The sequence below is a fragment of the Pseudomonas sp. UBA5706 genome (assembly GCF_002419965.1).
Lineage (GTDB): Bacteria > Pseudomonadota > Gammaproteobacteria > Pseudomonadales > Pseudomonadaceae > Aquipseudomonas.
Window position 1 is genome coordinate 101,167 of record NZ_DIHC01000016.1, and the last position, 57,452, is coordinate 158,618.

The window sequence follows — 57,452 nt, forward strand, 5'->3', positions numbered from 1 at the left end:
CACCAAAGTTATCTGCCAGGGCTTCACCGGCTCGCAAGGTACTTTCCACTCCGAACAAGCCATTGCCTACGGCACCAAAATGGTTGGCGGCGTGACCCCAGGCAAAGGTGGCACCACTCACCTGAACCTGCCAGTGTTCAACACCGTTGCTGAAGCTGTTGCAAAAACCGGCGCTACCGCTTCGGTCATCTACGTCCCGGCTCCTTTTTGCAAGGACTCGATCCTGGAAGCAGCGTTCGGCGGCATTAAGTTGATCATCTGCATCACCGAAGGTATTCCTACCCTCGACATGCTGGATGCCAAGGTCAAGTGCGACGAACTGGGTGTGACCCTGATCGGCCCTAACTGCCCAGGCGTCATCACTCCAGGCGAGTGCAAGATCGGCATCATGCCAGGTCACATTCACTTGCCAGGCAAAGTCGGTATCGTGTCGCGTTCCGGCACCCTGACTTATGAAGCTGTGAAGCAGACCACTGACGCCGGTTTCGGTCAGTCCACCTGCGTCGGTATCGGCGGTGACCCGATCCCGGGCTCGAACTTCATCGACATCCTCAAGTTGTTCCAGGAAGACCCGAAGACCGAAGCGATCGTCATGATCGGTGAGATCGGCGGTTCGGCTGAAGAAGAAGCGGCTGCCTACATCAAGGCACACGTGACCAAGCCGGTGGTTTCCTACATTGCCGGTGTGACTGCTCCTCCGGGCAAGCGCATGGGCCATGCGGGCGCAATCATCTCCGGCGGTAAAGGCACTGCAGACGAGAAGTTCGCTGCGCTGCAGGACGCAGGCGTTAAAACCGTGCGTTCGCTGGCAGACATCGGCAAAGCCCTGGCAGAGCTGACCGGTTGGGAAGTGAAGAAGGCTTAATCGCCCTCTGATCCCCGCCTGATCGACAAAAGCCACCTTCGGGTGGCTTTTGTGTTTTTGGGAGGGCAGGAATTTTCAAGGGGCGTCCGGGATTTTTGTGCGTGTACGACAATTTGGGCATGCCTTGTAACCTGTAGAAGAGGGCGTGGCAGATGCATGCTTAATCGCTACACGCAGTAGGGAACGTGGGAGAGGCCGCCAGCACAACTGCGGCGCTCGCTATCTTACGACGGGTGCACTGTTGTAGGACTTTTCCGAAATGCGACCTCAACGTGCGTTCATCGGTCGCACCGCCCTGTATTGGGGCGGTAAATAAGGTAGGCTACCCGCCATTTTGCGTGGTCGGCCCCCACAAGGAGCCGAGGTGCCCAACGGGCCTGTCTTAAAAGGACGGGCAGCATTTCCCTCGACCCTCCGGGAAATCCTCTTCTAATTCCGATTCAGCAGTGTGGTTTCTTTGATGAAAGTGTTGAAAGGTCAGGACATCCTGGCGCTGGGTTTCATGACGTTCGCGTTATTCGTAGGCGCAGGCAATATCATCTTTCCTCCTATCGTTGGCTTGCAGGCCGGTCCGCATGTGTGGATGGCGGCGCTTGGCTTTCTGGTGACGGCGGTAGGTCTGCCTGTGATGACCGTTGTCGCGCTGGCCAAGGTCGGCGGCGCCATGGATGCCCTGAGCAGCCCGATCGGCAAGGTCGCCGGGACTATACTCGCCGCAGCGTGCTATCTGTCGGTCGGTCCGCTGTTTGCCACACCGCGTACCGCCACGGTCTCCTTCGAGGTGGGTCTGGCGCCGTTGACCGGTGAAAGTCCGCTGGCGCTGTTTCTCTACAGCCTCGTCTACTTTCTGCTGGTGTTCTGGGTCTCGTTGTATCCGGGGCGTTTGCTGGACACCGTAGGACGCTTCCTTGCGCCGCTGAAGATCATCGCGCTGGCGGTCTTGGGGATCGCCGCGTTCGCACTGCCTGCCGGTGATGTTGGCACTGCGCAGCCTGCCTATGTTGCCGCTCCGTTCTCTCAAGGGTTCATTAACGGTTACCTGACGATGGATACACTCGGTGCATTGGTGTTCGGCATCGTTATCGTCAACGCGATCCGCTCCCGTGGCGTCGAGTCGCCCCAACTGATCACCCGCTATGCCATCATTGCCGGGTTGATCGCAGGTGTTGGTCTGGCGCTGGTCTACCTCAGCCTGTTCCGCCTGGGCTCGGGAAGCCACGCCGTTGCAGCGAACGCTACCAACGGCGCAGCTGTATTACATGCTTATGTGCAGCATACCTTTGGCTCCTTGGGCAGTGGCTTCCTCGCCGTGCTCATCTCGCTTGCATGCCTGGTCACTGCGGTGGGACTGACCTGTGCCTGCGCGGAGTATTTCAGCCGCTTGCTGCCGCTGTCCTACAAGACGTTGGTTATTCTGCTGGCAGCTTTCTCCCTGGTCGTGTCGAACCTCGGGCTGACCAAACTTATCCAGTTCTCGATCCCGGTACTGACGGCGATCTATCCGCCCTGCATCGCATTGGTTGCCTTAAGCTTTTGCAGGAATTTCTGGCGCGCCCAAGGCCGAGTGGTGGCACCTGTGATGCTGGTGTCTCTGCTGTTTGGCATGATCGACGCGATCAAGGGCTCGGGTCTGGCCGAGTACCTGCCTGATGCGCTGACTCATTTGCCGCTCAGCGAGCAGGGGCTGGCATGGCTGATCCCATCGTTGATTACACTGTTTGGCGCCTTCGTCGTGGATCGCATGCTGAGCAAATCCCGTGAAGCGCTGGTGTAAGAGAAGGGTGGGTGAGTGCCTTGAGTTGCCGAGTCAAGTAGCTTAATGCCAAAAAAAATAAAGCCCGCACGAAGCGGGCTTTATTTCTTTGAAACTTTGGAACTTACTGCTTAGTTGGTGCAGGCGCTTGTTCGTTGGCCTCTTTGGCGCGCTCTTGAGCAGCCTCGGCATTCTTCTGGGCAGCTTCCTGACTTTCCTTGGCGGCGTCGTTCACTTTGTCTTGAGCCTTTTGCATCGACTCTTGGGATTGCTGTGCAGCCTTGTTGGCATCTTGCTGTTTATCTTCGGATTTCTTGTCGCAGGCAGCGAGACCCAGGGTGGCAGAAAGCATGAGGGCAATGGCTAAAGTCTTACGCATGGGGTGTTTCTCCTTATTGAATATCTACCAGCCTTCGAACGCGCCGTTATAAAGTTAGTTCCATATTTGCGGCGGATAAAAAACAGGGCTGCTTTAACTGTTGTTTGCGGCGCACGCGCGTTTGCTGATTAATCGTTTTTGCTACCGCGCGATTCATGGTAGCTGTGACAGGGTCCGCTATTTATCGATGAACAATCGAAGGGGAGCGCGCTTCACATCCGCCGCCTCTTGAAATCTCCAACCCAGCCCCCACCTTCATGACAACCCGTCGTCCAGCCCACATTTCTCTGGGTTCTGGACGGCTTCCCCCTCTTTGTGTGGACTGATTGGAGTTTGATAACCATGAGTGTGGAAACTCAAAAGGAAACCCTGGGCTTCCAGACCGAGGTGAAGCAACTGCTGCACCTCATGATCCATTCGCTGTACTCGAACAAGGAGATCTTTCTACGCGAGCTGATTTCCAACGCCTCCGACGCGGTGGACAAGCTTCGCTTCGAGGCCTTGTCCAAGCCTGAGTTGCTGGAAGGCGGCGCTGAGCTGAAGATTCGAGTGAGTTTTGACAAGGATGCGCAAACCGTTTCCCTGGAGGACAACGGCATTGGCATGAACCGCGACGATGTGATCACCCATCTGGGTACCATCGCCAAGTCTGGTACCGCGGATTTCATGAAGAACCTGACCGGAGACCAGAAGAAGGATTCGCACCTGATCGGTCAGTTTGGTGTGGGCTTCTATTCCGCGTTCATCGTTGCCGATAAGGTCGATGTCTATAGCCGCCGTGCAGGCACCCCTGCCAGCGAAGGTGTGCACTGGTCGTCCAAGGGTGAGGGTGATTTCGAGGTCGCGACGATCGATAAGGCCGAGCGCGGTACACGTATCGTCCTGCACCTCAAGGCGGCGGAAAATGAGTTCGCCGACGGTTATCGCCTGCGTAATATCATCAAGAAATACTCCGATCACATTGCACTGCCGATCGAGCTGCCAAAAGAGCAAAGCGCCGTCGAAGGCGAGCCTGCGCCTGAGCAGGAATGGGAAACCGTCAACCGTGCCAGTGCCCTGTGGACCCGTCCACGCACCGAGGTGAAGGATGAGGAATACCAGGAGTTCTACAAGCACATCGCCCACGATTTCGAGAATCCGCTGAGCTGGAGCCACAACAAGGTCGAAGGCAAGCTGGAATACAACTCGCTGCTTTATGTGCCGGCACGTGCGCCGTTCGATCTGTATCAGCGTGAAGCTCCACGGGGTTTGAAGCTGTACGTACAGCGTGTGTTCGTTATGGATCAGGCCGAGTCATTCCTGCCGCTTTACTTGCGTTTCATCAAGGGTGTGGTCGACTCCAACGATTTGTCGCTGAACGTCTCCCGCGAGATTCTGCAGAAAGATCCGATCATCGACTCGATGAAGTCAGCGTTGACCAAGCGCGTGCTGGACATGCTGGAGAAGCTGGCGAAGAACCAACCGGAGCAATACAAAGGCTTCTGGAAAAACTTCGGCCAGGTCATGAAAGAAGGTCCGGCCGAAGACTTTGCCAATAAGGAAAAGATCGCCGGTCTGCTGCGCTTCGCGTCGACCTCCGACGACAGCGGTGAGCAGAGCGTCGCACTGGCCGACTACCTGGCTCGCGCCAAAGAAGGCCAGGACAAGATCTACTACCTCACCGGCGAGAGCTACGCGCAGGTCAAGAACAGCCCGCACCTGGAAGTGTTCCGCAAGAAAGGCATCGAAGTGCTGTTGCTGACCGACCGTATCGACGAGTGGTTGATGAGCTACCTGAGCGACTTCGATAGCAAAGGCTTCGTCGATGTGGCCCGTGGCGATCTCGATCTCGGCAAGCTGGACTCCGAGGAGGACAAGAAAGCGCAGGAAGAAGTCGCCAAGGATAAAGAAGGCCTGATTGAGCGCCTGAAAGCGGCGCTGGGCGATGCGGTCAGCGAAGTTCGGGTTTCTCACCGCCTGACCGATTCGCCAGCGATTCTGGCTATCGGCGAGCAGGATCTGGGCCTGCAGATGCGTCAGATCCTGGAAGCCAGTGGGCAGAAGGTTCCGGATTCCAAGCCGATCTTCGAATTCAACCCGACTCATCCGCTGATCGGCAAGCTGGACAATGAGCAGAGCGAAGATCGCTTCAGCGAGTTGTCGCATATCCTGTTCGATCAGGCGGCGCTGGCCGCAGGCGACAGCCTGAAAGATCCGGCCGCTTACGTACGCCGTTTGAACAAGTTGCTCGTTGAGCTCTCGGTTTAACATCAGATGAACGTCAAAACCCGCTTCGGCGGGTTTTGTCATTGGGTCATCCTCATTCTCAAAGCAGGAGTCAGCAATGAGTAACGTTACTGTGCAATCAGTGGTGTATCAGATCGACGGCCAGCGCTACGAGAGTCGCCTGGTGTTCAGTGAGGGCGCGAGTGCCGCGCCAGGACTGGTGATGGCGCCGAACTGGATGGGCATCAGTGAGGATGCCGAGCAAATCGCCAGACAGGTTGCGGGCAAGGGCTACGTCGTGCTGCTGGCGGACCTCTACGGCCAGGATGTGCGCCCGTGCAGTGGTGAAGAAGCAGCTGCGGCGATGATGCCTTTGAAAAACGACCGCGGTTTGCTGAACAAGCGTATGAAGGCCGCGCTTGATCAACTGACCGGGCAGTCCGTCGCTGCGGTGGACACACGCCGCCTGGCGGCCTTCGGTTTTTGCTTCGGAGGTTGTTGTGCGCTTGAGCTGGCGCGTACCGGTGCGCCGCTGAAGGCCGCAGTATCGTTCCACGGCACTCTGGACACCACCAACCCGGACGGTGCAAAGAATATTCAGGGCAAGGTGCTGGTGCTGCACGGAGCGTCCGACCCCTTGGTGCCCAAAGAGCAACTGCCAGCGTTTGAAGCAGAGATGGATGCGGCCAACGTCGATTGGCAACTGTTGAGCTATGGCGGTGCAGTCCACTCATTCACCGACGTACACGCCAATAACCCGGGCAAGCAGATGTATAACCCGACCGTGTCCAAGCGCGCGTTCACGGCAATGCATAACTTGCTGGACGAAGTATTTGCTGAGTAATACCCGATGGCCGAAGCGAGACTGCTCGCTTCGTGACGCATGAAAAAGGCGCCTGAAGAGGCGCCTTTTTCATCTTGCAACAGGCCGGATTACTGACCGGTCCAGCGCTTCATCACCAGCGTGGCGTTGGTGCCACCAAAACCGAAGCTGTTGCTCATGACCAGATTGATCTCGGCGTTCTCGCGAGTCTTGGTCAGGATTGGCATGTCAGCAACCTCTGGGTCCATTTCGTCGATGTTGGCCGAGCCCGCCATGAAGTTGCCTTCCATCATCAGCATGCAGTAAATCGCTTCGTGTACGCCAGCGGCGCCCAGGGAGTGACCTGACAGGCTCTTGGTAGAGCTGATGGCCGGCGCGTTGTCGCCAAACACTTCACGCACACCTTTCATCTCAGCGACGTCGCCGACCGGAGTCGAAGTGCCGTGGGTGTTGAGGTAGTCGATCTTGCCATCGACGGTAGACAGCGCCTGCTGCATGCAGCGAATAGCGCCTTCGCCGCTGGGTGCGACCATGTCATAGCCATCGGAAGTGGCGCCGTAGCCAACCAGCTCGGCGTAGATTTTGGCGCCGCGTGCCAGAGCGTGTTCCAGTTCCTCGACCACGACCATGCCGCCGCCACCGGCGATCACGAAGCCGTCACGGTCTGCGTCGTATGCGCGTGAGGCCTTTTCCGGGGTGTCGTTGCGCTTGCTAGACAGTGCGCCCATGGCGTCGAACAGGAACGACTGGCTCCAATGTTCTTCTTCGCCGCCACCTGCGAACACGATGTCCTGCTTGCCCATCTGGATCTGTTCCATGGCAGTACCGATGCAGTGAGCACTGGTGGCGCAGGCAGAGGCGATGGAGTAGTTCAGGCCCTTGATCTTGAACGGCGTCGCAAGGCAGGCTGAAACGGTGCTGCTCATGGTACGGGTCACACGGTATGGACCTACGCGCTTGACGCCTTTTTCGCGCAGGATGTCCAGCGCTTCCATCTGGTTCAGGGTCGACGCGCCGCCGGAGCCTGCGATCAAACCGGTACGCGGATTGGAAACCTGGTCTTCGGTCAGGCCCGAGTCCTTCACCGCTTCCTGCATCGCCAGATAGGCGTAAGCTGCGGCGTGTCCGACGAAACGATAGATCTTGCGGTCGATCAGCGCTTCGAGGTTGAGGTCGATCGAGCCGGAAACCTGGCTGCGCAGACCCATTTCGGCATATTCCGGATTGAAACGGATGCCAGGGCGGTTTGCACGCAGGTTGGCAGAGACGGTGTCTTTGTCATTGCCCAAGCAGGAAACAATGCCCAGACCAGTGATAACGACGCGGCGCATGCGAGTACCCTTAGAAATTGTCAGTGGAGGTGAATACGCCGACCCGGAGGCCTTCGGCGGTGTAGATTTCGCGACCGTCCACGGTCACCGAACCGTCGGCGATGGCCAGGTTCAGCTTGCCCTTGAGGACGCGCTTGATTTGAATGTTGTAGGTCACTTTTTTGGCGGTCGGCAAGACCTGCCCAAAGAATTTGACTTCGCCCGACCCCAGCGCACGGCCACGGCCCGGCAGGCCTTGCCAGCCCAGGAAGAAGCCGACCAGTTGCCACATGGCATCCAGGCCCAGGCAGCCCGGCATCACCGGGTCGCCTTCGAAGTGACAGCCGAAGAACCACAGGTCCGGAGAGATATCCAGTTCGGCGACCAATTCACCTTTGCCGTACTTGCCGCCTTCTTCGCTGATGTGGGTAACCCGATCGATCATCAGCATGTTAGGGGCGGGCAGTTGCGCGTTACCTGGGCCGAACAGCTCGCCGCGACTGCAGCGCAGCAGGTCTTCCCGGGTAAAGGCGTTTTGTTTGGTCATGCGAGCTCCTCGATAATCCTGTGCGGCAGGGTGTGGCAGTACTTACCCCAATCTCGCCAGCGGAGCGATACCCAGCTGGCAGCCTACTCATAGACTATTGCGTTGTAGTGAAAGTCACAGCACGGGCGTAATGAATGTACACCTGTGCACTGAAATTTTCCGTCCGCGCGCGGGTGCGGGTCGATCACGGCACACAAGACTGCCGCAATTTATCATTAATCGCCAGTCGCAGATGCCTTAATGGTCAGCCAGCGCTGTAAAACCTGCTGTAAATCAGTACGTTTGAAAGGCTTGGCCAAGTAATCGTTCATTCCCGCCTGGATACAGACGTCCCGGTCGCCGTATCGCGCATTTGCGGTCAGGGCGATGATGGGCAGGGAGCCAAGGCCGGGTAGCTCGCGAATCCTGCGTGTCGCTTCGTAGCCGTCCATCACCGGGAGTCGACAATCCATAAGGATCAGGGCGAATTTTTCCCGACTGGCCATCTTTACCGCCTGCGCGCCGTCGCCTGCGACGCTCACCTGCAAGCCCAGACTGCGTAGCATGGCCTCGACCACTGTGCGATTGACCGCGTTGTCCTCGACCAGTAGCACGCAGCCGTCGCGTCCCGAAGGCAGGTCGCCGGTCACGCCGGGCAGTGGCAAGGGAGGGTCCTGTTGCACACGCTGCAAGGGGATCTGCAGCGTGAACACCGAGCCAATCCCTTCGCTGCTCTGCGCTCGCAGCGAGCCGCCCATGCGCTCAGCAAGGTTTCTGGCGATCGGCAGGCCAAGGCCGGTGCCGCCGTAGCGTCTGGAGATGGAGTTATCGGCCTGCTGGAAGGCGTCGAACATCGCTTCGAGCAGTTGCGCGGAAATGCCGATGCCCGTATCCCGGACCGCGCAGGTAAAGAGGATATGCTGGGCGTCGCGCTGCGCCCAGGCCGTTTCCACCCGCACGCTGCCGAACTCGGTGAATTTCAGGGCATTGCCGATCAGATTCACCAGAATCTGCCTGATCCGTGTAGGGTCGCCTTTGACGCGTACTCGCTCCAGCCCCGGTTGCAACTCAAGCTCCAGGGCCAGCCCACGCTGTTGGGCGCTGTGGGCGAATGCCTGGACCGAGGTGGCGATCAGGTCGGCCAAACCGAACGCAATATTCTCAAGCTCCAGGGCATCGCGCTCGAAGCGGGAGAAATCGAGAATGTCGTTGATCACCCGCAAAAGATGTTCCGTGGACTCGGTGGCCAGGGCCGCGTATTCGGCCTGTTCCTCGGTCATCTTCGTGGTTTCCATCAATTGCAACATGCCCAGCACGCCATTCATGGGCGTACGCAATTCATGGCTCATCATCGCCAGGAACTCGGATTTAGCGCTGTTGGCACGCTCGGCTTCTTCACGAGTCCTGATCAACTCGGCTATGGCCTTTTTCTGTTCGCGACTGGCCTTCTCAAGGCCCAGCGCCAGGTTGTTGATGTGCCGTGCCAGATCGCCCAACTCCGCATCGTCAGCCACAGGCAGGGGCGCTGAGTAATCGCCGTGCTGGATGGCCTTGACCGCGTCGCTCATCGCCCTGATCGGCTGCGAGAGGCTCAACGACAGACGCCGCGCCAGAATGTAGGTAAAAAGCAGGGCGAACAGGGCGAGGACGCCTGCCTTGAACAGGATCTCCTGTTCGCGCAGGTTAAAAGCGTCACTGGACATACCCACCAGCACGCGCCCGAGATAGTCCTCGACCGGCACGGTGGCGAGGTCGTTGACGTCATTCAGGGGGCTGCTGTCGCGTTTGGCCTGTTGCAGGCGTATCGGCGCCTGAAACACCTCCATCTGCCGCGACGCGACGTGTTCGGCGCCTTGCTCGACGTGTATCAGCACGTTGCCGGCGCTGTCCTGGACCTCCAGAAAGCGCACGTGAGGCGTGCTTATCGTGGCCTTCATCAGGCTTTCCAGCAGTTCGACGTTGCTAACGATCACCCCGTACTCGCAAGCCGGAGCCAGCTGATTAGCGATCAATTGGCCGGTGTGAGTCAGCTCCTGACGCAGGTCCTGGATGCGTACTACGGTAAAAAAACTGATCAGCAGCAGGGTTAGCAGCAAGGCCGGGCCCAAGCTCAGGATTTGCGTGCGGGTGCTGATGTTCCAGCTGCGCTGTACGGTCATGACCGGGTTACCGTCGTCATGAGCACCTCATTGGCAATCATCTGCGCGGCGCCGGGCCAGGGGAGGGGGTGGGGTCATGGGCTGATCTCAAAGGAAGCACTCTGACGATAGCGCATCGGCGCGGCGGTGGAATTTTCGTCCGGTGCGCGCATCTTAACCGAGCCGGAGGGATTTTCCTCGTGAAGAGTCCGGCGATCGCGACGTGGACGCGTCGCCGTGTTTTGCCGCTGGTGGCGCGCTCGGCGCTCCGTATAATGCTGCCATCGCCAGATCCGATGGCTCTAAATGGATTGTTTTATGACCCAACAGCAACCGATCGCAGTTCTGGGTGGCGGCAGCTTCGGGACAGCCGTGGCCAACCTGCTGGCCGAGAACGGTCACCGGGTCCTGCAGTGGATGCGCGATCCCGGGCAGGCCGAGGCGATTCGTGTCAATCGCGAAAACCCGCGCTATCTCAAAGGCATCAAGGTCCTCGAGGCGGTAGAGCCGGTGACCGATCTGCAGAGCGTACTGAGCCAAAGCCAACTGGTATTCGTTGCCCTGCCATCCAGCGCGTTGCGTGGCGTGTTAACCCCTCATGTCCCACTGCTCACCGGCAAGGTATTGGTGAGCCTGACCAAGGGTATCGAGGCGCAAACCTTCAAGCTGATGAGTGAGATTCTCCAGGATATTGCCCCCCAGGCTCGCATCGGGGTGCTGTCCGGGCCGAATCTGGCGCGGGAGATCGCCGAGCATGCACTGACCGCCACCGTGGTCGCCAGCGAAGATGAAGACCTCTGCCAGCAGGTTCAAGCCGCGTTGCACGGACGCACTTTCCGCGTCTACGCCAGCGCCGACCGCTTTGGCGTGGAATTGGGCGGCGCGCTGAAAAACGTGTACGCCATCATCGCCGGCATGGCGGTGGCATTGGGCATGGGTGAGAACACCAAGAGCATGCTGATCACCCGCGCCTTGGCGGAGATGACCCGCTTTGCGGTCAGTCAGGGGGCGAACCCGATGACGTTTCTTGGTCTTGCCGGTGTCGGCGACCTGATCGTGACCTGTTCCTCCCCCAAAAGTCGCAACTATCAGGTGGGGTTCGCGCTGGGGCAAGGGTTGAGCCTGGACGAAGCCGTGACCCGATTAGGCGAGGTGGCCGAAGGCGTCAACACGCTCAAGGTGCTCAAGGCCAAGGCGCACGAGGTCCAGGTTTACATGCCGCTGGTTGCTGGTCTGCACGCGATCCTTTTTGAGGGGCGTACGCTGGAGCAGGTCATTGAATTGCTGATGCGCGCCGAACCCAAGACCGATGTCGACTTTATCTCGACCAGCGGTTTCAACTGATGATGAAGGGCTGTTTCAATCCTTTATTCAAGCCCTTATGGAGAAGCTCTTGAACGAATCAAAATTCAAGCAACACGAATCTATCCTGCTGCGCATTCTGTGGATGGTGGTGTTTGTGGTGGTCTGGCAGGTCGCGGAAATCGTTCTGGCGGTCGTGGTGCTGGTGCAATTGGCCTATCGTCTTTTCTACGGGGCGCCGAGCCTGAGCCTGATGTCGTTTGGCGATAGCCTGAGCCAGTTCCTCGCGCAGATTGGTCGTTTCGGCACCTTTCATACCGACCAAAAACCCTGGCCGTTCGCCGACTGGCCTGCACCACGCCTGCCTGAAGGTGAGGCGCCGCACACCGAGCCCGCTGCCGAGCACAGTGTTCGCGAAGAGGGGCCGAAGCTATGAACGTGTGGATTCTGCGTCACGGTGAGGCCCAGTACCGGGCGCGTACCGACGCCGAACGAGAATTGACCACTAACGGACGCGAGGAGGCGTTGACCAGTGCCGCGCACCTGTTGGGACAGCCGTTGCGCTGGATTATTGCCAGCCCTTATGTGCGCGCCCAGCAAACCGCCGAGCTGGTGCGCCAGGCCTTGGGCTTTTCCGATTCGATCGTGACGGTGCCGTGGCTGACGCCCGACAGCGACCCGCGCAAGGTGCTGGATAATCTTGACGTGTATGCGTCCGATGACGTGCTGCTGGTCAGTCACCAGCCTCTGGTGGGGGCGCTGATTGGCTTGGCGGTGCATGGCAATCTGCAGCAGGCACAGCCCATGCACACCGCCAGCTTGGCGCAACTCGAAGCTGAATTTCCGCTGGCAGGAGCGATGAACCTGCTCGGCGTGCGGCATCCGGGATGACAGGGTTGGCGATCAGCTTTTAACCGTATCGCTTGCCAGCGGCGCGTCATTAAGCGTCACCACTGGTACGCTGCGGGACAGGTGCAAGTATTGCGTTCAATTGCTCAGCATCCTCATGACTGAGCCTTTCTATAACAAGGAAAACCCATGAGTCTTTGGCGTGAAACCCCCAACCTCGAAACCCTCAACGCCATGCAGAAGAACACCATCGGCGAGGTGCTGGACATTCGTTTCGATGCATGCGACGACCAGTCACTGACTGCCAGCATGGTCGTTGATCATCGCACTCATCAGCCCTACGGCCTGCTGCATGGCGGCGCGTCGGTGGTGTTGGCTGAAACGGTGGGATCGTCAGCCAGTTATCTGATCATCGACACCAGCAAATATTTCTGCGTAGGCCTGGAAATCAACGCCAACCATCTGCGCGGGCTGCGCAATGGGCGGGTCACTGCCGTGGCGCATCCGGTACACATTGGCCGTACCACCCATGTCTGGGACATTCGCTTGACCAGCGATGAGGGCAAGACCAGTTGCATCTCACGGTTGACCGTTGCAGTTGTTCCACTGGGTGAGCAGCCGCCTGGGCGCTGATCTGATCTCGCTTTTTGCTCCGGCCTTCAACTGTCAGTAGTGACAGTTGTCGATGCAGGTGCACAGGCCTAGCCTTGCACTGTTTCAAGATGAAACATCACTGCATCAAGGAGGAACCACCATGAATCATGACGTTGTAGCGTTAGGAAGGCCATTCACGATAAAACCCTTGAACTGGCGAAGCTGAGTTCCGATCTGGTCGAACTGCAAACTAACAAGTCAGCCGCTGCCAACAGCGACTTGGATGTATGGCTGGCGCGTATTTACGATGACCAGTCGCTGACCAATTCCGAGTTCCGGGAGCTGAGGGACGAAGCCGATCGCAGGGTCGATGATATTAAATCTCAATACCCCCAACGTGATGATCTGGCCAAATTCCAGCAAGTGGCTGACGATGCAGTGCAATTGATGCAGACCGGTATTCTCGCGTTCAAGAAACAGAAGCTCCGGTTGAAGCCAAGGCTGCAGCCTGTGAAGCCTATGCCTTTAAGGTCGCATACATCAAAGCGTGCCTGGACCGTTTCACTCAGGCTTTTTGAGGCAGGCGTTTTCAAGGCAATGACCGGAGTGTCATCCCCGATGGCAGTTCCGGTCATTGCCGCTCCCGGACGCAGGCGCGCACAATCGCACCCTGATCAGGGCTCACTGGAAACGCCGGCATGACTCAACCTGTCTTCTTCGCTCATGCCAACGGCTTCCCGTCTGCGACCTACGGCAAGCTGTTCGCGGCGATGGGGAATGCGTTTCAGGTCTCCCATCTGGCGCAGCACGCTCACGATCCACGCTTTCCAGTCACCGATAACTGGCCGAATCTGGTCGACGAACTGATTCATCACCTGCGCGAGCATTCGCAACCGGTCTGGGGTGTGGGCCATTCACTCGGGGGCGTGCTGCATTATCACGCCGCGCTGCGCCATCCTGAGCTGTATCGCGGCGTGGTCATGCTCGATTCACCGGTGCTGACCCGATTCGATCAGTGGATAATCCGCGCCGCTAAGCGTTTCGGCTTCATCGACCGCATTACGCCGGCCGGACGCACGCTGGGCCGGCGTGAAGTGTTCAGCGATTTGACGGCGGCCCGGCATTATTTTTCCGGCAAGCACCTGTTCCGTCGTTTCGACCCCGAGTGTTTCGAGGCTTATCTGCTGCATGGCCTGCAAGCGGATGGCGAGCACCTGCGCCTGCGCTTCGATCCGGCTACGGAAATCAGCATCTACCGCAGCGTGCCCCACACCAGCCCCGGCATGGCACGTCATCTACAGGTGCCGCTGGCGATGGTGCGTGGCGAACACAGCGATGTGGTGCGCCGCCATCATGCGCTGTCGGTCAAAAGCATGCGCGAAGGCGAGTATCTTTCAGTGCCAGGCGGGCATATGTTCCCGCTGGAATACCCCGAGGACACGGCGCAATTGCTCAAGAATCTGTTCTCCCGCTGGGAGGCCCGCGCTCGGTCCGCTCAGGACATGTTGACCCTGCAGCGGGTCAGCGCATGACCTGTTGCGTCGAAGAAGTGCGCTTGGCCCTGCCGCACATCGAACTGGCGGCGCACCTGTTCGGACCACAGGACGGCCAGCCGGTGATTGCCCTGCACGGCTGGTTGGACAATGCCAACAGCTTTGCTCGACTTGCGCCGAAACTGAACGGCTTGCGCATTTTGGCGTTGGACATGGCAGGTCACGGCCATTCCGACCATCGCCCGCCAGGCGCCGGTTATGGCCTGCCGGACTACGCCCATGATGTGCTGCAGGTGGCGCAGCAGATGGGCTGGGAAAGGTTCTCGCTGTTGGGGCATTCGTTGGGCGCTATCGTTTCGGTGATCATTGCCGGCGCCCTGCCTAAGCGGATCCATCGCCTGGCGCTGATCGACGGCCTGATTCCGCCGTTGGGCGAGCCCGAGGGCGCCGCCCAGCGAATGGGCGCGGCCTTGCAGGCGCAGTTGGCGATGGCCAGCAAGCGCAAGCCGGTGTATGTCGGCATGGAGCGCGCGGTCGAGGCGCGGATGCAAGGAGCCGTCGCGGTCAGTCGTGAGGCTGCCGAGTTGTTGGCCCAGCGCGGATTGATGCCGGTGCCCGGCGGTTACACCTGGCGCAGCGACAGTCGTCTGACCCTCGCGTCGCCGACCCGTATGACCCGTGCGCAGGCGCTGTCCTTCATCAACGCGGTGCGCTGTCCGGCGCAGTTGGTGGTGGCCGAGGAGGGGATGCTGGCACAGAACAGGGAACTGCTGGACAGCGTGCCGTTCCAGGTGGCTGTACTGCCCGGCGGCCATCATTTGCACCTCAACGACGAGGCGGGTGCAAACGCTGTTGCAGACTGTTTCAATCGGTTCTTCGCCGTTCCTTGACTTGCGCTGCGCAACTGTCGAGGCTGGGCGGGTTGAAACAGGAGACAGCACGATGGACCACCCCGCACATTCGACACGTTCCCCCAGCCCCATGCCGCGCACCCGTGCGGTATTTGTTTGCCCCTCGATTTTCCTGCAATGAGAGCCACTATGCGTTTATCCCGCGCCTCACGCGCGCTGGGCCTGCTGCTGTGCCTGAGCGGTTACGCTGCCTCCAGTCAAGCGGCGGATGCCCCGGGTAGCCAGGATTTCGACAACCTGCCAAGGCCCACGGATGCGGAAATTGTCGATTACCGGCCTGCCGCCGAGCTTCAGCGCATCTACCCGCTGGGTTCGATTCGCAAGATCAGCGGCCAGTTGCGTTTTGATGGCCAAATAGCGGCCCGTGGCAACGCCGCGTCCGTGACGTATCAATTGCCCGCCGAACGTTCCGCCGACGAAGCCTTCACCGCAGCCCGCGAAGCCCTGCAACAACGTGGCGCGCAATTGTTGTTCTGGTGTCAGGCGCGGGACTGCGGCGAAAGCAGCCTGTGGGCCAATGAGGTGTTCGGCAATTCCAGGTTGTACGGCGCTGATAACGGCCAGGCTTACCTGCTGCTGCGCCTGGCAGCGCCAGACAACGACAAACTGGTGGCGCTGTACAGCGTCACCCGTGGCAACCGCCGCGCTTATCTGCACGTTGAACAGCTGCAGGCCAGCGCACCGCTCGGCGAACTGCTGCCCACCTCCGCAACGTTGCTGCGCGAGCTGAAAAGCTCGGGCTACCTGGAACTGTCCATGTTGAAAGGCATGCCTGCACAGCCGTGGATCACCTTGTTGTCCCGGGGTCTGAATCTGGACAGCAGTTTGCGCGTGACGATTTCAGGGCCGCAGGGCGAGGCCTGGCGTGAAGCATTGATCAACGGCGGCGTACGCGCCGCGCGGCTGGAGGCAGGCAACAGGCAAACCCAGGGGCTGGCCCTGGAACTCATTCGCTGAAATCTGTTCTCTCCCCGGCGCATGAGTCAGGAATTCGGCGAGCCATAGGGTTCGCCGTTATGCTTCACGTCTGCGCACGCTTCTTTTATGGAATGAACCCATGTTTGATAACGATCGCCTGTTGGTGCAGATTCTTCTGCTGGCGCTGCTCGGCGCCTGCTTATGGGTGATGGCGCCGTTCTGGTCAGCGTTGTTCTGGGGCGCGGTGCTGGCGTTTGCCAGCTGGCCGCTGATGCGCCTGCTGACCCGCGCGCTGAAGGGCCGTGAGTCCCTGGCGGCGGGTATTTTGACCCTGGGCTGGATGCTGCTGGTGGCGGCACCGCTGGTCTGGTTGGGTTTCAACCTGGCCGATCACGTGCGCGATGCGACGATTTTCATCAAGGACGTCCAAGTTGACGGTCTGCCTGATCCACCGACCTGGCTGGGCAACATCCCATTGGTGGGCGAGCGGCTGGTGGGTTACTGGACCACGATCGATGAGCAGGGCGCGGCGCTGCTGATCAGCCTCAAACCCTATCTGGGGCAGATGGGCAACTGGTTGCTGGCGCGCAGCGCGCAGATCGGCGGCGGCATCCTCGAGCTGACCTTGAGTATCGTGTTCGTGTTCTTTTTCTACCGCGACGGGCCGCGGTTGGCGGCGTTCGTCCTAAGCCTGCTGCAGCGCTTGATCGGCGAGCGTGCGCAGTACTACGCCGATCTGGTGGCTGGCACTGTTCAGCGAGTGGTCAACGGCGTCATCGGCACGGCCGCGGCGCAAGCGGTGCTGGCACTGATCGGCTTTCTGATTGCGGGGATTCCGGGTGCGCTGGTGCTGGGGATCGCCACCTTTCTGCTGAGTCTGGTGCCGATGGGGCCGCCCCTGCTATGGCTGCCGGCCACGGCGTGGCTGGCATGGAAAGGCGAGTACGGAATGGCGATCTTTCTAGGCCTGTGGGGCACCTTCATCGTCAGTGGCGTAGATAACGTGCTCAAGCCGTATCTGATAAGCCGTGGCGGCAATCTGCCGTTGGTGATCGTGCTGCTGGGGGTGTTTGGTGGCCTGCTGGCGTTCGGCTTCATCGGCCTGTTCATCGGCCCGACGCTGCTGGCGGTAGCCTACAGCCTGTTGCTGGACTGGGTTGCGGGGAGTCGGGTTCGGCAGTTGCCCTGACAGGCGCCTGGCGCTCTATCAGAACCGCCGTCGGGCAAGCGCCCGGCGGCGGTTTTTGCGTCAGGCAGAGGTGCTGACGTATTTGCCTGCCGGGGCGTTACTGTTGAGGTTGTAGCGGTCGCTCAACGCCGCCACCATACGATTCAACGCCTCGGTCGCCTTGGTGGTCGAGGCCTGTTGTTGAGAAGAGGTGTCCGACTTGAAGGCGCTGCTCAGTTCATTGGCGCTTACACCGCCGCCGCTGTCGGCATCCAGCGCACTAAACAGCGAGTTGATCGCGTCGGCGCTGGTTGAGGTGCTGCTCGTCGCCGTGCTGCTGGTCGAATCGGTGCTGCCGGTCGAGCTTGCGTTTTGCAGGGCGCTGGTCATCTCGGTGGCGCTAATACTGCCGTCACCATCACTGTCGAGGCTGCTGAACAGGTCGCTGGCGTTGTCATTTGGGGGTGGTGCAGGGGGCGCTTGCTGGGTTTGCAGGCTGGCGGTTAGCTCATCCAGGCTGACTGTGCCGTCTTTGTTGGTGTCCAGGGCGTCGAAAACCTGACTGCTGTCGGTGCTGCTGTTCGCGCTTTTCAGGGCGGCGGTGAGTTCGTCACTGCTAACGCTGCCATCGCCGTCGGTGTCCAGTGCGCTGAGCAGATCCTGAGCCTCATCGGCGGCAGAACCTGCGTCCATCTGCATCGGTGGTGGGGGCGGCGGGGTCAGGGCCGCCAGTTCATCGGCATCCAGGCTGTCATCGTCATTGCTGTCCAGGTCGGTAAAGGCCTTGCTCAAGCTGACGGTGATGCCATCCTGGGAGTCCGAGGACAGGGCCGAGCTCAGCTCATCCTTGTCGACAGTGCCGTCGCCATTGGTGTCGAGTTTCTTCAGTAACTCGTCGGCGAATTTCTTGCTGGTGCCAGTGGCGCTGCTACTGGTGTTCGAGCTGATGTAACTGGAATAACTGCTGCTGCCGCTGATGCCTGTGACCATCGGACTGACTCCCCATCAGATGAATGAAAACCGGCACAGTGCACCGGCTTATGCAGCGTCCGGGGCGAGGGTGTCCTGGGTATGTGGTGTTTGTAACGGTGGGCTTACGCGGGCGCTGGGTGGTGATTTTTTCGCAGTCCGGCACGCCGGCGATGGGGTTTGGTAAATCGCTGCCACCAGCACGCTTGACTGCTGCACGCGATCGATAAAGCCTTCACATTCTCGGCAGATCCAGCACCGCCGTAAGGCCGCCACCGGGGGTTTCTTCCAGGCGCAGGTCACCGCCCATGCGCCGCGCCGCTTCACGGGCGATGGTCATGCCGATACCCACGCCGCCGGAGTTGCGGTTGCGTGACCCTTCGACGCGGTAAAACGGTTCGAACACCGCTTCACGCATATGCTCGGGGATGCCGGGGCCTGAATCGATTACCCGGACCCGCAGGCGATCGCTGGTGTCTTCGATCACCACCCGCGCGTGCCCGGCGTAGCGCAAGGCATTGTCGATCAGGTTGTGCAGGCACGAGCGCAGGGCCATCGGCTGGGATTTGAGGGGGCGGCAGCTGCCACTGGCCTGGACGTCATCGCCATTGTCCTGCGCGTTCTCGGTCAGCGATTCAATCAGGGCCTGCACGTCGAAATAGTGCAGGGCCTCGCTGGTGCGCTCTTCGTTGAGATAGGTCAGGGTTGCGTCGAGCATGGCAATCATGTCGTTCAGGTCCTGGGACATCTGCCCGTGCAGCTTCGGCTCCTCGATCTGCTCGACCCGCAGCTTTAGCCGGGCCAGGGGGGTGCGCAGATCGTGAGAGACCGCAGCGAGCATGCGCCCGCGTTGCTGAACCTGCTCGCGGATGCGCTCCTGCATCAGGTTGAAGGTAGCCGCAGCCTGGCGTGCTTCACGCGGCCCGGTCACGGCCAGCGGCGGACTGTCGAGGTTTTCGCTCAATCGCTCGGCGGCATCGCTGATCCGCTGCACCGGGCGGCTCAAGGCTTTGGCGCCGAACCAGGCAGCAATCACCAGCGTGACCAGTTGGAAGAACAACGGGGTCAGTGGAATACCGAAGAACGGCGCGCGGCCCGGCGGTGGAGGAAGCGGCGGGCGCAACGCGTCCCTGGCCGGGCGGGGCGGGCGGGCGGACGCGAAGTCGCCGGGAGCGTCGGGAGCTGTGCCGGATGCGCCGGGTTGATCGCCCTGCTGCATGGGCGGAGGGGGCGGCATTGGCGGGCCGTAGTGATGAAACCACATGAATGCCAGCAGGTGCGCCAGCACGATTGCCAGCAGCGCGCCGCCGAACAATCGGGCAAAGAGCGTATCGGCCGAGCGGATCAACCAATCTCCCTGGCATCGAACATGTAGCCTTCACCCCGTATGGTTTTGATCAGTTGCGGTGATTTCGGGTCGTCGCCCAGTTTCTGGCGCAGGCGCGAGACCAGCAGGTCGATGCTGCGATCAAAGGCTTCGATGGAACGCCCGCGTGCGGCGTCCAGCAGTTGTTCGCGGTTAAGCACCCGGCGCGGGCGTTCGAGGAAAACGCGCAGCAGGCGGAATTCGGCGTTGGACAGCGGCACCACCAGTCCGTCAGGGGCGGTCAGCTGGCGCAACACGCTATTGAGGCGCCAGTTATCGAAACGCAGGGTGGTGCGCTCCTCGGTGCGATCATCGCGGACCCGGCGCAGGATGGTCTGGATCCGGGCCACCAGCTCGCGGGGCTCGAAGGGTTTGGCCATGTAATCGTCAGCGCCCAGTTCCAGGCCGATGATGCGGTCGGTCGGCTCGCAGCGGGCAGTGAGCATGAGGATCGGGATATCGGAGGAGCTGCGCAGCCAGCGGCACAGGGACAGACCGTCTTCACCGGGCAACATCAGGTCCAGCACGACGACGTCGTAGGTTTCCTCAGCCAGTGCCTGGCGCATGGCGTTGCCATCGGTGACGCCGGTGCTTTGGATGTTGAACCGGGCCAGGTAGTCGCACAGCAGTTCCCGGATCGGTACGTCGTCGTCGACGATCAGCGCCCGGGTATTCCAGCGGCGCTCTTCAGCCTGCGCGTTGGCGGTGTTGCTGTCGGGGGTCGTTTGCATGTTGCTGCCGCCATGTGATGCCGCCGGGAAAGGCCGCGATTGAGGAACGACGCTGCCATGCTACTTCGCTGGCGAGCGGGGCGGAAGGGTGACGGTGCCAGGTGTCGATGGATTGTCATGAATGTATCAGTGAAGGTACATGGTGCAGGGTGCGCGGACGAGAGGGTTTTGGCTGTATCCGCGTTATAGGCGGTGGCGCGGTATGGGGTCTGCCTAACGGCAGAGGCACAATGTGCCGAATGCAGGAGTGAGCGTGGGAACGATCAAAAAACACTAGCCAGTGCGTGCGCCACATAAGGCAGATCAGGGCACCGCTTTTGATTCTGCCCGAAGGGCGTACGAGTTTGGCTTGCCAACGATCTGGCGCTTAGCGGCAGCAAAGCCCGCTACCTTGGTTGAATCAGGAAGACTGCATTCTGAGGAGTGCAGCAGATCGTCGGCAAGTCAGAACCCCACGGCCTCTTGGCAGAAGCCGAGTGTGCCGACTTCAAGAGGGTGCTTGGGAACGATCAACCTGGGCGTGGCCAGACCAATATTTGCGCCACAATCGTTACCGAACAAGCCCGAAATTCAGACCCAAAAAAACCCGCCTGAAAAGGCGGGTCTGGTGCTCTCAATCCAGCATCACAGCTCTTTGACGGTACGCACCTGATCTTTATTGATGCGGGTTTCCTTGCCATCCAGCTGCTTGAACTCGTAGAAACCGGAGTCTTCGTCGTATTTCGGCTTGTCGGTCGCCTGGATTTCACGGCCATCATTGAGCGTGATCACAGTGGGCGACGCGCAACCGGCAAGAGTGGCCAGGCCGAGTGCGAGCAGGAGGGCTGCGGGAATAGTCCGTTGTTTCATTACTGTGTCTCCGAGGGTGATTCTTTATGTAGTGAGGTTTCTGACGCAGCAGTTGTCGGCAAAGTTCCATGAAACATCGCGCTTGCCATCAAACACCGCCTACGGATTTATTGCCTGACGTCGATCAACAATTCAGGCGTATTCAGGTTCGCCAGACGCCGATCCCCTGCTTCACACTGCAAGGCCACTGCCCCCAGCTCGGCCATGGTCCGCCGCGGGCTGCGCTGGCCTTGTTGCCAATGCCGCTCAAAGACAGGCTGGTACATCACAGGAATGCAGCACAGCAACGGCTCCCATTGCTCGCCCTGGCGAATCATCACCGGTTTGCCCGGGTGCGCTGCAGCGGTATGTCGCAGGCCGTGCAGCAGTTGCAGATCCAGCAATGGCGTATCGCACGGCATTACCAGCAGGAAATCATGCCGCGCCGCCGCCAAGCCCGCACGGATGCCGGCGTAAGGGCCGGGAAAGTCGCTCTGGTCATCCTGCACCAGTTGATCGGCCAGCGACGCGTAACGTTCGCGATTGCGGTTGCAGGAGATGATCAGGTCGTCGGTCAGCGGGCGGGTCAGGCGGTGCAGATGCTTGATCAACGGTTCGCCGCGCCATTCGATCAGGCCTTTGTCGCGACCGCCCATGCGCTGGCCCTGACCGCCGGCCAGCAGCAGGATCGAACAGGGCGGGAGGGTGTCGGATGCAGTCATGGCGAACTCGGTCGGCGCAGCAAAAAGGGGTGCTGTGATATAACACCGCACTGTTTCCCCGACAACTGGACCTAGCCGATGAAAGCCAAGGCTGACACACCTTTCGTGCCGCTGAACATTGCCGTGCTCACTGTCAGTGACACGCGCACCTTCGATAACGATACCTCCGGGCAGATGTTCGTCGATCGCCTCACCGCTGCCGGTCACGGCTTGATCGAGCGCGTGCTGCTCAAGGACGACCTCTACAAGATTCGCGCCCAGGTCGCCACCTGGATCGCCGACGACGAAGTCCAGGTGGTGCTGATCACAGGCGGCACCGGCTTCACCGGGCGTGACAGCACCCCCGAAGCGGTGGCATGCCTGCTGGACAAGCAGGTAGACGGTTTCGGCGAGTTGTTCCGCCAGATATCGGTGCCGGACATCGGCAGCTCGACCATTCAGTCGCGCGCGCTGGCGGGCCTGGCCAACGGCACGCTGGTGTGCTGCCTGCCGGGCTCGACCAACGCGGTTCGCACCGGTTGGGACGGGATCCTGGCCGACCAGTTGAACAACACGTTCCGTCCCTGCAATTTCGTGCCGCACCTGAAAAAGGCCGAGCCGTGCGCAACCCGTGGGTGACTACCGATGAGCAAGCCTGAACCGCGTGGCCTGATTCCGGTGGAGGAGGCCATGCAGCGCTTGATGAGCCTGGCTGAAGGCGCGCCGATTAGCGAACGTGAAACGGTGGACCTGGCTGATGCGCAGGGGCGAATCCTTGCCCAGGACCTGGTCTCGACCCTTGACCTGCCGCCGTGGCCCAACAGCGCCATGGACGGCTATGCCTTGCGCGTTGGCGACTGGAAAGGCGAGCCTCTGGCGGTCAGCCAGCGTATCTTCGCCGGGCAGGCGCCCTTGCCCTTGCAGCCGGGTACCTGTGCGCGGATCTTCACCGGCGCCCCGGTCCCCGAAGGCGCCGACTGTGTGGAAATGCAGGAAAACGCCGAAGTTCAGGCCGACGAGCGTGTGCGTTTCCTCGAGCCGCTGAGCCTTGCACAGAACATACGGCCCAAAGGCCAGGAAACCACGGTCGGCGACAAGGTGCTGGACGCAGGCACCGTGCTGACGCCGATCGAGTTGGGCTTGGCTGCAACCATGGGTCTGTCCCGCTTACCAGTGGTGCGGCGCCCGCGGGTAGCGGTGCTGTCCACGGGCGACGAGTTGATCGAACCGGGGCTGCCGTTGGGGCCGGGGCAGATCTACAACAGCAATCGCGTATTACTGTGCAGTTGGCTCAAGCGCTTGGGTTGCGAGGTGGTGGATGCTGGCATTCTGGCCGATGACCTGGTTAAAACCCGCGAGGCGCTAGGGGCTCTGGGCGATGTCGACCTGATTCTGTCAACCGGTGGCGTGTCCGTGGGCGAGGCGGATTTTCTCGGCCATGCCCTGCGTGAAGAGGGCGAGATTTCGCTTTGGAAGCTGGCGATCAAACCCGGCAAGCCGCTGACGTTCGGGCATTTTCGCGGTGTGCCCGTGATCGGTTTACCAGGCAACCCCGCTTCGACCCTGGTGACCTTCGCGTTGCTGGCCAGGCCTTATCTGCTACGGCGCCAGGGCGTGAGCGACGTGACCCCCCTTCAATTCAAGGTGCCCGCCGGTTTTGTCTGGGGCAAGCCTGGCAATCGCCGCGAATACCTGCGAGGGCGTTTAGAGCAGGGCCGACTGATCGCCTACCGCAATCAAAGCTCAGGTGTGTTGCGCAGCGCCGCCTGGGCTGACGGGCTGATCGAGATCATCGAGGGCTCCACTGTGGCCGAGGGTGATTTGCTCAACTTCATTCCGTTGAGCGAGGTCATGGGCTGACCGACGGCGGGGTCCGATTGCCGGATCCCGAGCTACGCTTCAAGTGCGTCATGACAAATGGGTATCCAGTCTTTACCCCGGAGTATTGTTATGCAGGCCTTGCGCGTAGCGTGTGTGATCCCGACGTACAACGGGCGCAGGGAGCTTGAGCGACTGCTCGACTCCCTGACGGCCCAGACCGCGAGCTTCGATACCCTGATCGTTGATTCAACGTCCACCGATGGCACCTGGGAGCTGGCCCGTGCCCGCTGCAACGACATCATCCAAATTCCCGGCAAAGACTTCAATCATGGCGGCACCCGGCAGATGATGGCCGAGTCGCATCCGGGCTATGACGTCTTTGTCTACCTGACCCAGGATGCCTACCTCGAAGACCCTCGTGCCGTGGAAAACATCCTCCAGCCTTTTGAAGACCCTCTGGTTGGCGCGGTGTGTGGCCGCCAATTGCCGCATCTGGACGCCACCGTGCTGGCCCAGCACGCGCGCTGGTTCAATTACCCGCCGGTGTCGCGCATCAAGACCCTCTCGGACATCCCAGAGCTGGGCATCAAGGTGCCGTTCATGTCCAATTCGTTCGCAGCGTATCGTCGCGATGCGTTATTTGCGGTGGGGGGATTTCCTCGGCATGTCATCCTCTCCGAAGACATGTATGTGGCCGCCAAAATGCTGTTGTCGCACTGGAAAGTCGCCTATGAGGGCTCGGCGGTGTGTCGACACTCGCATAACTACGGCCTTCGCGAGGAGTTTCGGCGCTATTTCGATATCGGCGTGTTTCAGGCTCGAGAGGCGTGGATTCACGCCCGTTTTGGCGGCGCTCGGCGCGAAGGCATTCGCTATGTGAAGTCCGAGCTGGACTTCCTCGGAATACGCCGATGGTACCTGTGGCCGTCGTCGTTTTTGCGAAACGGCTTGAAATTGCTGGCGTTCAAACTGGGCAAGGAGGAGGCGCGATTATCCCGGCCCTTGAAGCGGCGCTTGGGCATGTACAAGCGCTTCTGGGACAGCGAACATGCGCAGCGGGACCGCGACATTGCATGAGGCATCAGCATTGCGCTGATGATTCGTGCGCCTGACGCACTCATACACTGTCCGAATGTCAATTTTTTTCACCCCGCAGGCTTTTTAAACTAGCGGAAACAGCCGTTGTTTCCGGAGTTTATCGACCATGTCTAGCCCTGCATCAGTCTTCGCCCCGAGCACTCGTCAGCGACTCGCGCCGTGACCCCCGCCGCTCCGCTTCCTGCGATCAAGGGAACCGCCCCTGCTGCGTTCGGCCTGCAAATCGTAATCGGTCTGGTGGGCGTGCTGCTGGCGGTGCTGGTGGCCGGTATCAATGAGGGCGTCACCCGAATCGCGCTTGCGGACATTCGCGGGGCGATGTTCATCGGTTACGACGAGGCCACCTGGGTCACCTCACTGTATTCAGCTACGTCTCTGATGGCCACGGCGTTCGCGCCCTGGTTCGCGGTTACCTTGTCCCTGCGCCGTTTCACGCTGGGGGCCATTGCGGCATTCGCCGTGCTGGCGGTGCTGTGTCCGCTGGCGCCTGACTATCCAAGCTTTCTTGTACTACGCATGCTGCAAGGGCTGGCGGCAGGTTGTCTGCCACCTATGCTGATGACCGTAGCGCTGAGGTTTCTACCGCCGAACGTCAAACTCTACGGTCTGGCGGGCTACGCACTGACTGCCACATTCGCACCGAGTCTAGGGATGCCCCTGGCGGCGTTGTGGACGGAGTATTTCAGCTGGCGGTGGACGTTCTGGCAGGTCGTCACCCCGTGTCTGGTAGCGCTGATCGCTATCGCCCACGGCATTCCACAGGATCCTCTGCGTCTTGAGCGATTCAAGACCTTCAACTGGCGTGGCGTTTTACTGGGGGCGCCCGCCATCTGCATGTTGGTGACAGGACTGTTGCAGGGCAATCGCCTGGACTGGTTCGAATCCACCCTGATCACCCGTTTGCTGTGTGGCGGTGCGCTGTTGCTGGTGCTGTTCATGGTCAACGAATGGTTTACCCCGGTGCCGTTCTTCAAGCTACAGATGCTTTCCAGCCTGAATCTGTCCCATGCCCTGATCACGTTGGGCGGGGTGCTGGTAGTGCTGACGGCGACGGGTTCGATTGCGTCGACCTACCTGGCGCAGGTGCACGGTTACCGACCCTTGCAGACCGCGCCGATGATGCTGCTGGTGGCGATTCCGCAACTGTTGGCGCTGCCGTTGGTGGCGGCGCTTTGCAACATCCGCGCGATGGATTGCCGATGGGTGCTGACGGCCGGGCTGGGGCTACTGTCGCTGTATTGCTTCGCCGGCACGCAGCTGAGCCCTGACTGGATTCGCGACAACTTCTATACGTTGCAGCTGTTGCAGGTGGTCGGTCAGCCGATGGCCGTGATGCCGCTGCTGATGCAGGCCACCGGTGGCATTGCACCTCCCGACGGACCCTTTGCCTCGGCGTGGTTCAACACCGTGCGCGGGCTGGCTTCGGTGATTGCCACAGGCTTGCTGGAGGCACTGACCACCTCGCGCCAGCACTTTCATTCCAGCGTGCTGGTGGACCGCTTGGGCAATAGTCCGCAGCTGGCGGGCCAGGATTCCATGGCTTCGCTGGCGCATCGGGTTCACGAGCAGGCGGTGACCCTGACCAGCATCGATCTTTATTACTGCATGGGCTGGGTCGCCGCCGCGCTGATCCTGCTTATTCCGCTGATGCCGAGCCGGGTCTACCCGCCGCGTGCAGCAGCTTGAACAACCCTCACTGTCCAAGAGCACCGTCATGAACATGACTTCAAAACAAACACTAGCCCTGTGTGGCGCCGTGATCGCGCTGGCGGTTGTCGGTATTTATGGATTCAGCAGCAACGGCGGGCGGCAAAACACCAACGACGCGTATGTCACTGCCGACTATTCCAACGTCGCGCCGAAAATCGCAGGGTTCGTCAGTCAGGTGCTGGTTGAGGACAATCAGCAGGTCAAGGCCGGACAGTTGCTGGCAGTGATCGATGACCGGGATTTTCAGACCGCTCTGGCCGCATCCGACGCCCAAGTGCTGGCAGCCAAGGCCCGATACGAGCAGGCCAATGCGGTGCTGCAGCGTCAGGATTCGGTGATTTCACAGGCGGACGCGACGCTCGCGGCGAGCAAGGCCGAAGTGGTATTCGCTCAACAGGAGCAAGCGCGCTACGACCACTTGGCGGGCGTGGGGGCGGGGACCGTACAGAACGCCCAGCAAGCGCGCAACCGCATTGACAGTGCCCGTGCCCGGCAGGCCAGTGCGGCTGCGGCACTGGCCGCCGAGCGCAAGCAGGTGGAGATTCTCGTGGCGTTGCAACATGCCGCCGAAGCTGGCTTGAAACGCGCACAGGCTGCTCGCGATCAGGCGCAACTGCAGCTGTCTTACACGCACATCGTTGCGCCGGTCGACGGCATGGTCGGCGAGCGTGCCGTGCGCATTGGCAACTATGTCACGCCCGGCACACGCCTGCTGTCGGTGGTGCCGCTGAATCGGGTGTATGTGATCGGTAACTTTCAGGAAACCCAGCTGACTCATGTGACGCAGGGGCAGGCGGTAGAGGTACACGTCGATACCTTCTCCGGGGAGACGCTCAAGGGGCGTGTACAGAGTATTGCCCCGGCAACCGGAGTGACCTTCGCCGCGATCAGGCCCGACAACGCCACCGGTAACTTCACCAAGGTTGTACAACGCCTGCCGGTGAAGATCGTGCTCGATCCGCAGCAGCCGCTGCTCGGTCGTCTGCGGGTGGGCATGTCGGTGGACGCCAGCATCGATACTCAATCGGACGCGGTCGAAGAGGTCAGTGCGCGATGAACCACCGCGACATTGCTTCGAGCAGAAACAAAGTCCCCGTGAGCAGGCTCAGTCCGATAGGTCCAGGTGTCCTCCCATTTATCGGGTCGCTGACGCTTTCGGCGTTGGTATTGGCGTTGTCAGCCTGTCAGGTGGGCCATGAGTTTCAGCCGCCGACATCCACCGCGCAGGTGGACTGGCTGCCGATCCGGGGCGAAAAGGCTGACAGCCAGCCTCAGCCGACACCGATCAAGGCACGTTGGTGGGAGGTGTTCAATGACCCGGTCCTGTCGTCGCTGATCGACCGCGCGACGAGCGCTAACCTCGACCTGAAAATCGCCAGCAATCGTCTTGAACAGAGCCGCGCCACACGACAGGTCGTGGCGGGTGACCAGTTGCCTTCGGTATCCGCCGGGGTGAGCTATCAGCGCGCCCGCAACAGTGGCGAGGGCCTGAACGACCCATCAGGCCTGAGTGGCACGTCAGCGTTCAATCTGTGGGACGGCGGCCTGGATGCTGCCTGGGAATTAGACCTGTGGGGCCGGGTTAAGCGTGAGCTCGAAGCGGCTGATGCCTCGGTGGCCGTGGCCGACAATGATCGCCGTGGCGTGCTGCTGTCGATACAGGCCGAGGCTGCGCGCGACTACCTGCAACTGCGCGGAGTACAGGATACGCTTGCCGTGACCCGCGACAATCTGGAGGTGTCGCACAACAGTCTGGAACTGTCGACCGTGCGCCTGGGCAGCGGTGTAGCCACCCATCTTGATGTGGCGCAGGCTTCGGCTCAGGTTGCGACCATTGAAGCGCGAATTCCGCAGCTGGAGCAGCGCCAGGCCCAACTGGTCAATGCGCTGAGCCTGCTGTTGGCTCAGCCGCCGCGAACCCTGCAATATCAATTGTTAAAGCCCGTTGAGCACACGGCTCTACCACCTTCAATTCCGGTGGGACTTCCTTCGGAACTTGCGCAAAGGCGTCCCGACATTCGTCAGGCCCAAGCGCGCATGCACATGGCGGCGGCCAATGTCGGGGTGGCCGAAGGCGACTTTTATCCACGCATTGTGCTGTCGGGCAATGTCGGGTTTCAGTCCATGCAACTGGCGGATTTCGGCAGTTGGGGATCCCGCGCCTTTGGCATGGGCCCCCAACTGAGCGTGCCGATCTTCGAAGGCGGTCGCCTGCGCGGTATGTTGCAGTTGCGCGAGGCTCAGGAGCAGGAAGCGGCGCTCGATTACCAGAAGATTGTGCTGCGCGCCTGGCAGGAAATAGACGACAGCATGAGCCTTTACAACGCCAGTCAGTTGCAGCAGCACAAACTTGAGCAAGCAGTGCAGCAGAACCGGATTGCGCTGATGACCGCGCAGGAGCAGTACAAGGCGGGTGCGGTGGATTTCCTCAATGTGCTCACCGTGCAGCGTGCGTTGCTGGCAGGTCAGGAGCAATGGGTAGACAGCTCCACGGCGCAGCGTCTGGCGCTGGTAGGCCTCTACAAGTCGTTGGGTGGAGGGTGGTAGAGTTTCCACACCGTGGCAGACCGATCGACGCCGGATTGCTGCCCCGTTCGCAAACAACGGCGCGACTTTCCAGAGGCCGGGGAGCATCTCCATGAGTTCTGGACGAGTCGGGCATCGACATGCAACAGCGCGCTGTATGGCGGCACGGTCGATTTGAAGAAGACATTCGGAGACGTCATGATTGATCACCTCGACCACCTGGTCCTGACTACGATAAACGCAGACGCCTCGGTGGACTTCTATACGCGCGTGCTGGGCATGCAGCTGGAGACGTTCGGCAGTGGACGCATGGCTTTCACTTTTGGCAGTCAGAAGATCAACCTGCACATTCGCGGTAAGGAATTTGAACCCAAGGCCCATCTTCCGGTGCCGGGCGCGCTTGATTTGTGCTTCATTGCCTCGATCCCGCTTGAGCAGATCATCGAGCGCCTCAACGCTGCGCCATGGCCGATCATCGAAGGCCCGGTCATGCGCACCGGCGCAACCGGGCCGATTCGCTCGGTGTATGTTCGCGACCCGGATCTGAATCTGATCGAGATTTCAGAATTGGCGTGACCCCTGCCGGAGCGGATGAGTGATTAAAGGAGTGGTTCGCCATTCAGGATTCATGGTCTGGACTGCCGCCTCGCGGATGAATTTGCTCCCGCAGTGGGGAGCGAGTATGGGGTCGATGAAGCGTTGTGAGTGCAGCATTGTGTATTGCGATTGCGCTGGCCCGCCGCCGAACCTGTGGTAGCGAGTGCATCCGCGAGAGGCCGGTGCGGCCATCGGTGTATATGGCCTGGCATACGCCTTCGAATGAATTCGCTTCCACAGCGGTCTGCATGCGTGTCGGGTCAGCGCTTATCCTCGATCCCTTCCCACACCATTGACCCTTTTGCTTACGGACGCTCCACCATGCCCTTGCCTGACATGAACTTGCTCATCGCGCTTGATGCCCTGCTAGAGGAAGGCAGTGTCGTCGCCGCCGCCAGACGGATGCATCTGAGCCCGGCGGCAATGAGCCGCACCCTGACGCGGATTCGCGAGGCACTGGGCGACCCTGTGCTGGTGCGTGCAGGCCGCGGACTGGTACCCACGCCACGAGCGCTTGCATTACAGGGGCAAGTGCGCACTCTGTTAGAGCAGGCCACCCACGTATTTCAGGCGCGTGACGAGGTTGACATGAACACCTTGGAGCGGCGTTTCAACGTGCGTTCCAATGATGTGTTCTTCGGCACGTTCGGCGGACATCTGGTCGAGGGCTTGCGAACCCAGGCTCCCCGTAGCACCTTGCGTTTTGCTCCAGAAGGCGAGGGCGACGATGACGCTTTGCGCGAAGGGCGGATCGACCTGCACATCATCTCACGGCGCAATTTCGGTCCCGAGATCAAGGTTCAGCAGCTGTTTACGACAATGTTCGTCGCCTTGGCTCGTGAGGAACATCCTATCTTCAACGAACCGATCACACCCGAACGCTTCGCCCGCTACGAACACGTCAGCGTCTCTCGTCGCGGCCTCGCACTCGGGCCGATCGATGCTGCTCTGGAATCACAGGGGTTGTCTCGGCGCATCACCTTGACCACGCCCAATTTCCACTCGGCGATTTTCGCCATTGCCGGTTCCGATCTTATTGTTCCGTTGCCCGAAACAGTCTTGTGGGGCCTGCGTGATCTGGGCCTGCGGATGCGTCCGTTGGTCATTCCGCTGGAGCTTGAACCGGTCAATGTGGTGCAGGCCTGGCACCCGCGTTTCGACAAGGACCCGGCACACCGCTGGCTGCGCCAGACCGTCAAACACATCTGTACCACTGCTGACGAGCGCAATGCCGGGGTATGGCCGGAAAAGCTGACGTCTTGATCCGTACACAATCTTGGTGGGTAGGAGTGCTGAGCGAAGCTTGATGGTTTCAAGGAGCAGTATCTGATTGCTGATCGAGATCCCTGCGTTTGAAGAACACCATGGGTGGCTTATGAAGCTGCAGTATTTTAGCTGCAGCGCTGCAGTGGGTCAGGCTGCAAGTCAGCAAGCACGTAAAAGTGAAATATCCATTTGTAGCAGCAGTAATGATTAGTCCTATATTCCAGACGCAGTGAAACCCACGCGCATTTGAGCATTCACACAGGTCATGCGCCACGCCACGGCCTGAGCCATAGCGCCAGCCCCACCAGCACTATCGCGCCATACATGCAGCTCAATCCCAATTGCAGCCATGCATGGGTCAGCGGGTGTAGCACAGTCGCGGCCAGTAGCATGACCGCCGCGCCAAATAGCCACTGTTGGCGCCACGGCAGTCGGTTGAGCAACTGTTGACGGCGCATCAACAGCACGCCGGTCAGGATCGCGCCACACACAGCGGCCATGGCGATGCCGATAAGCCCGAAGAAGAACGGCAGAATCGCGAGCAGCACAGCGTTTAGCAGGCTGCCGGTCAGTTCGCAGTTGAGCGGCAGACGCGTATCACCCGCTGCATAGGCGTAACGGGCCAGCAACGCGTTCCAGGCGCCGAACATCAGAGGCACGGCAAACCATCCCAGCAGTTCCGGCAACGGCCCATCGACTGCCTGATTGGGCAACAGCAGCGTGACCAGTGCGCCCGCTGCGCCAATCAGCCCGGCTACAGCGGGCACGGTGAGCAAGGTCGCACTGCTCAGGCCCTTGCGCAGCAGCGCCATGCGTTGATCGCCTTGGGTGCCGCTCATCAAACCCAGTAGCACCTGATTCAGGCTCATCAGCGCAATCAGCGGCAGATTGATCAGCTTGCGCGCCAGGTTGACCCAGGTCACCGCGCCTTCCCCCAATAGCGACGCGACCATGCGTTCCATCAGCGCCAGCCCCTGGCTTGCCAGATTGCTGCTGAGCAACGGCCCTATGCGCTGCAGCAGCTCGCGACCTGCGCCCGGAGCCTGTGTCCGGCGCCAGGGTTTCCAGCCGTCGCGCAGCACAGCCGGCAGCAGCAGGCCGGGCATCAACAGACTGCCCAGCAGGCACGCCCCGGCCAGACCCGTGGGTGACGCGTCGTGGCGCATCATGGCCAGATAGATCACCGGCGGCAGGTTGAACAGCAACGAACCCAGCCCTGCCAGGACGAAACGCGAACGCGCCTGCAGCGGCACGCAGAGTAAGGCATGCAACAAGAAGCCCGGCGCCGACCACGCCAGCCAGTGCAGCGAAGCGGCCGCCAGCGCATAGCCGTTCTCATCCAGCCCCGGTCCGACCAGCCGTACCCATAACGGCGAGCCCAGGCTCAGCAGCGTGCTAAGCCCCACGCCGCAGAGCAACACCTGTGGCGCCAGCGCGCCGAGCCATTGCTGCTGTTCCTGCGCCGAGCGCTGCTGGTAAAGCGGCAGTGCGGCGGCACTCAGCAAGCCGGCGGCCAACGCCATGCGCAATGCTTCAGGCAGAAATAGCGCAACCAGAAACGCATCGCTGCGCCCGCCAGCGCCCCATGCCGCCACCAGCAGCCATTCGCGGGCAAAACCCGCCGCAAGCCCGGTGAGGGTGGCAAGCGTCAGCCATAACGTCGAACCAAACACGCCAGTGGCTCAGTGGAACAAAGTGAACAGGCCTTTGCCGCCCACTTTGTAATTGAGGCCACGGGCACGTTCACCTTTGATCTCGGCGTTCGGGCCGCTGACGATGGCGTAGGGCGGGATCGCCTTGGACACCACTGAGCCGCCCCCGACTACCGCGCCTTCGCCAATGTCGGCACCGAATGACAACAAGGCCCGACTGGCGATCCAGGCATAGTCACGGATATAGACCGGGCCACCCACTGCCCAGAATTCCGGAGCTTTGAGGTCATGCCCCCCTGCGATGATCAGCACATGAGAAGCGATGGTGACGTGGTTGCCGATGATCAGGCCGCCTCGTGCGTCCAGTTGGCAATGCCAGCCGATGGTGCTGTCCTCGCCGATGCGCAGGCCATCGACCCCAAGGATTTCCGTATTGCGCCAGACCGTCGAGCCCTTGCCGATCTTTGCCCCACCCACACGCAGCCAGAGCAGCCGCAAGGTGTGGCTGGGGATCTTGCAGATGAGAATGTTATAGGCCTGTTCCCATGTGCGCAGCAGGCGGTCGCGCAGGGTCGGCCAGTTGATCCCGTACAAAGGAATCAGTGCACCTGCGGTTTCCCGGGACAGCAAGCGATAAAAGCGACGCGCCAGCGGCGGCTCGATACGCGACTGAATGTCCAGGTAGCTGATGAAGCACAGGGTCTGGTCCTTGATCGGGGTTTCGAAGCAGACCTCGTTTGCCAGCATCCACTCGTAAGTGCTCTCCAGCTCCTCGGCGCTGACCCCCATCTTGCGCGCGTATTCCGGCAAGGCCTGACGCAGGTTGTGCGAGTGCATCATGCGGTGCTTCATGGTCTATCCCCCAGATCGGATTCGGTAGCCTGCGCCTTTCGCTGCAAGCGCCTGGCTTCATGCAGGTTCAGCCCCAGCAGCAGCCAGAACAGCGCAATCAGCACCGTGGTAAAGCTGAAATAATGGTCGAAAAGACCGCTGAACAACGCTGCCATGACGCCCACTCGCGTGCCGAGCCAAAGGGCTGTGTCGCGGTTCAGGGTGACGGTGTTTCGCGGCATTCGAGACTCCCGCCACCAACTCACGGTCACCGTCACAAACAACAACATGCCAGGCACGCCCAGTTTGTAGACGTAATTGAGCCACAGGTTGGAAATCCCGAGCAGGCGGGTACCCGGGATCGGTGGGTCGACCTTGAAACCGATGCCCAGCGGGAACATGCCCATCGCTTCCGGAAAGTGCGAATACTCCTGGAAACGGACTGCAGTGCTGGCGTCATCGCTGGTGAACAGGCCCATCAGGCGGTCTTGCAGTGGCGGATAGAACATCAACACCAGAAAGCCCAGAAACGCCCCGGCCATCAACATGCGCCCGACGTAAGGCACCCGCCTGCGGGCCATCCAGCACATGACCACGACCAGGCTGACCAAGGCCCCCCGTGAACCGGTAAATAGCAGGCCGGCCAACGCCAGCATGGCCACTGCCAGACCTAGCACGCGCACCGGACCCCGGCGGGTGATGCCGATGCAGAACGCCAGCGGCAGCAGCATGGCCATCGCGCCGCCGGCGATGTTGGGGTGGGTCCAAGGCGTACCCATGCGGGTCGACAGACCGCTCAGACCTTCGTTGAGGGTGTCCAGGTTGCTGTAGCCCAGGCCGCCAATGATGGAAATGATCGCCGTGGAATTGCCGCTCTTCAGATACACCGGAATCGACAGCAGCAACAGCAACAGCGTGCCGAGCAGCAACGCGATGGTCATCTGCTCGCGTGAGCGCTCATCGCGCAGTAACTGCGGCACCAGGAACAGCGCCGACAGGTTGAACAGCCAGCGTATCCAATTGATCGGTCCGTTGCCGTCGACATGCACCATCAGTTGCCCGGCCACGAACGGCAAGGCGCTGAACAGCATCAGCGCGATCAGCCAGCGCTCGGTGCGCAGCAGGTCTAGCGGCGGGTTATACAGCGCGAACAATCGGTGAGCCAGCAGACTGGCCCAGATCAGCAGCAGCAAGGCTTCGGACACCGTGGTGCGGATACCGATCTGGACTGTCGCGTAAGGCAGGAACGTCGACAGCACGCCGAACAGCAGCAGCCCACGCAACGGCCGACGGATGATCGTCAGGATGGCTGCGACACCGATCAGTGCCGCTGTCACCTGTACCGGCGGCAGCAGGCAGACCAGTACGCCAAACAGCAGCGCGATCAGTAAGCCTACGGGCAGCGCCAAGGGCATCAGCGCAGCTCCTGGAGCATCTCGTTGAAGCGCTGACGGAAAGCTGCCACGCCGTAACCGTCGGCCCAGGCTTTCAGCGGCACCGGGTGCTCGCGTTCCGCCGTGGACAGTACCCCCATCAGGCGCACCAGCGCAGCCAGATCGGTAGGTGAAAAGCGCGGGCTGTCCGGGGGCGTGACCTCATCCAGCGACGAGCCGGTGGCCACCGCCACCGGGGTGCCCACGCTCAACGCTTCGACCACCGGCAGGCCAAAACCCTCGCCATAGGAGGGTTGCCAGAGCCGTTCGGCCCGTTGATAGACATGGTGCAGCTGACCATCGCTGATGCCGCTGATGGCATGCAAGCCAGGCGTTTCGCGCTGCGCATTGCCGAGGCAATCGCTGCCGCCGATCAACACCAGGTCCGGTGTGCCGGGAAACTGTCGCCGGGCGATCTGCCACGCGTCGAAGAAAAACGGGATGTTCTTGCGTGGTTCGCGGGTACCGACGCACAACCAGTAACGCTCCGGCAGCGGGCTGTCGAGTTCGACCGGTGCAACGCTGAAGCCCTCGACGACGTGGGGCATGACCCGGATCTTGCTGCGCGCGGCGGGAAACAATCGCGCGGTTTCGTCGGCGGTAAATTGCGAGGGCGCCCAGATCCGGTCTGCGACCCTGACCGAGTGGCCGATGGAGAGCCGGTCGGTCAGGCCATAGATCCTCGCCTTGAGCCGCGAGCCATGGTTATTGCTCATGGTCAGCTGGAACAGGTCGTGCAATTGCAGGACGTAACGCAGGCCCGCCGGTTTACGGCCGATGGGCAGGCCCATGTTCATGTTCGCGACGTACACCTGAACCTCGGCTTCGCGCAGCGCGCCCGGCAGGAACTGTGCCTCGAACCGCAGGCGCTCGGGCAGGCGATGGATGCCATCGAGCGGCGTGGCCCAGGTGGGACAGTGCGCGATGCGGCGAATGGGGTGCCCGTAAGGCCCGACGCTGAACAGCTGCAATTGCACATCGCCAAGTGCGCGAAAGGCCTGTTCCAGCGCGATGTTCTGACGACCGATGCCGCTGCTGGGAAAGCCCGTGGCGGGCCGATAATCCAGTCCTACGCGCATGCTTTAGCATCCTTGTGTTGATGGACCCGCCAATAGATGCCTTCCAGCTGCGCGGCAGACACCGACCAATCATGGTATTGCCGTACATAGGCGCGGCCCGCCTCACCGATTTTCGCCAGTTGCGCCGGTTTCTCGATGGCTTCGACCAGCAGCCGCGCCAACCCGTCGGCGTCGTCGCAGCCCAGGTAATGGGTACCGTTGAGCACCTTGAGCCCTGAACTGCCCTGTTCGGTGGTGACCACTGGTAGCCCGGCTGCCATGGCTTCGAGCACCTTGAGTTTGGAGCCGCCGCCTTCGCGCAGCGGAGCGAAGAAGATCGCGGCTTCTTTCTGCACCGTTCGCAGGTCCGGGACATAGCCCAGCCAGTCGATGCGCGGGTCGGGCCAGCGCTGCCGCCATTCAGAGGGCAGGGCATAACCGCCAATGGTCAGGCGCACCAACGGATCCATGTTCCACACCTTGGGCATGATGCGCTCCAGCGCCCAGTGCACCGCGTCGACGTTTGGCCCGTATTCGTAATTGCCGACGAACAACAAACGGCGGCTGTAGCGGTCCGGGCAGACCTGGGCGTAGTAGTCGCAGTCCACACCGTTGACCACCAGGTGGGTTGCGCGGGAGGTCATGCGGGCCAGCTCACTGGCGTCGTCTTCCGTGACGGCGATCAGGGCGCGGGTTTGCGGGAAAATGCGCTTCTCCCACTGCCGATAACGCCATTGGTCGAAGCACACGAAAGGCCGCGCCCAGGCCGGAAATTTCAGATAACTGGCGGCGCCCAGCCCGGATTCGATGTTGTGCTCGACCAGGATGAACGACTTGCCGGCATGCCTGAGCGGCGCCTCGAACGGCTGGAAGGCGTAGCTATGCTGGATCTGGATCACATCCCACGATTCCTGCAACAGGGTGGCGAACGCCTGCTGCAGTTGTGGTGAAAAGCCGTTGGCGCTGGCCAGCATCGGCGCACGTGCAAACGCCACCGCAAGCAGGGTGCGCACGCTGCGCAAAGGCCGGCGAGGCACCACGATCAGACGCTCCAGCCACGGCTCCAGCGCAGCCCGGGTGGCGTCGGTCAAATCGGTTTTCGATTGCACCAGCAGGGTGATGCGATGCCCGCGTGCAGCAAGGTTGCGCAGCAGATGGTATTCCCGTGTCTTGCCGCCGCTGGTGGTGGGCCAGGGTAGGTAAGGCAGTGTCCAGAGAATTCGCATGACTAGGGTTTCCAGGCCAGGATTTGCAGGGTAGGCGTCAGGGCCATGTCGATGCCCTTGGCATTGGCAAGAGGGCTGTGCTTGCCGGTCAGCGGGTCATACAGCGTCGCATTGTTGATGCCGGGGAGGTTCAGATGGGCGCTGCTGGCACTCCAGGCCATCAGCAGGTGTGTGCCGTCGGGCTTGTTCCAGGCGACGGCGAACATGTCCTCCGGCGCCGACGCCAGAGCGGGCGGATCGCCTGGTTGCAACGTCGGACCCGTGATGTCGAGGAAGTTCTTCAGTGCGGTGTACACCGGCTTGGGCTCGCCGTTCAGGTCGAGCAGTCCGTAGCCGCGGTCGCGCACACTGGCGCGCTCGTCCAGGTCGCTCAGGTTGAATAAAAAGATGCGCTGGTAATCCTGGGTGCTCATCAGCGCCAGACGGCGCAGGGTGTAGTCGGCCTGACCGTCGAGGCCGATAATGTGCTGCATTTCTACCGGGCCGCTGTAGCTCGACCAGCCCCATTCGGTGGCCCACACCTGGCTGACCCCCGCGCCGTGCAGACTTGCGTTAAGAGCGTTGGCGCGCACCAGAAAATCACGGTCGGGCACCGAATCGCCCTCCGGGTATTCGGAGTACGGATGGTAGGCAGCGACGATAGTTTGGCCAGCCAGGCCCTGGTCAACCATCGACTGCAACATGGAGCCGGTCGAGCCGCGGATCTGCCCGTAGTAGGCGACGCCCGCAGTGACCATCGGCTTGCCCGGCAACGCGCTGCGGATGGCGTTGGCGGTGGTGGTCAGCAGGGTGTAATACGCCACCGGATCGGCCTGGGGCAGCCAGATGATGTTTGGCTCGTTCCATACTTGCCAGTGACTGACCTGCGGGTAACGCAGGGCTAGCGCGGTCATGCGCTGTGCGAAGATGCTGTCGTCGCGTGGCGGGTATTGACCGGCATTGCTGGCCCCTGATGGCGCTCTGCTGTCGAAGGTCGCCGAGCCGACCAGGTACGCCACGGTGTTGTAGCCATGGGGGCGCGCGGCTTGCATCGCCGCGTCGAGGTCGGCCATGTTGTACTGTTCTTGTGCCGGTTCCAGCACGGGCCAGTGCAGGGCCCAGCGGACCCAGTTCAGGCCCAGTTGATCAAGGCGATCCATCTGCTTCTGGTAAATGTCCGGGGTGAAGTACTGAAACTGCACGTTGACCCCCAGAAAATCCTTCCAGGTCACGGCGCGTGAACCCTGCAGCATCGTTTCGGCCTGCGCCTGCGGGCTGCTGAAAATCAACGCGCAGGTGCTTAGCACCGCCATGGCCAGTAACGTTTTGCCCTTCATTCAGCGCACCTCGCAAGCCTGTTGGAAGAGTTGTCGGAACCGCTCGGCGGTCAGGCTCCAGACCCGCTCCTGGCCCAGCGCAGCCGCGCGCTCTGCCCAGACCTGAGCCTGGCGTGGATGTTCGCACAAGCGCAACAGGGCCTCGGTCAACGCCGGGACATTGCCTTGTGGATAGATTTCGCCATTGCCGTGGGACACCTCTTCGGCGAATGAGCGCGCGTCCGAGGTGATTACCCCGCGCCCGCACGCGGTGGCCCACGACAATGCGCCACTGGTGCCGCGCAGCTTGCCGAGGATCTTCAGCTTGCTCGACTCGCGGTAGGGCAGAACCATCACATGGTGGGCCTGGATCACGTGGGGTATGTCCGCCGCGGGCAAGTCCAGGTGCCAGCCGATCAGGTCGGTCAGGCCCAGCTCGCGGATGCGTTGGCGCAGTTGCTCCAGATAGCTGCCTGAAGGACCGAACGCCATTTCCGGCTCGCTGCCGCCGGCCAGTGTCAGGCGGACCCGAGAGCGTAGAGCAGGTTTCTCAATGAACAGCCGAGCCATCGCTTGCAGCAGGTCTTCGATGCCTTTACCGCGGTAGATGAAACCGAAGTAAAGCAGTCTTAACGGGTCCAATGGAGGCAGGGGCGCTGGTGCGATAGGCAGGTTGCCGTGGGCAATGACTGCCATTTGCGACTGCTGCAACCCCATGCGCTCTCTGAGGCTGCGGTTGCCGGCCTCGGTCAAAGTCACCAGACGTGTCAATTGCCGGGCCAGCTGGCGTTCCTCGTGCAGGCATAGCGGGTCGGCCAGCACAGTGGCGACTTCAGGCAAGGGCGAGCGCAGTGACGCCATTATTGACAGTGGCCACGGCAGGTTTTTCCTGCGCCAGACCAGACGTTCCGGGTCGTGTACCGTCGCCGTTAGGGGCAGGTGCGGGAAACGCTGGCGCAGCGCTCGCAGTGCATGGAATTCGGCCAAGCGACCGCCGCCGATTTCGGCGTGCACCAGGTCGACATCCTGCCATTGGGCCTCGTTCACCCGCTGCCGGGCGGCTTCAGGGTCATTACGGACACCTTGCAACGGGGTTTTGACACGCACGCCAAGGTCCTCAAGGGCCTGCTTGAGATGACCGGCGTAGTCGGCGATTCCATTCTGCTCGGGGGGCAGCGGAGCGAGGAGGGCGATCTGCATTTCAGGATTGACTCCGATAACGGCCAAGCCAGGTCAGCACTTTTTGTGGGATCTGGAAACGCCGGCGATTGAGGATCACGCCGTCAACCCGGCCGAACGCGGTAGACAAGGTAGCCAAGGCGTTTTGCAGCTTCGGCACGGTGGACCGGTCGGCTTCCAGCACCAGCACGATCAGATCGGCGTCGCGCAGATGCACAAACGTTTCCTGTCGGGTGAAAAAGGCCGATGCATCGATGAGCTGGATTTCCCCGGGCTCCACTGGCCGGTCGTCACCAATGCGAACCAGATGACCCAGTTCCTGCAGCAGATCGCGCAGGTGCTCGATGATGAACGTCACCCCTTCGCCGGAATGGGCTGATGTCATGCCGATGCTTAAGCCTCTTTGCGGCACCTGTTTGAGCGGCAGCACGCTGTAAAGCCGGTAGAGGCTGGCGGTGAACGCGCTGCGCAGCTGTGGTTCCTGCGTGGTCAGGTCCTGCAGCGTGGTCCAGACCGGTACGCCGAATTGGGCTTCGATTTTGTCGGCATCGTGAATACGCTGATCCAGCAGGTAGAAGAGGTACATGGCCAGGGCGCCGACCCCCAGGCTCAGTGGGATGGCCACCAGTAGTAGCATCAGGCTTTTCGGAAACACCTTGCTGGGATTAAACGTCGCAGGCTCGACGATCGCGATGTTGCTGATTCGCTTGTTATCCAGCTCCTGATCGATACGGGCTTTCTCGAGGCTGTCGGTATAGAGCGTGTAATTTTTGGCTTCGGCTTCCAGTTCGCTTTGCAGGCGCGAGAACTGCGGTTCGAGATCCAGCGCCCGTTGACGGTCCTTCTCCAGTTGCGCCAGTTGCCCGTCCAGCTGTTGCAGCTGGATTTGCAGCCGGGCGTAGCTGGCCTGCTGATCGTTGAGGATGTTCTGCAAACGGGTGAACAACGGATTGGGTGCGATGTTTTCGGTTCTCTGCACGGTCGTGCTCTGGCTCGACCACAGCGCCTTGAGGTTCTTGATTTCGTTGTCTAGCGCCTGAACCGGAGGCGCACTTTCCTTAAATGAGCGCAGCAGTTCCTGGCGCTCGACTTCCTTGCTGTTGATGCGGTTCTGCAAGTCCTGGCGGGTAGGGTTGAGCGCCAGTTCCTTGCCCGAGCTGATCAGCCGTGCCTGCCTGTTGATCTGCTCCTGAATCTTGTCGATACCGGCCCTGGTCGCGGCGAGGGAGCGCAGGGTGTTGTTACGCTCGGTGCGCAAGTCATTCAGACCCTGGGCAACATCGGCCAGGCGCTGGGCAATGCTGACGGTTCCCAACTGATTGAGCAGGGTCTGAATTTGATGTTTATGAGAGAGGATATTGGTTTGAGTGTCTTTGACCGCTTGCTCATAGAAGGCATACAGGCTCACCCGCCCCAGGGTACGGGTGCGCTCTTGCTGATATTGCTCGACCCAGTTGGTCAGCATCGTCCGAGCAACCTGGGGATCGCTCCAGGTCAACGTCAATTCCATCACGGAAGATCCCGGGTCATGGCTGACTTTGAAGTTTTTCTGCATATCTTCTGTCAGACGGTCTTCGGGCGTGCGTTCGGCCACCAGCCCCATCACCTCCAGCACCCTTCGCACGGCACTGACCAGCCAATCAAAAGCGATGTTGGGGGCGTTCTTCAAGGTCGCCATGAAACCTGAAGGCTGTGAGGCGTGTGCCAACGTCTCCATGTATTGCTGAGCCACCAGCCCGACGATCGTACGCCCGGTGATCATCCGTTCTTCATCCAGCAACGGGTCCCGCAGGGTGCTGGGTACGGCGAGCGACTGCCGGTCCGCCAGCTCGATCGGCACGGTGCTGGTGTCACGGCCGGGTTTGACCAGCAGCAATGCAGTCGACTCGTAGCGACTGGGCAACAGAAACGCGCCCAGCACGATGATCGTGAAAGTGGCAATGACCGTGATCTGCACCTCGCGCCTGAAAATGAAAAACAGGCGTAGCAGGTCGCGGAACGAGCGGATGGTGATCATATCGGTAGTCCCTTCCGATTAATTGGTGTCGCGCAGGTTGTAATTCACACCGAAGCCCAACGATTTGGAGAAGGGAATCAACTGGTTGAAGTACATGTTCACGCCGTCGACCTTGTTGCCCACCGTGGATTTGGGAACGAACACCACATCGCCGCGCTGTAGCAGCACCGGCGCACTGGGGCCGCCGCCGCCGGCGTAGAGCAGCTTGCTGTAATCGAAGAAGTAGGTTTTGTAGAGGCCGTCGTCGCCCTGGCGCAGCAGCGCGACCTTGGTCGCATCGGCATCGGCGTTGATCCCGCCTGCACCCACCAGCGCCTGCTCCAGGTTGGTCACTACGGGCACCGGCAGGTTGGACGGATTGCGAACTGCGCCGCCGACGAACACCACATTGCTCGGTGCCTGGCTGATATTGATGGTCAGGGCGGTCTCCCGGTAAACCGGCGCCAACCTGCCTTCAAGTTCGGTGATCAACTGAGGCACGGTTAGCCCTGCGGCTTTCACAGAGCCGATATAGGGGTAGGAAAACGTGCCATCGTTGAGCACCGGAAACAATGTCAGCTCGTAGATCGAGTTGGCAGTGAACGCGGAAATGGAAGGGGCTTCGCCGGTGTTGCGCACGATGCGCAACGTGTCACCGGCGTGAATACGCTCCGGTGGCAACGGTTTACCGGCCAAAGCCCTGCCTGCATCTTGCGCGGCCTTGATTTCCGGGGCCTCGGGAAGCCCGATCCGTGCAGGTGTGTTGCAGGCGCACAGCAGCACTGCGCTGGCGAGCAACAGCGTGTTTTTCATTGGTCCAAAACTCCTGTCATGCATGAATACGGCTCCCTTGCGGGTAAAACAGTCATGTCGGCGGTACTGCCAAGTCCAATGGGTGCGATGTGTCGGTGTTGGATGTCGCGGCTGCCTCGCTGGGTCGTTGGCCGCACGGTGCGCGGCCTTTTCAAGGGTAATGGTCGTCAGGCTTTCGCGGCGTCCGGCACGCGGCCATAGATGTCGGTGAAACGCACGATGTCGTCTTCCCCCAGGTATTCGCCGCTCTGGACCTCGATCATCACCAAATCGATCACCCCTGGGTTGACCAGCCGATGGGTGTGGCCGGGCTGGATAAAGGTCGACTCATTGGTGTCGAGCATGAATTCGCGTTCGTTATTGGTGACCCGCGCCATGCCACTGACCACGATCCAATGCTCGCTGCGATGATGGTGCATCTGCAGCGACAGCGAGCCCTGTGGCTTGACCACGATGCGCTTGATTTTGAAGCGTTTGCCTTCTTCCAGCACCGTGTAGGTGCCCCACGGACGAGTCACGGTATTGTGCAGCAGGTAGGCCGGATGGCCCTGGCGCTTGAGTTCCTGCGCGATCAGCTTGACCTCCTGGGTGCGCTCGGCGTCGGCGATCAGCAGCGCATCCGGGGTGTCGATGATGATCAGGTTGTCCAGCCCCACTGCGCCAACCAGGCGTTTCTTCGAGTCGATATAGCAATTGGTAACATCGTGCAGCACCACCTGGCCGTTAAACTGGTTGCCGTTGCTGTCGGCAGGCGCCAGCTCGCGAATGGCCTGCCAGGAGCCGATATCGCTCCAGCCCAATTCGCACGGGACGACGGCGACCTTCTGAGAATGCTCAAGCAGCGCGTAGTCGATGGAGATATTCGGCACCTGGGAGAAGCTGGCGGCGTCCAGTTCCGTCTGTAACTCGTTGCTGCCTTCCTTGCTGACGCACTGCGCAAGGCATTGACGCACCGTGCTCAGCACGTCGGGTGCGTGGGTTTGCAGTTCGCGCAACAGAACGTCGACGCGCATGCAGAACATGCCAGCGTTCCACAGGTGCCGCCCGCCAGCGAGGTATTCGTTAGCGGTGGCTGCATCGGGTTTCTCGACGAAGCGAGCGACCTGGTAGCCCTCGTCGCTGAGCCCCTGGCCTTTTTCGATATAACCAAAGCCGGTTTCGGCGCGGGTCGGGATCAGGCCGAACGTCACCAGCCAGCCTTGATCCGAAAGCGCCCGTGCGGCCGTGACGGCTTCGGCGAAGGCGTGGGCATCAGCGATCAGTTGATCGGCGGGAAGGATCAGCAACTGGGCATCATCCCCGTGCAGCGCTTGCACGTGCAAAGCGGCCGCAGCAATGGCCGGCGCGGTGTTGCGCCCAAACGGCTCCAGCAAAAAATCCAGGTGGATCTTCTGCTTGTTCAGCAGCCGATAGTCATCGACGGTGCGGAAGTACACCTCGCGGTTAGTGACCGTCAGCAGGCTCTCAACGCCAGGCAGGGCGCTGGCGCGATTAAAGGTTTTCTGCAGCAGGCTTTCGCCGTCGGGCAAGCGCATGAAAGGTTTGGGCATCGCCTCACGGGAGACCGGCCACAAACGGGTGCCGGCACCGCCGGCGATAATGCAGGGAATCAGGGTGCCCATCAGTAGGCCTCGCGAGAAAAAAGCACTGCCGGAACAGTGCGCAAAAGGATGTATAGATCGAACCAGACGGACCAGTTTTCGATGTATTCAAGATCGAACTCGACCCGCTTTTCGATCTTTTCCACGGTATCTGTCTCACCACGAAAGCCGTTTATCTGCGCCAGCCCGGTGATCCCCGGTTTGACGCGATGGCGCGAGGTGTACTCCTTGACAGCTTGTTCGAACAATATGCCGGCGGCCTTGGTAGCCGTGGCGTGGGGGCGCGGGCCGACCATCGACATAGTGCCCGCGAAGACATTGAACAGTTGCGGTAATTCATCCAGGCTGGTCTTGCGAATGAAGCGTCCCACCCGGGTAACCCTGGCGTCGCCCTTGACGGTCTGTTGCTGCGCCGTGGCGTCGGCCTGATGGGCGTACATGGAGCGGAATTTGCACACCGTGATCAGCCGATTGTTGTAGCCGTAGCGCTTCTGCCAAAACAGCACCGGCCCTCGGGAGTCGAGCTTGATCGCCAGGGCAATCGTCAGCATCACCGGGGACAGCAGCAGGATCGCCAGGCTCGACAGCACCATGTCCTCGATGCGTTTGAACAGCGGCGACCAGCCACGCAACGGTACGTCCGATGCGTTGAACATCGGCAGGCTGGCCACTTCGGTAATGCGGTTATGAGCGTGCCGGAACGCCACCATGTCGGGCACCAGCAGCACATTTACCGGCAGGCGTCGCAGTTCGCGAATGATGTAGTCCATGCGGTTTTCGGCCGACCAGGGCAGGGCGACCAATACCTGAGTGACTTTCTCCTCGCGAATTAGGGTTTCCAGGTCCCGGGTGTTGCCCAGCAGCGGCAGGCCGGACATGGTTTTGGGCAAACGACCGATGCGATCATCGATGAACCCCAATACACCCGAACGGATATCTTGATTCTGCAACATGTATTCAGCCAGCCGCTGGCCGTTTTCCGTGGCACCAAGGATTACCGCACTCTGCAGAAAGAATCCGCGAGCCATCCGGCGTTTGAAAATGATCAGCAGCAACACGCGCTCGGTGCAAAACATCACCAGGCTGGCGATAAACCACACCATGAGCTGCTCCTGGGTAATGTAGATAAACAGGTCCATGGCTTTGTGCATGAACAGCAGTACGCAGAAGGCCGACGACCAGACGAACAGGATCATTTTGAAGCGCGTGCGGTTGCTGAAAATGCCCTCGGAATAGACCCCGAGCGCCTGAAACATCAGCACACAGACCACCCCGAATAACATCTGCACCATCAGATACCCATGAGGTGCTTCAGGGGTTTGCGCCTTCCAGAAGGCAAGAATCACAATGCCCGGCACAATGGAGGTCACTCCGTGGACCAGCCTGACGGCGAATAGAAAATACTCGATAAGACTGGTGCGCGTGAGCTGAAGGCTGTCGACCGGTTGCAGTCGCATAATACGTCCTCACATCTTCGATCCATGAATCCATGACTGACCTGCCCCGCACGCTAGCTCGGGTGAAGAGTCAATATAATGACTTTCTAGGATTAAATTCCGAAAAAAGCCAATATTTTGTCGATTAAGCGCTCTCTTGAACGGCATTTCAATCCCACCGATGAGAAAAAATCCCATTTATTCACAATCTGGCGTAGGACTACTCCCAAATGCAGATCAGAAATTCCCCCAAATGAGTGCTAGAGCAGATTAAAGACCATGAAACACGCACTGTCAGCGTCAGCGAGCGGCCGAGCACAGAAATAAGCGCTGAAGACATCAGCCTTAGGGTCCTAACCAAAGATTGGGTCTGCTGGTTCGGGCGTTTGCCGGATGGGTGGGGCGATAAAAAATATTTTGTGGAAGGCTTTTTCGCCGGGTCGTGAGGTCAACATCTGACGCAACGAATTGCAGCAATCGAGGGAAGGCATATGACAGAGCGCAGGGCAGTACTGATTCTCCATGGCAAGCAGGCACTCAACGAGAACGTTCGCAGTGCCGTGCAGCGCAAGCGCAACCACGGTTGGGAACTGGAGGTGCGCCTGACGTGGGAGGCCGGTGACGCCCAGCGCCTGGTGACCGAAGCCCTGCGCGCAGGCCACCGCCAGATCATCGCCGGCGGCGGCGACGGCACGCTGCGCGATGTAGCCGAGGCGTTGGCATTGGCCGACAGCGACGCAAGTCTGATTATTCTGCCATTGGGCACGGCTAATGACTTTGCGCGGGCGGCGGGTGTTCCGCTGGACATCGAGCGGGCACTGGATCTTCTCGATGTGCCCGCGCGGGCGGTCGACATGGGGTCAGTGGATGGCTACCTGTTTCTGAACATGGCCACCGGAGGGTTTGGCAGTCAGGTTACCGCCAATACGTCCGAAGATCTCAAGAGAGTGCTCGGTGGCGCAGCCTATCTGTTCACCGGGCTGTCGCGTTTCAGCGAATTAAAATCCGCGTACGGTGAATTGACTGGGCCGGATTTCCATTGGCGCGGAGACTTGCTGGCGCTGGGAATCGGCAACGGCCGTCAAGCGGGGGGTGGGCATCCCTTGTGTCCCACCGCGCTGGCCGATGATGGCTTGCTCGACATCAGCATCCTGCCAGCACCGCAGGAGGTGGTCGGTACGCTCAAGAGCTTGCTCGAAGGCGGGCTTGGGATCGACAACCTGTTCGTCCGCGCGCGGCTGCCGTGGGTAGAGTTGAAATCGGCGCAAGGCCTGGACATCAACCTGGATGGGGAACCGCTGCGTGGCGAGAAGCTGCGCTTCGAAGCTCGGCCCGCTGCGCTGCGCATTCATCTGCCTGCGCATTCGCCGTTGCTGAGTGGGGCCAAGCGGATTGGATGAATCCGGAATCCCTGGCAGTCACTGATCGCCACCGCCGGCAGGTCGGACTGCTACAGGTACCGTGGCCGGCGTGAATTCCCGGTCCGCCCGGGAGTTGTAGCGCGGTTGCAGATTATCAGTCATCCAGGCTGATAATCCGCTCCCGGACACAGAACAACACCAAGCCCGCCACGTCGTAAATCTGCAGGCGTTTCATGATTTGCGAACGATGGGCTTCGACGGTCTTGACACTTAGGCCCAGCCCGCCTGCGATTTCCCGGGTGGATTTTCCGCGCACGATCAGGCGCAGGATCTCCAGCTGGCGGGCGGTAAGATTGTGGTTTTCTACCGTGTCCGTCTTGCTCGACTGAGCGCTGACCAGCGCCTGGTCGATCACCGTGTGGGCGATGGCCGGGCTTAGGTATCGCTCGTCATTGCGCAACGCATCGAGGGCCTGTTCGATCTCGGTGGCAGTGGCGTCCTTGAGCAGATAGCCGCGAGCACCGCCTTCGAGCGCGCGCATGATCATCTGCGGCTCGGTGTGCATCGAAAGAATCAGCACTTTGCTGTCGGGCAGCGCGTGATGCAGCCTTTCCAGGGCATCCAGGCCGTTGCTGCTTTTCATGGAGATATCGAGCAGGATGATGTCCGGCTTGAGGTCCAGCGTTATTTCCAGCAATTGCTCGCCGTCGGCCGCTTCGCCAACGACGCGATAGCCGGGGATGTCTGACACCAGCGCCCGCACACCGGCGCGGATCAGGGCATGGTCGTCGACCAGAAGAATATTGCAGCTCACGAATGCTTACTTATGTCAGCGCGTTCCCGGGTACGGGGTGCCCATGGCAGCAGAGCCTGGATATGGGTGCCCTGGCCGGGGTCGCTGTCGACGCTCAGGTGACCGCCGAGCAATGTCGCGCGCTCGCGCATGCCGGCCATGCCCCGTTGGCCCTGCGCGCCGGGATCAAGGGCCGGTGAAAAGCCCTGGCCGTCATCGGAAATGCTCAGTGCCAGGCCGTCGGCACGTCGCTGGATACGCACCCGCAGATTTCGCGCCTGGGCGTGGCGCAGCATGTTGGTGACGGCTTCCTGGGTAATACGAAAGGCCGCGATCGCCATTTCCTCGGGAATGCCGGCCAGGCGCTGCTGGCATTCAAGGCTCCAGAAGATCGATGTATCGGCTAGCGTTTTCAGCAGGTGTGCGCGCAGGCTTGCTTCAAGGCCCAGGCTGGCCAGCTGGCGCGGGTTGAGAATGGCCGAGACGTCGCGCACCTTGGCGAGGGTTTCATCGAGGGTGCTGTTGAGCAGGGTGCAATGGGGCTCAAGTGCTTCGGGCGCGTGGCGTTGCAGCCACTCACTCTGCAACTTGGCCGCGGTCAGCATCTGGCCGATGTCGTCATGCAGTTCCCGGCTCAAGCGATGGCGCTCGTTTTCCTGGACCTGCAGCATGTGATCGGCAAATTCCTGAGGCTGGAACTGGATCGTGCGATCCCGGCGCCGCATACCGTACCAGCAGATCAGCAACATCGCTCCATTAAGCAGGGCCCCTGGCACGCTGCCACTGACGATCCACGCAGCGACATTACACGCCATTGCCGCCAGACAGGCTGCTGCCAGCCCTCCAAACGCTGCGTTGGGGCGGGTTTGCCATAATTTGAAGGTCTTGTTGCTGCCATGCATAGCGGATGAAGCCATCGGATAATCGTTGCGGTACCTGAACGTCGGGTGCCAGGTCATTCTAAGCGTCAACACGGCGATATAGGCCTGTTCACCGTTTATTTGCGTGTAACAAGACACCGGTCGAATTTCAATAAGGGCTCGATTACAGGTAAGTCAAACTGTATTCGTGGCCGCGGATCTTACCTTAATTACCGGGATGATTAAGCCTTAAGTGCAAATAAGGCACCCTGGATAATTGTCGGCTTTATCTGGCTCAGTTGTAGAACCCGGGTTCTAATGCAACTGCGCCCCCATGCATCGATATCGCAAGTTATGTGTCACTGCAACTTCCCTCCAGCCAGCAAGCAACTTGTTGTGCATCGACAGTATGCGCGGAGGCGATGCTGGGTTCAGGGAGCCGACGACGAATCATTTTTTAGCCTTTTACCGCGGTCCGTGGGGGAGAGGGGTCGCAGTGGCGCAGGTGTAGCATGTACGTCAGCGTTCGCAGCGCCCGATGATGCCTGGCCCCGCAGGATTGGTCGCGACAGGTACTGACCATTGCGCCGCAACCGCGTGAATACCCTTTGGGCGGCTCACTGCGCAATAGCAACCGAACTGTTCCAGCAGCAGCTGCTGTTCGCTGTCATCAAGCGGCAGCAGGCCGGTGAAGGGGTCGACCAGTTCGACCTGCCAGGACAGCAGCGACAGGCACTCACGCAGGGCCTCCAGCGCTTTGGGCAGCAGGCGTCCGCCCACGCTGGCAGCGTACAGCAGGTGGCGAAGCTGTCGAGCGAATCCGGCGATGGACGGCAGAGCGGCGGCGTCGGCCTTGCCAGCGATCAGTTGCAGCGTCCCCAGCAGGCACTCTATCGCGTCTTTATCGTCGCCGATCAGCTCCAGATGGCTCAGGCATTCGTCGGCGCGGTCCACCATGTGATGGGTTTCGCTGAAGAAATCGCCGTGCAGTTGCTGCCATTCATTGCCGTTCAGCATTTGAAGTCTCCACTCTTCACGAATAGCGATCCAGAATCGCGCGGGGCGAGTGGCGCAAAGTTAGTGTCGAAGGCAAGGGAAAGTCTGTAGGGCGTTTCTGAATATGTTGATCTGCGTGCGGGATATGTGATGCGGTTCCTCGGAGTTACCCTCTCAGAGCCGACTGTGTGGGGCGCGGTCACCCCTATAACGGGTGGATCAAAAGATTCCACGAACACGACCACGTAGCTGACTCCATTCATTCATTGAGAATGGCGTCACAATAATGGCAATTAGAAACCGCGAATATCAGGTTTGCCCTGACCGGGGATAAGGCGTTCCCCTAGGGCAATGCCGGGAACATCTGCTGGGCAAGCAAAAGGCCACTATCTAGGGTGGTCGGTGAGTAATGTGCGAGGAAGGAATACCCGCCAGTAAAGCATGATGTTAATGTGATATCAATTGCGCCTTCACGCATTTTTTTCAGCATTAAGGTCTGCCCGAACGCGGCCGATAAAAGGTAGGCGGACTTACTCGAACCCTGCTCCAGGAGCATCAGATGGCTGGCATTCTCGACACAGTAGACCAACGTACACAGCTGGTGGGTGAGAACCGCCTGGAAATTCTCATGTTCCGCCTGGCCGGTCGACAGTTGTTCGCGATCAACGTCTTCAAGGTGCAGGAAGTGTTGCAACTGCCCAAGTTGACCCTGATGCCGCAACGCCATCCGTTCGTCTGTGGCGTGGTTAATTTGCGTGGGCAGACGCTGCCGGTCATTGACCTGTCCCAAGCCATTGGTATGCGTCCGCTGGTACCGGGCGCGTCAAGTACCATTATTGTCACCGAATACAACCGCTCGGTTCAGGCGTTTCTGGTGGGGGGCGTGGATCGCATCGTCAACATGAACTGGGAGGCCATCCTGCCGCCGCCGACCAGCGCTGGGCGTCAGCATTACCTGACGGCCATCAGCAAGGTCGACGATCAGTTAGTCGAAATCATCGACGTCGAGAAAGTGCTTGCCGAAATTGTGCCCTACAACGCCAAGGTGTCGCGCGACAAACTCGAAGACCCGGTACTGGAGCGGGCCCGTGGCCGTGAAGTGCTGCTGGTCGATGACTCCAACGTCGCGCTCGCGCAGTTGCGTGACACCCTGGGTCAGTTGGGCGTGAAGATGCACGTGGCCAGTGATGGCCTCAAGGCCCTGAACCTGCTCAAAGGGTGGGCGGACAGCGGCGCGGTGATGACCGATAAGTTGCTGATGGTGTTTACCGATGCCGAGATGCCGGAAATGGACGGCTATCGGCTGACCACCGAAATCCGCAACGACCCTCGCTTGCGCGGCCTGTATGTGGTGTTGCATACGTCGCTGTCGGGCAGTTTCAACGAGTCGATGGTCAAGAAGGTCGGATGCGATAACTTCCTCTCCAAATTTCAGCCGGATAAACTGGTGGACGTCGTTCGCGAGCGCTTGATGCTCGACGTCTGATAGCGCTTCAACCTTTTTTCAGCCCCGTGCTGTATGGCGGGGCTTTTTTACATCTGTATCGTTCGTTGGGCTGATGGCTCGTATAAAGTGGGGTTTTGGTTCCTCCTGAAGGATGCGTCGATGTTGCACCTTAGCGCGCTCTACCGCTATGCCCTCAAATCCTGCAAGGCGCAGGCGCTGCAGCAGGCCACTTTCGATGAGCTTGGCCTGGCTGGCGATCGACGCTGGATGTTGGTGGACGAGAGCAACGGGCGCTTTTACACCCAACGCGCCTTGCCCCAGATGTCGCAACTCTCGGTGCTGTGGAACGAGCAAGGCGGGGTGACGCTTTCAGCGCCCGGCAGCGCTGAGCTGGATGTCGCGTTGCCGGAAAATGTCGAAGACAACCTGCGGGGTATCACGGTCTGGCGCGATACCCTGCGGGTGCCGGATGCGGGTGACGAAGCGGCACGCTGGGTCAGCGCGTTCATTGGCAAGCCCACTCGCCTGGTACACATCCCCAAGGAGCGTGCACGCTGGCTGCCGTCGGGCTTTGGCACCATCGAGGACAGGGTCGGTTTTGCCGATGGCTTCCCGCTGTTGTTGATTGGTCAGGGGTCGCTCAATGACCTTTCGACCCGGATCGGCCGCCCGCAGGAAATGCTGCGTTTTCGCCCGAATCTGGTCGTGGAGGGCGCCGAAGCCTTTGCCGAAGACGGCTGGAAGCGGATTCGGATCGGTGCCATGGAATTCCGCCTGCTCGGTGCCTGCTCGCGCTGCATCCTCACCACCCTCGATCCCACGACGGGTGCGCGCAGCGAAGACCGCGAACCGTTGAGCACGCTCAAGACCTATCGGGAGAAAGAAGGCAATATCTGGTTCGGTCAGAACATGGTCAACGATGGGGCAGGGTTTGTGGAACTGGGGATGGAAGTCGAGGTGCTGGAATGAGGGGGTGCGCATCCTCGCCAATAGATCGGGCTACCCGATCGCTTTAGCCGTCCGGCTTGTCAGCAGTGGCCATTCCCGGAACGCCACCGCTGACAAATCACCGCTACTCGTTTCCTGATTATTTACAGGTCATCAAAGAAGCGTTCGTGCCAGTCGACCAGCGGCTGGGGCGCATTGAGCTTCTGCCCGTAGATCACGGCGTAAGACAGCACGTTCTGCACATACTGCCGGGTTTCGTCGAACGGGATGCTCTCGACCCAGACATCGAATGCCAGGTGATTGGCGCCCTTGAGCCACTGCCGAACGCGACCGGCGCCGGCGTTGTAGGCGGCCGACGCCAGCACCCGATTGCCGTTGAACTGCGCATGGACCTGGCTCAGGTAGGCTGCGCCGAGCTGGATATTGGTGTCCGGGTCCAGCACCTGGGCGGGCGAGGCCAGCGGGATGCTGAACCGGCGTGCCGTCTCCTTGGCTGTCGCGGGCATCAGTTGCATCAGGCCAGTGGCACCGACGCTAGAGCGGGCGTCGTCCATAAAGGCGCTTTCCTGACGGGTGATGGCAAACACCCAGCTGGAATGCAGGCCACGAAGCTGAGCCTCGCGCACCAATGTATCGCGGTGAGCCATCGGGAAGCGGATATCCAGGTCATCCCAATATTGAGCCTGACTGATCGTACGAATGGCCGGGAAATACCAGCGCATGTCGTACGCCAGCTTGGCTTGGGCGACCATTTCATCGCGGGTAAAGCGGTGGGTCACGTGGTACCACTCGCGGCGGCCGTTCACCACTTCGCCACGCTCGTAGAACTCCAGCGCGCGACGCACGCCCGGCGTGTTGCGCACCTTGTTGAGCGTAGCCTGGGTCAGTGGAAGTGGCTTGTTGTTGAGCATGTAAGGCGTTTGTATGCGGTCTGCAGCAAGAAAACCGTAGAAGTCACGCTCTTTGGCCACCGCCTTGTACATGGCCGGCAGTAATGGGCTGTTGGGTTGTGACAGCTCCAGAGAACGGGCCTGCCAGTAGCGCCAACGATTGGTCGCCGCCAGATCCTGAGGCAGGCGACGGGTCAGCTCGTAGGCGTCGTTCCAGCGGCCCAGGCGTAACAACAGACGCAAGCGCCACTCGGTCACGGTGTCGTCGCGCAGATCCGGGTCGTACCTGGTCATCAAGCCGAGCGCGCGATCGTCGTAGCTGCGCGCCAGGGTCAGGCCGATTTCCTTGGCGATCTGCACCTGTTCTTCATGGGAAAAGTGCAATGTCGGCGAGTAGCTGTCGAGCAACTCCATCGCTCGTTGCGGGTCCTGCTTGGCCAGACGTCGCAGGCCCAGGCCGACCACGTCCGACATGGCTTCGTCGGCAGGCATGAACTGCCCCTGGTTGTTGACCATCTCCGGCTTTTGCGCCACGGCAATCAACAGACGGCCCTGAGGCGCGAGGGTGGTCATGCTGTTGACCAATTGATTGGCCAACGCATAGTTGCGGGCTTGCGCCGCCAGCTTGGCGCGCTGCCAGCGCTTCTGCTCGGTGAGTTGTCCTTCGACCGCCCACTGCGTGAACAACGTGTCGCAGGCGGTCGGCAGGGTTTTGCCGGTCATCCACAGTTTTTCCGCGTTGGCGTAGCCTTCGGAGCGCAGGTTATGGCTGAGCTGGTAGGAGCCGTAGAGACAGTCCAGCTCGGTGAAGTTGAGTTTGGGGTCGTAATATTTGACGAACGGTTGCCAGTCACCACGCGAAGCCAGCAGGCGCAGCCAGCGCAGCTTCATGAAATTGGCCTGGGGCAGGTCGCCATGCTCGGTAAGGAAGCGTTCGACCTCGTCGTTGCTCGCGGTGTTGAGGCGGGCAGTCAGTTCGTCGTACGCCAGGTAAGGCTCCAGCGGGTAATCGGCCAGTGCAGAGCCGTACATGCGATAAGGACCGGCGTCGCCTTTGGCCAACGCGCGTTTGGCTTGATCGTAGTACTGGCGTTGGGTGGTGAGATCGACCGCTTGGACGGACTGGGCAGCGGTGGCCGACAGAAGCAGGCAGGACAGGAGGCTGAACAAACGACTGCGCATGAGACTTCCGTGCAGATGAACCGGGAAAAGTGTCGCTAGCTTAGCCTGTTGCCGGCGCGGGTTGAAGCGCTCACTCGTCGGCGGTCATGGATGGAAACAAACAGTCGCAACGGGTAGCGTTTTTCTGCTTGAGAGGAGGGGGTGTGAATCTCGGTTTTTTGCTGATGTTGGTTAGGCGTCCTCCTAACGCCCGAACTGTTCGCCTTCGGCGAGTGATTTGGAAAAGCACCCAAGTAAGCCAAGGTGTTTGCTATTCAAAGGTGCCTGCGCGTGATTGGGCCCGTCCTTCATCGCGACACCCGTCACTGCGACGTCGCTCCGTGGGCCATCCGCGATCCATGGGAGCGCGCGGCGCCCGCGGCATCCATTTCGCCCGGCCCACAGAACATCGCCTGCGCTCGGCCAGTAGCCAAGTCGCGATTGCGTCGTCTGAACATCGCGTAAAACATCAAGATCAACAGCCGGAGTAACTGGGTGACGTCCGCAGGGCTGGCCCAACCGGCGCCCTCTGCACGGCACATTCCTTCCCATGGCTTGGCGTCTCCACAAGCCAGCACCGGCCCCTGGCATCGAATACCCCCCCATCGCCCAGGTATCTCAGGTAGAATGCGCCCCCGGTTTTTGGAGAAGCTCATGACCCTGCTCAAATTCAGCGATGTGTCCCTTGCGTTCGGCGCCATGCCGTTGCTGGACAAGGTGTCCTGGCAGATCGCCCGTGGAGAGCGGGTCTGCATCATTGGCCGCAACGGTACTGGCAAATCCAGCATGCTGAAGCTGGTCAGGGGCATCCAACTGCCTGATGACGGCAGCGTCTGGCGCGCGCCGGGTCTAAAGATCGGCGAGTTGCCACAGGAATTGCCCGTGGCCGATGGCCGCACTGTATTCGACGTGGTCGCCGAAGGCCTGGATGGCGTCGGCGCTCTGCTCGCCGAATACCACCATCTGAGTCAAAACATCGTCACCGCCGAAGACCTCGACAAACTCATGCATGTCCAGTCGGACCTCGAAGCCCGTGACGGCTGGCGTTTGCAGCAGTTGGTCGACAGCACCCTCAGTCGCCTGCAACTGCCGGCCGACAAGACCCTTGCCGAACTGTCCGGCGGCTGGCGTCGCCGTGTGCTGCTGGCCCAGGCGCTGGTTTCCGAGCCTGACCTGCTGCTGCTCGACGAACCGACCAACCACCTGGACATCGGCGCCATTGCCTGGCTTGAAGAAGCGCTGAAGGAGTTCCAGGGCGCTGTCCTGTTCATTACCCACGACCGGTCTTTCCTGCAGAACTTGGCGACCCGCATCCTCGAACTGGACCGTGGCGGCCTGATCGACTGGAACGGCGACTACGCCAGCTTCCTGGTGCACAAGGAGGCGATGCTCGCCGCCGAAGAAACGGCCAATGCGCTGTTCGACAAGCGTCTGGCTCAGGAAGAAGTCTGGATTCGTCAGGGCATCAAGGCCCGTCGAACCCGTAACGAAGGCCGTGTTCGCGCTCTCAAGGCCTTGCGCGTCGAGCGCGGCGAACGTCGTGAACGCACCGGCAAGGCCAATATCCAGCTCGATACCGCCGACAAGTCCGGCAAGCAGGTCATGGTGCTGGACAACGTCAGCTTCGCTCACCCAGGCGGTCCGATGCTGATCAAGGACTTCTCCATGGTCCTGCAGCGCGAAGACCGCATCGGTTTGCTGGGTGCCAACGGTACCGGCAAGACCACGTTGCTCAAGCTGATGCTCGACAACCTTCAGCCCACCAGTGGCTCAGTTGAAGTGGGCACGCGGTTGGACGTCGCATATTTCGACCAGTTGCGTCACCAGCTCGATCTCGAGAAGACGGTGATCGATAACGTTGCCGAAGGCCGGGACTTCATCGACATCGACGGCCAGAGCCGCCACGTATTGAGCTACCTGGGCGATTTTCTGTTCAGCCCGCAGCGTGCGCGGACGCCGGTCAAGGCGCTGTCAGGGGGTGAGCGTGCGCGTCTGTTGCTGGCCAAGCTGTTCAGCAAGCCAGCCAACCTGCTGGTGCTCGACGAGCCGACCAACGACCTGGACGTGGAAACCCTTGAATTGCTCGAAGAAGTACTGTTGACCTTCAAGGGCACCGTGCTGATGGTCAGCCATGACCGGGCATTCCTCGACAATGTGGTCACCAGCACCCTGGTGTTCGAAGGCGAGGGCAAGGTGCGTGAATTCGTCGGTGGGTATCAGGACTGGCTGCGCCAAGGCGGTTCGCCGCGCCTGCTGGGCGTGACCGAAAGCAAATCCGGCAAGGCTGACCTGAACTCGGCAATCGTCACGCCCGCCGCGGCTCCCACGCCGGTGCAGGATACGGCCCCCGCGAGCAAGAAGAAGCTCAGCTACAAGCTGCAACGCGAACTGGAAGCGCTGCCGGGTGAAATCGAAGCCAAGGAGCAGCAGATCGCTGCGGTCGAGGCCGAAATCGCCGGGCCAGCGTTCTACCAGCGTCCCGCGGCTGAAACGGCCAAGGTTCTGGCTTCGCTGGAGCAACTGAATAAAGAGCTGGATGTGCTCGTCGAGCGTTGGGCTGAGCTAGACGAGTGATCCGCTGACTCGGCCAATAAAAAGCCCGGCTCCCTTCACGGGGTCGGGCTTTTGTTTTTTGCCGGGTAATTACTCGGCGCGTTTGACCAGTCGCACTGCCAACACGTCGCAGGGCGCGCCATGCAGCACATCGTTGGCTGTGGAACCCAGCAGCAGCGATAGCCCGTGGCGGCCATGGCTGCCGACCACGATAAGGTCCACGCTGTGTTCCTTGGCCAGTTGATGAATTTCCTGCCGAGGTTGACCGTAGGTCAGGTGGGCGTCGCCGGTTTTGATATCCGGGTATTTGAGTTTTAGTGCTTCGAGTTTTTCCTTGGCCTGATCGAACTGCTGTTGCTGCAGTTGCGAGAGGTCCATCGGCACGTCGCCACCGAAGGCCATGGCCATCGGTTCGACGATGTGTACCAGCGATAGCTTGGCTTGGGCATTGGCAAGCGTCAGCCCGATGGCTTTCTTGATGACCGGATCGCACTCTTCAGTGAGGTCCACGGCTACCAGAATATGTAAATAGGACATGGGATGTTCCTTCTGAGGTCTGCGATGGTTTGGATTATGTCTCTTTTTACGCGCCAGGGCGCGCGCCAGTATATTTTGCTCGCCGCTCGCCGCGGCGGGGGCATACAGATATGACGACGTGGATAGTGCTGTCAATCCTTGCGGTCGTTTTGAGCCCCTTGGTGTGGCTGCGGCCGTCACGCACCCAGAGTGGCCGCATGGCCATACGCATGGAGGCTCGGCGCATGGGGCTGGCAATGCAGCTGATTCCACAGCAGTGGCCACATTGGCTGTCGGTCGACGCGCCGAGCCCCTGTGCGCAATACCATAGGCCACGGTCCAGACGTGACCCTGACACCTGGGCCTACTGGCAGATGACATCGGGAAACTGGGTCAATCAGTGGCGGGAGTCGTGTGAGGACCAGCGTCTGCTTGTCCAGTTTCAGACACTGCCGCCTGACGTCTATAAGGTCGAGGCAGGGAAGCAGTTGATCGCCCTGTACTGGGCGGAGAAAGGCGACGCGCAAGTGTTGCAGCGCATTGCGGCAGTGCTAAAGGCC

The 57,452-nt window shown here is 60.6% G+C and carries 51 protein-coding genes (2 of these 51 only partly in view); 26 read left to right on the plus strand and 25 right to left on the minus strand.

Annotated elements, in window-relative coordinates; genetic code table 11:
• Both sucD and brnQ read left to right on the plus strand, forming a co-directional pair.
• Positions 1-865, plus strand: the 3' portion of a protein-coding gene (gene sucD, locus B3I26_RS08520; protein WP_133748682.1) for a succinate--CoA ligase subunit alpha. The gene continues 23 nt to the left of window position 1, outside the view; the window shows 865 of its 888 coding nt (coding positions 24-888); its start codon lies off the left edge, out of view; it ends in the stop codon at positions 863-865.
• Positions 866-1,325: 460 nt separating this feature from the next.
• Positions 1,326-2,639, plus strand: a complete 1,314-nt coding sequence (brnQ, locus tag B3I26_RS08525) for a branched-chain amino acid transport system II carrier protein (RefSeq protein WP_296256979.1) — start codon at positions 1,326-1,328, stop codon at positions 2,637-2,639.
• Between the two features lie 103 nt (positions 2,640-2,742).
• Here brnQ and B3I26_RS08530 read toward each other — a convergent pair whose 3' ends face one another.
• On the minus strand, positions 2,743-2,997 hold the full coding sequence (locus B3I26_RS08530) for a hypothetical protein (RefSeq protein ID WP_074753404.1): 255 nt from the start codon (positions 2,995-2,997) through the stop codon (positions 2,743-2,745).
• Positions 2,998-3,339: 342 nt separating this feature from the next.
• Here B3I26_RS08530 and htpG point away from each other — a divergent pair, with 342 nt between their 5' ends.
• Positions 3,340-5,244: a molecular chaperone HtpG gene (gene htpG, locus B3I26_RS08535; protein ID WP_296256981.1), complete on the plus strand. Its 1,905-nt coding sequence runs from the start codon at positions 3,340-3,342 to the stop codon at positions 5,242-5,244.
• A gap of 76 nt (positions 5,245-5,320) precedes the next feature.
• Entirely contained in the window at positions 5,321-6,046 is a 726-nt protein-coding gene (locus B3I26_RS08540; protein WP_296256983.1) for a dienelactone hydrolase family protein, read from the plus strand.
• An 89-nt stretch (positions 6,047-6,135) separates the two neighbouring features.
• Here B3I26_RS08540 and fabB read toward each other — a convergent pair whose 3' ends face one another.
• From fabB to B3I26_RS08555, 3 genes are all read right to left on the minus strand, one after another.
• Positions 6,136-7,356: a beta-ketoacyl-ACP synthase I gene (gene fabB / locus B3I26_RS08545; protein ID WP_296256985.1), complete on the minus strand. Its 1,221-nt coding sequence runs from the start codon at positions 7,354-7,356 to the stop codon at positions 6,136-6,138.
• A gap of 10 nt (positions 7,357-7,366) precedes the next feature.
• Positions 7,367-7,882, minus strand: coding sequence for a 3-hydroxyacyl-[acyl-carrier-protein] dehydratase FabA (gene fabA, locus B3I26_RS08550; RefSeq protein ID WP_296256987.1), 516 nt, complete (start codon positions 7,880-7,882; stop codon positions 7,367-7,369).
• A gap of 215 nt (positions 7,883-8,097) precedes the next feature.
• The gene (locus tag B3I26_RS08555; protein ID WP_296256990.1) at positions 8,098-10,020 is read right to left on the minus strand and encodes a response regulator; all 1,923 of its coding nucleotides are present in this window, start codon (positions 10,018-10,020) and stop codon (positions 8,098-8,100) included.
• 297 nt (positions 10,021-10,317) lie between these two features.
• Here B3I26_RS08555 and B3I26_RS08560 point away from each other — a divergent pair, with 297 nt between their 5' ends.
• From B3I26_RS08560 to B3I26_RS08600, 9 genes are all read left to right on the plus strand, one after another.
• On the plus strand, positions 10,318-11,343 hold the full coding sequence (locus tag B3I26_RS08560) for an NAD(P)H-dependent glycerol-3-phosphate dehydrogenase (protein WP_296256993.1): 1,026 nt from the start codon (positions 10,318-10,320) through the stop codon (positions 11,341-11,343).
• Between the two features lie 49 nt (positions 11,344-11,392).
• Positions 11,393-11,737: a DUF4389 domain-containing protein gene (locus B3I26_RS08565; RefSeq protein ID WP_296256995.1), complete on the plus strand. Its 345-nt coding sequence runs from the start codon at positions 11,393-11,395 to the stop codon at positions 11,735-11,737.
• Positions 11,734-12,192: a phosphohistidine phosphatase SixA gene (gene sixA / locus B3I26_RS08570; RefSeq protein ID WP_296256997.1), complete on the plus strand. Its 459-nt coding sequence runs from the start codon at positions 11,734-11,736 to the stop codon at positions 12,190-12,192. Before B3I26_RS08565 ends, sixA begins: the two co-directional genes overlap by 4 nt.
• Positions 12,193-12,339: 147 nt before the next feature.
• A complete protein-coding gene (locus B3I26_RS08575) occupies positions 12,340-12,783 on the plus strand; it encodes a hotdog fold thioesterase (protein WP_296257000.1) in 444 nt (147 codons plus the stop codon).
• A gap of 240 nt (positions 12,784-13,023) precedes the next feature.
• A complete protein-coding gene (locus tag B3I26_RS08580) occupies positions 13,024-13,446 on the plus strand; it encodes a hypothetical protein (protein WP_296257003.1) in 423 nt (140 codons plus the stop codon).
• Entirely contained in the window at positions 13,443-14,276 is an 834-nt protein-coding gene (locus B3I26_RS08585; protein ID WP_296257005.1) for an alpha/beta fold hydrolase, read from the plus strand. Before B3I26_RS08580 ends, B3I26_RS08585 begins: the two co-directional genes overlap by 4 nt.
• Complete coding sequence (locus B3I26_RS08590) at positions 14,273-15,127, plus strand: alpha/beta hydrolase (protein ID WP_296257008.1); 855 nt, start codon at positions 14,273-14,275, stop codon at positions 15,125-15,127. The genes B3I26_RS08585 and B3I26_RS08590 overlap by 4 nt, the downstream gene beginning before the upstream one ends.
• 150 nt (positions 15,128-15,277) lie before the next feature.
• Positions 15,278-16,105 (plus strand): DUF4892 domain-containing protein, encoded by an 828-nt coding sequence (locus B3I26_RS08595; protein ID WP_409521977.1) that lies wholly within the window; start codon positions 15,278-15,280, stop codon positions 16,103-16,105.
• 100 nt (positions 16,106-16,205) lie between these two features.
• Positions 16,206-17,255, plus strand: a complete 1,050-nt coding sequence (locus B3I26_RS08600) for an AI-2E family transporter (protein WP_296257014.1) — start codon at positions 16,206-16,208, stop codon at positions 17,253-17,255.
• A 60-nt stretch (positions 17,256-17,315) separates the two neighbouring features.
• On the opposite strand, the gene xopAW is transcribed toward B3I26_RS08600, so the two are convergent.
• The 5 genes from xopAW to mobA all read right to left on the minus strand — a co-directional run bounded on the left by xopAW (position 17,316) and on the right by mobA (position 21,850).
• On the minus strand, positions 17,316-18,224 hold the full coding sequence (gene xopAW / locus B3I26_RS08605; RefSeq protein WP_296257016.1) for a XopAW family type III secretion system calcium-binding effector: 909 nt from the start codon (positions 18,222-18,224) through the stop codon (positions 17,316-17,318).
• Positions 18,225-18,438: 214 nt separating this feature from the next.
• The gene (locus B3I26_RS08610) at positions 18,439-19,551 is read right to left on the minus strand and encodes a sensor histidine kinase (protein ID WP_296257017.1); all 1,113 of its coding nucleotides are present in this window, start codon (positions 19,549-19,551) and stop codon (positions 18,439-18,441) included.
• Complete coding sequence (locus B3I26_RS08615; protein ID WP_296257020.1) at positions 19,548-20,300, minus strand: response regulator; 753 nt, start codon at positions 20,298-20,300, stop codon at positions 19,548-19,550. The genes B3I26_RS08610 and B3I26_RS08615 overlap by 4 nt, the downstream gene beginning before the upstream one ends.
• A gap of 624 nt (positions 20,301-20,924) precedes the next feature.
• Positions 20,925-21,149, minus strand: a complete 225-nt coding sequence (locus B3I26_RS08620) for a YgdI/YgdR family lipoprotein (RefSeq protein ID WP_296257022.1) — start codon at positions 21,147-21,149, stop codon at positions 20,925-20,927.
• Between the two features lie 107 nt (positions 21,150-21,256).
• Positions 21,257-21,850, minus strand: coding sequence for a molybdenum cofactor guanylyltransferase MobA (gene mobA, locus B3I26_RS08625; RefSeq protein ID WP_296257025.1), 594 nt, complete (start codon positions 21,848-21,850; stop codon positions 21,257-21,259).
• A gap of 78 nt (positions 21,851-21,928) precedes the next feature.
• Between mobA and moaB the strand changes: the two genes are divergently transcribed.
• From moaB to B3I26_RS08665, 8 genes are all read left to right on the plus strand, one after another.
• The gene (moaB, locus tag B3I26_RS08630) at positions 21,929-22,468 is read left to right on the plus strand and encodes a molybdenum cofactor biosynthesis protein B (protein ID WP_296257027.1); all 540 of its coding nucleotides are present in this window, start codon (positions 21,929-21,931) and stop codon (positions 22,466-22,468) included.
• 6 nt (positions 22,469-22,474) lie between these two features.
• The gene (glp, locus tag B3I26_RS08635) at positions 22,475-23,689 is read left to right on the plus strand and encodes a gephyrin-like molybdotransferase Glp (RefSeq protein WP_296257028.1); all 1,215 of its coding nucleotides are present in this window, start codon (positions 22,475-22,477) and stop codon (positions 23,687-23,689) included.
• 90 nt (positions 23,690-23,779) lie between these two features.
• Entirely contained in the window at positions 23,780-24,727 is a 948-nt protein-coding gene (locus B3I26_RS08640) for a glycosyltransferase (RefSeq protein ID WP_296257031.1), read from the plus strand.
• A 180-nt stretch (positions 24,728-24,907) separates the two neighbouring features.
• The gene (locus tag B3I26_RS08645) at positions 24,908-26,434 is read left to right on the plus strand and encodes an MFS transporter (RefSeq protein WP_296257033.1); all 1,527 of its coding nucleotides are present in this window, start codon (positions 24,908-24,910) and stop codon (positions 26,432-26,434) included.
• A gap of 28 nt (positions 26,435-26,462) precedes the next feature.
• A complete protein-coding gene (locus B3I26_RS08650) occupies positions 26,463-27,515 on the plus strand; it encodes an HlyD family secretion protein (protein WP_296257034.1) in 1,053 nt (350 codons plus the stop codon).
• A gap of 38 nt (positions 27,516-27,553) precedes the next feature.
• A complete protein-coding gene (locus B3I26_RS08655) occupies positions 27,554-29,005 on the plus strand; it encodes an efflux transporter outer membrane subunit (protein WP_296257036.1) in 1,452 nt (483 codons plus the stop codon).
• A 177-nt stretch (positions 29,006-29,182) separates the two neighbouring features.
• Positions 29,183-29,560 (plus strand): VOC family protein, encoded by a 378-nt coding sequence (locus B3I26_RS08660; protein WP_296257038.1) that lies wholly within the window; start codon positions 29,183-29,185, stop codon positions 29,558-29,560.
• Between the two features lie 342 nt (positions 29,561-29,902).
• Positions 29,903-30,844: a LysR family transcriptional regulator gene (locus B3I26_RS08665; protein WP_296257040.1), complete on the plus strand. Its 942-nt coding sequence runs from the start codon at positions 29,903-29,905 to the stop codon at positions 30,842-30,844.
• Between the two features lie 266 nt (positions 30,845-31,110).
• On the opposite strand, the gene B3I26_RS08670 is transcribed toward B3I26_RS08665, so the two are convergent.
• The 11 genes from B3I26_RS08670 to B3I26_RS08720 all read right to left on the minus strand — a co-directional run bounded on the left by B3I26_RS08670 (position 31,111) and on the right by B3I26_RS08720 (position 45,388).
• Positions 31,111-32,520 carry a lipid II flippase MurJ gene (locus B3I26_RS08670; RefSeq protein ID WP_296257043.1) on the minus strand — a complete coding sequence of 470 codons (1,410 nt, stop codon included), beginning with the start codon at positions 32,518-32,520 and terminating at the stop codon, positions 31,111-31,113.
• A gap of 9 nt (positions 32,521-32,529) precedes the next feature.
• Positions 32,530-33,351, minus strand: a complete 822-nt coding sequence (locus B3I26_RS08675; protein WP_296257045.1) for an acyltransferase — start codon at positions 33,349-33,351, stop codon at positions 32,530-32,532.
• Complete coding sequence (locus tag B3I26_RS08680; protein WP_296257046.1) at positions 33,348-34,745, minus strand: O-antigen ligase family protein; 1,398 nt, start codon at positions 34,743-34,745, stop codon at positions 33,348-33,350. The genes B3I26_RS08675 and B3I26_RS08680 overlap by 4 nt, the downstream gene beginning before the upstream one ends.
• Positions 34,745-35,842: a glycosyltransferase family 4 protein gene (locus B3I26_RS08685; protein ID WP_296257050.1), complete on the minus strand. Its 1,098-nt coding sequence runs from the start codon at positions 35,840-35,842 to the stop codon at positions 34,745-34,747. Before B3I26_RS08685 ends, B3I26_RS08680 begins: the two co-directional genes overlap by 1 nt.
• Positions 35,833-37,047 (minus strand): glycosyltransferase family 4 protein, encoded by a 1,215-nt coding sequence (locus B3I26_RS08690; RefSeq protein WP_296257052.1) that lies wholly within the window; start codon positions 37,045-37,047, stop codon positions 35,833-35,835. The genes B3I26_RS08685 and B3I26_RS08690 overlap by 10 nt, the downstream gene beginning before the upstream one ends.
• Positions 37,048-37,049: 2 nt before the next feature.
• Entirely contained in the window at positions 37,050-38,363 is a 1,314-nt protein-coding gene (locus B3I26_RS08695; RefSeq protein WP_409521975.1) for a cellulase family glycosylhydrolase, read from the minus strand.
• The gene (locus B3I26_RS08700; RefSeq protein WP_296257054.1) at positions 38,364-39,542 is read right to left on the minus strand and encodes a glycosyltransferase; all 1,179 of its coding nucleotides are present in this window, start codon (positions 39,540-39,542) and stop codon (positions 38,364-38,366) included.
• A gap of 1 nt (position 39,543) precedes the next feature.
• Positions 39,544-41,538: a GumC family protein gene (locus B3I26_RS08705; protein ID WP_296257056.1), complete on the minus strand. Its 1,995-nt coding sequence runs from the start codon at positions 41,536-41,538 to the stop codon at positions 39,544-39,546.
• Between the two features lie 18 nt (positions 41,539-41,556).
• Positions 41,557-42,330, minus strand: a complete 774-nt coding sequence (locus B3I26_RS08710) for a polysaccharide biosynthesis/export family protein (protein ID WP_296257057.1) — start codon at positions 42,328-42,330, stop codon at positions 41,557-41,559.
• A 167-nt stretch (positions 42,331-42,497) separates the two neighbouring features.
• Complete coding sequence (locus B3I26_RS08715; RefSeq protein ID WP_296257060.1) at positions 42,498-43,952, minus strand: mannose-1-phosphate guanylyltransferase/mannose-6-phosphate isomerase; 1,455 nt, start codon at positions 43,950-43,952, stop codon at positions 42,498-42,500.
• Positions 43,952-45,388 carry an undecaprenyl-phosphate glucose phosphotransferase gene (locus tag B3I26_RS08720; protein ID WP_296257062.1) on the minus strand — a complete coding sequence of 479 codons (1,437 nt, stop codon included), beginning with the start codon at positions 45,386-45,388 and terminating at the stop codon, positions 43,952-43,954. Before B3I26_RS08720 ends, B3I26_RS08715 begins: the two co-directional genes overlap by 1 nt.
• 470 nt (positions 45,389-45,858) lie before the next feature.
• On the opposite strand from B3I26_RS08720, the gene yegS reads away from it, so the two are divergent.
• A complete protein-coding gene (yegS, locus tag B3I26_RS08725; RefSeq protein ID WP_296257065.1) occupies positions 45,859-46,767 on the plus strand; it encodes a lipid kinase YegS in 909 nt (302 codons plus the stop codon).
• Positions 46,768-46,882: 115 nt separating this feature from the next.
• Here yegS and B3I26_RS08730 read toward each other — a convergent pair whose 3' ends face one another.
• The 3 genes from B3I26_RS08730 to B3I26_RS08740 form a co-directional block, all read right to left on the minus strand.
• Complete coding sequence (locus B3I26_RS08730; RefSeq protein WP_296257066.1) at positions 46,883-47,542, minus strand: response regulator; 660 nt, start codon at positions 47,540-47,542, stop codon at positions 46,883-46,885.
• Positions 47,539-48,336, minus strand: a complete 798-nt coding sequence (locus B3I26_RS08735; RefSeq protein ID WP_296257469.1) for a sensor histidine kinase — start codon at positions 48,334-48,336, stop codon at positions 47,539-47,541. The genes B3I26_RS08730 and B3I26_RS08735 overlap by 4 nt, the downstream gene beginning before the upstream one ends.
• 564 nt (positions 48,337-48,900) lie before the next feature.
• A complete protein-coding gene (locus tag B3I26_RS08740; RefSeq protein ID WP_296257068.1) occupies positions 48,901-49,398 on the minus strand; it encodes a hypothetical protein in 498 nt (165 codons plus the stop codon).
• A 538-nt stretch (positions 49,399-49,936) separates the two neighbouring features.
• On the opposite strand from B3I26_RS08740, the gene B3I26_RS08745 reads away from it, so the two are divergent.
• On the plus strand, positions 49,937-50,863 hold the full coding sequence (locus B3I26_RS08745) for a chemotaxis protein CheV (protein WP_296257071.1): 927 nt from the start codon (positions 49,937-49,939) through the stop codon (positions 50,861-50,863).
• 120 nt (positions 50,864-50,983) lie between these two features.
• Entirely contained in the window at positions 50,984-51,793 is an 810-nt protein-coding gene (locus tag B3I26_RS08750; protein WP_296257073.1) for an MOSC domain-containing protein, read from the plus strand.
• A 122-nt stretch (positions 51,794-51,915) separates the two neighbouring features.
• Here B3I26_RS08750 and B3I26_RS08755 read toward each other — a convergent pair whose 3' ends face one another.
• Positions 51,916-53,844 (minus strand): transglycosylase SLT domain-containing protein, encoded by a 1,929-nt coding sequence (locus B3I26_RS08755; RefSeq protein WP_296257075.1) that lies wholly within the window; start codon positions 53,842-53,844, stop codon positions 51,916-51,918.
• 633 nt (positions 53,845-54,477) lie between these two features.
• On the opposite strand from B3I26_RS08755, the gene B3I26_RS08760 reads away from it, so the two are divergent.
• Positions 54,478-56,397: an ATP-binding cassette domain-containing protein gene (locus B3I26_RS08760; RefSeq protein ID WP_296257077.1), complete on the plus strand. Its 1,920-nt coding sequence runs from the start codon at positions 54,478-54,480 to the stop codon at positions 56,395-56,397.
• A 69-nt stretch (positions 56,398-56,466) separates the two neighbouring features.
• Here the strand turns inward: B3I26_RS08760 and B3I26_RS08765 are convergent, their stop codons facing one another.
• Entirely contained in the window at positions 56,467-56,913 is a 447-nt protein-coding gene (locus B3I26_RS08765; protein WP_296257079.1) for a universal stress protein, read from the minus strand.
• 110 nt (positions 56,914-57,023) lie between these two features.
• Here B3I26_RS08765 and B3I26_RS08770 point away from each other — a divergent pair, with 110 nt between their 5' ends.
• On the plus strand, positions 57,024-57,452 hold the 5' portion of the coding sequence (locus B3I26_RS08770) for a hypothetical protein (RefSeq protein ID WP_296257081.1). The gene runs 9 nt beyond the window's last position; the window shows 429 of its 438 coding nt (coding positions 1-429); it begins with the start codon at positions 57,024-57,026; its stop codon lies off the right edge, out of view.

Bases quoted from the DNA above. Each gene is read 5' to 3' on its own strand.
- B3I26_RS08755 (WP_296257075.1), bottom strand. From the start codon at position 53,844: ATGCGCAGTCGTTTGTTCAGCCTCCTGTCCTGCCTGCTTCTGTCGGCC.
- B3I26_RS08590 (WP_296257008.1), top strand. From the start codon at position 14,273: ATGACCTGTTGCGTCGAAGAAGTGCGCTTGGCCCTGCCGCACATCGAA.
- B3I26_RS08715 (WP_296257060.1), bottom strand. From the start codon at position 43,952: ATGGGCACCCTGATTCCCTGCATTATCGCCGGCGGTGCCGGCACCCGT.
- B3I26_RS08640 (WP_296257031.1), top strand. From the start codon at position 23,780: ATGCAGGCCTTGCGCGTAGCGTGTGTGATCCCGACGTACAACGGGCGC.
- B3I26_RS08745 (WP_296257071.1), top strand. From the start codon at position 49,937: ATGGCTGGCATTCTCGACACAGTAGACCAACGTACACAGCTGGTGGGT.
- B3I26_RS08690 (WP_296257052.1), bottom strand. From the start codon at position 37,047: ATGCGAATTCTCTGGACACTGCCTTACCTACCCTGGCCCACCACCAGC.
- B3I26_RS08700 (WP_296257054.1), bottom strand. From the start codon at position 39,542: ATGCAGATCGCCCTCCTCGCTCCGCTGCCCCCCGAGCAGAATGGAATC.
- B3I26_RS08740 (WP_296257068.1), bottom strand. From the start codon at position 49,398: ATGCTGAACGGCAATGAATGGCAGCAACTGCACGGCGATTTCTTCAGC.
- B3I26_RS08660 (WP_296257038.1), top strand. From the start codon at position 29,183: ATGATTGATCACCTCGACCACCTGGTCCTGACTACGATAAACGCAGAC.
- B3I26_RS08710 (WP_296257057.1), bottom strand. From the start codon at position 42,330: ATGAAAAACACGCTGTTGCTCGCCAGCGCAGTGCTGCTGTGCGCCTGC.
- B3I26_RS08680 (WP_296257046.1), bottom strand. From the start codon at position 34,745: ATGCCCTTGGCGCTGCCCGTAGGCTTACTGATCGCGCTGCTGTTTGGC.
- B3I26_RS08765 (WP_296257079.1), bottom strand. From the start codon at position 56,913: ATGTCCTATTTACATATTCTGGTAGCCGTGGACCTCACTGAAGAGTGC.
- B3I26_RS08555 (WP_296256990.1), bottom strand. From the start codon at position 10,020: ATGACCGTACAGCGCAGCTGGAACATCAGCACCCGCACGCAAATCCTG.
- B3I26_RS08600 (WP_296257014.1), top strand. From the start codon at position 16,206: ATGTTTGATAACGATCGCCTGTTGGTGCAGATTCTTCTGCTGGCGCTG.
- B3I26_RS08705 (WP_296257056.1), bottom strand. From the start codon at position 41,538: ATGATCACCATCCGCTCGTTCCGCGACCTGCTACGCCTGTTTTTCATT.
- B3I26_RS08540 (WP_296256983.1), top strand. From the start codon at position 5,321: ATGAGTAACGTTACTGTGCAATCAGTGGTGTATCAGATCGACGGCCAG.
- B3I26_RS08560 (WP_296256993.1), top strand. From the start codon at position 10,318: ATGACCCAACAGCAACCGATCGCAGTTCTGGGTGGCGGCAGCTTCGGG.
- B3I26_RS08760 (WP_296257077.1), top strand. From the start codon at position 54,478: ATGACCCTGCTCAAATTCAGCGATGTGTCCCTTGCGTTCGGCGCCATG.
- fabB (WP_296256985.1), bottom strand. From the start codon at position 7,356: ATGCGCCGCGTCGTTATCACTGGTCTGGGCATTGTTTCCTGCTTGGGC.
- B3I26_RS08620 (WP_296257022.1), bottom strand. From the start codon at position 21,149: ATGAAACAACGGACTATTCCCGCAGCCCTCCTGCTCGCACTCGGCCTG.
- brnQ (WP_296256979.1), top strand. From the start codon at position 1,326: ATGAAAGTGTTGAAAGGTCAGGACATCCTGGCGCTGGGTTTCATGACG.
- moaB (WP_296257027.1), top strand. From the start codon at position 21,929: ATGAAAGCCAAGGCTGACACACCTTTCGTGCCGCTGAACATTGCCGTG.
- B3I26_RS08695 (WP_409521975.1), bottom strand. From the start codon at position 38,363: ATGAAGGGCAAAACGTTACTGGCCATGGCGGTGCTAAGCACCTGCGCG.
- B3I26_RS08665 (WP_296257040.1), top strand. From the start codon at position 29,903: ATGCCCTTGCCTGACATGAACTTGCTCATCGCGCTTGATGCCCTGCTA.
- B3I26_RS08735 (WP_296257469.1), bottom strand. From the start codon at position 48,336: ATGGCGTGTAATGTCGCTGCGTGGATCGTCAGTGGCAGCGTGCCAGGG.
- B3I26_RS08530 (WP_074753404.1), bottom strand. From the start codon at position 2,997: ATGCGTAAGACTTTAGCCATTGCCCTCATGCTTTCTGCCACCCTGGGT.
- glp (WP_296257028.1), top strand. From the start codon at position 22,475: ATGAGCAAGCCTGAACCGCGTGGCCTGATTCCGGTGGAGGAGGCCATG.
- B3I26_RS08585 (WP_296257005.1), top strand. From the start codon at position 13,443: ATGACTCAACCTGTCTTCTTCGCTCATGCCAACGGCTTCCCGTCTGCG.
- B3I26_RS08720 (WP_296257062.1), bottom strand. From the start codon at position 45,388: ATGCGACTGCAACCGGTCGACAGCCTTCAGCTCACGCGCACCAGTCTT.
- B3I26_RS08575 (WP_296257000.1), top strand. From the start codon at position 12,340: ATGAGTCTTTGGCGTGAAACCCCCAACCTCGAAACCCTCAACGCCATG.
- mobA (WP_296257025.1), bottom strand. From the start codon at position 21,850: ATGACTGCATCCGACACCCTCCCGCCCTGTTCGATCCTGCTGCTGGCC.
- htpG (WP_296256981.1), top strand. From the start codon at position 3,340: ATGAGTGTGGAAACTCAAAAGGAAACCCTGGGCTTCCAGACCGAGGTG.
- B3I26_RS08595 (WP_409521977.1), top strand. From the start codon at position 15,278: ATGCGTTTATCCCGCGCCTCACGCGCGCTGGGCCTGCTGCTGTGCCTG.
- B3I26_RS08650 (WP_296257034.1), top strand. From the start codon at position 26,463: ATGAACATGACTTCAAAACAAACACTAGCCCTGTGTGGCGCCGTGATC.
- B3I26_RS08685 (WP_296257050.1), bottom strand. From the start codon at position 35,842: ATGCGCGTAGGACTGGATTATCGGCCCGCCACGGGCTTTCCCAGCAGC.
- yegS (WP_296257065.1), top strand. From the start codon at position 45,859: ATGACAGAGCGCAGGGCAGTACTGATTCTCCATGGCAAGCAGGCACTC.
- B3I26_RS08675 (WP_296257045.1), bottom strand. From the start codon at position 33,351: ATGAAGCACCGCATGATGCACTCGCACAACCTGCGTCAGGCCTTGCCG.
- B3I26_RS08615 (WP_296257020.1), bottom strand. From the start codon at position 20,300: ATGCAAACGACCCCCGACAGCAACACCGCCAACGCGCAGGCTGAAGAG.
- xopAW (WP_296257016.1), bottom strand. From the start codon at position 18,224: ATGGTCACAGGCATCAGCGGCAGCAGCAGTTATTCCAGTTACATCAGC.
- sixA (WP_296256997.1), top strand. From the start codon at position 11,734: ATGAACGTGTGGATTCTGCGTCACGGTGAGGCCCAGTACCGGGCGCGT.
- fabA (WP_296256987.1), bottom strand. From the start codon at position 7,882: ATGACCAAACAAAACGCCTTTACCCGGGAAGACCTGCTGCGCTGCAGT.
- B3I26_RS08750 (WP_296257073.1), top strand. From the start codon at position 50,984: ATGTTGCACCTTAGCGCGCTCTACCGCTATGCCCTCAAATCCTGCAAG.